This is a genomic window from Pseudomonas sp. CC11G, assembly GCF_056174845.1.
Genome location: NZ_JBWBZC010000001.1, coordinates 657,881 through 714,530 on the forward strand (window position 1 = coordinate 657,881; position 56,650 = coordinate 714,530).

Sequence of the window (56,650 nt, forward strand, 5' to 3'; positions counted from 1 at the left end):
ATGCCAGCTCGCCGCTGAACAACAGCTTCAAGGACGACAAGGGCGGCTACGACTTCGCCGTCAAGGCCGGTGGCAAGACCTACAACCTGCGCCAGGTGTGGGACGACTTCCTGCTCGGCGACGCCAAGCTGAACGTCAAAGCCTATGCCGACAAACTGCAGGACAACCTGCCGAAGCTGGATTCGGCCGAGCCTGCGCAGTGGTCGCAGCAAGCCTGCCTGATCGTTCGCGACGGCGGCATCTACCCGGAAAAAGCCGCTGCCAAACGCAAGCTGCCGAACAAGAAGTCGCTGGGCGACGACGATGACGACGGCGGTGTGGACTACCAGGCGAAAAACCTCGAGTACAACCGCTCCGGCAAGAACTACAGCCGTGGCGACAAGCTGGTCGACGATGGCCAGAAAACCAGCAACAGCGCCGGCAGTGGCGGTATCGATGCCGCGTATATGAAGACCTTTGTGCCGGTGGCCGAACAGCAGGTGGAACTGGCCTCGGTGCGCCTGGCAAACCTGCTGAACGCCGCGCTGGTGGCCGGTCGCCCGGCGCAGTAACCCGTTTTCCGACTAACCGCCGGCCGGTTTTTCCGGCCGGGCTACCCCCATTTTGCCCGCTGAAAGTGAGCCGCCATGAACACGTCGTGCCTGCGTTCCCTGCCGTTGCTGATTGCCCTCGGGCTGGCCGGCTGCACATCTGCCCCTACGCCCATCGTCACCGAGCAGCGGGTGTCGCTGCTGACCTACAACGTCGAAAACCTGTTCGATACCGTGCACGACCAGGGTAAGGACGACTTCGCCTACCTGCCGCTGAGCGAAAAAAAGGCCCACCCGGAATACCTCGCCACCTGCGCGAAATCAGCGTGCCGGCCTGGCGTGACGAGTGCGAGAAAACCGATTGGACCGACGCCAAGCTGAGCGAAAAAACTCACCCGCTTGGCCGACGTGATCGGCCAGATCAACAGCGGTCGCGGCCCGGACATTCTGCTGCTCGACGAAGTGGAAAACCGCCACGTCATCGAGATGCTCAATGCCCGTCTGCCTAAGTCTGATTACCAGACCCGCGTGCTGCTCGAAGGCTTCGACGAGCGCGGTATCGACACCGCCGTGCTGAGCCGCCTGCCGCAGTGGGACAAACCGATTCTGCACAAGGTGCCGTACCACAACGAAAACGGCGACAGCTCCGACAAGACCGGCAAAACCCGAGGCATTCTCGAAGTGCGCCTGCTGCTGCCGGGCGGCCAGAAGGCCTCGATCTTCGCCGTGCATCTGCCCTCTGGCGGCGGCCCCGGCTACCTGCGGCGCCAGGCGGCGGAATACCTCGCCGTACTTAAAGCCGAATTGCCCAGCGACGTGCTGCCGATTGTCGGCGGTGATTTCAATATCAACGCCGGCGAAGAAAAAGAGCACGGCTATATCGCCAACATTCTGGCCAACGACTGGAGCGTTTCGCACCTGATCGGCTGCGCCGACTGCAAGGGCAGTTACTACTACCACCAGCTTCGTCAGTGGTCGTTCTTCGACATTCTGCTGTTCCCGCAGGAGATGACCGAGGGCGGCTTCAACGGCTGGAAAGTCGATACCGCGAGCATCCGTCTGGCCCACCAGAGCCGCTATCAGGTGAACAAGTGGGGTTCGCCGGCACGCTTTGAAGACGGCAAGTTCGCCGAGGGCGCGTCCGACCACTGGCCGCTGTACGCGGAAATCTACCTTAGCCACCCGTAGGAGAACGCCATGAGCGACGACCTTACCAGCTCATTCTGCTGCCGACCTGGCTGGTGCCGGTCGAGCCCGCCGGCGTGGTGCTGCTTGAGCATGGCCTGGCCATTCGCGACGGGCGTATCGCCCGCATCGCACCGCGCGCAGAACTGCTCGCGTTGGCGGCTAGCGAAGTACGTGAGTTGCCGGGCATGTTGCTGGCGCCTGGGCTGATCAACACCCACGGCCATGCGGCGATGAGCCTGTTCCGTGGCCTGGCCGACGACCTGCCGCTGGATACCTGGCTGCACGACCATATCTGGCCGGCGGAAAAAACCTGGGTCGACGCCGATTTCGTGCGCGATGGCACCGCGCTGGCGATTGCCGAGCAGGTGAAGGGCGGCATTACCTGTTTCTCCGACATGTACTTCTACCCGGAGGTGGTCGCCGAGCTGGTGGAAGCCACCGGCATGCGCGCGCAGATCACCATTCCGGTGCTGGACTTCCCGGTGCCCGGCGCCGTCGATATCGAGGCCGCCTTGTGCGAAGGCTTGCCGCTGTTTGAACAGTTGCGCCACCACCCGCGCATCCGCATGGCTTTTGGTCCGCACGCGCCCTACACCGTGGGCGACGCCAACATGCTGCGGGTGCGTGACCTGGCCAAAGAGTTCGCCGCCGGCATTCAGATGCACGTGCACGAAACGGCGGCGGAAGTCAGTGCCGCCGTGCAGGAGACCGGCGAGCGGCCGTTGGCGCGGATTGCCCGGCTGGGCTTGCTGGGCCCGCACTTTCAGGCCGTGCATATGACTCAGATCGACGCCAGCGACATCGCCCTGCTGCAAGGCAGCGGCGCCCATGTGCTGCATTGCCCGGAATCCAACCTCAAGCTGGCCAGCGGGTTCTGCCCGGTGGAACAGCTGTGGCAGGCCGGCATCAACGTGGCCATCGGCACCGACGGCGCCGCGAGCAACAACGACCTCGACCTGCTCGGCGAAACCCGCACCGCCGCGTTGCTGGCCAAAGCCGTCAGCGGCTCGGCCACCGCCTTGAGCGCACACAATGCGTTGCGCATGGCTACCCTCAATGGCGCACGAGCGCTGGGTATGGGCGAGGAGGTTGGGTCGCTGGAAGTGGGCAAGGCGGCCGATCTGGTGGCCTTTGACCTGTCCGGGCTGGCCCAGCAACCGCTGTATGACCCGGTGTCGCAACTGATCTACGCCAGCAATCGCGATTGCGTGCGCCATGTGTGGGTGGCCGGTGAGCAACTGCTCGACGACCGCCGCCTGCTGCGCCAGGACGAAGCCCAGCTGTTGGCTACGGCCCATGCGTGGCAAACCCGGCTGGCACCACGGCCATGAGCAGCCTGACGCCGCGCGGTGGCGGGCGAGTGCGTCAGAACAACGAGGCGCTGATTCTGGCTGCCGCTGAAGAAACCTTCGCCGAGTACGGCTACAAGGGCGCGAGCATGGGCATCATCGCCCAGCGCGCCGGGCTGCCCAAAGCCAACCTGCATTACTACTTCGGCAGCAAGCTGGCGCTGTATGAAACGGTGCTCGGGCGCGTGCTGGTGCTGTGGAAAGACAGCCTGGAGACCCTGAGCAGTGACGACGAACCAGGCGTTGCGCTGGCGCGCTATATCCACGACGAGCTCGACTTCGCCTGGCGCAACCCGGTCGCCGCCAAGGTGTTCGCCATGGAAGTGATCAGCGGCGGTGCCTGCCTGGAGGGCTTGCTCGATGAGGGATTTCGGGAATGGTTGGCCGGACGTACGGCGGTGTTCAACGCCTGGACGGCGGCCGGCAAAATGGCCGAGGTCGACCCGCTGCCGCTGACATTTCTGCTTTGGTCGAGCACCCACCATTACGCACAATTCGCCGCGCTTTTCGCGCCGCGCAGCGCGCCAACGCAGGGTCTTGATGCGGTTGGCGCAAACCTCACTGCAATTATCTTGAAAGGCTGTGGCGTAAAGGCTGCCAGAGCGCGTCAGAGGCTGGCGAATCCTAGCCACTTTTCGAGTAATCTTGCCGCCACTGGGGCCAGGTTGAGAATGGAATGACTAACCACAAGATCAAGATCCGGCGCAAAAACGTCGAGAAAATCCTTCTGGCCGCCGAGCAGGTATTTGCGGAACAAGGCCATGCCGGCACCTCCATGTCCGATATCGCCAAACGCGCCGACCTGCCGCGCTCCAACCTGCATTACTACTTCACCACCAAAGACGAGCTGTACCGCGAGGTGCTGGTCAACCTGCTCAGCGTCTGGGAGCTGGAAGGCGCCTGCTTTGTGCACTTCGACGACCCGCGTGTGGTGCTGACCAGTTACGTGCGCGAAAAGATGACCCACTCGCGCACCCGCCCGCACGGCTCCAAGCTGTGGGCCAACGAAATCATGCATGGCGCGCCGCTGTTTCGCGACATCCTCGACGAGCACCTGTTTGCCGGCGCCAAGTTCAAAGAGAACAAGATTCGCCAGTGGGTTGAAGAAAAGAAGATTCGCCCCGTGGAGCCCTTTGCGCTTCTGTACCTGATCTGGGCCTCGACCCAGCACTACGCCGACTTCGACTATCAGGTGACCGCCCTAAACGGCCATCAGCCGCTGAGCGACCAGCAGTTCGAGCAGGCGGTGCAAACCATTACCGCCGTGGTGCTGCGCGGTATCGGCCTGGAGCCGTAAGCCGCCGGCAGGGCATGTGCGGGTTTGCCCCGGCCGGCACATTCCGGTAGCTTTGCCGCACGCGCGTGGCGCCCCCGTCGACAATTGCTTTTATGCATTCTCCACAGGCTTGGCGCCCGCCCAAGCAGTGACTGTGTTCAGTGGCTAAGCTGACCTACTCACTGCTGCGCCTACGTCCATCGGCGTAGGCCTCCCTTATCAAGTCATCTTTCTATAGAAGCTGGGTTCCTCATGGCTCAATACGTCTACACCATGCATCGGCTGGGCAAAGTAGTGCCGCCGAAGCGGGAAATCCTAAAAACATTTCTCTGTCTTTCTTCCCTGGCGCCAAGATCGGCGTACTGGGCCTCAACGGCTCGGGTAAATCCACCTTGCTGAAAATCATGGCGGGCGTGGACACCGAGTTCAACGGTGAAGCCCGCGCCATGCCGGACCTGAACATCGGCTACCTGCCCCAAGAGCCGCAGCTGGACCCGGAAAAGACCGTGCGCGAAGTGGTGGAAGAAGCCGTTAGCGTGATCAAGAACGCCCAGACCCGCCTGGACGAGGTATACGCCGCCTACGCCGAACCGGACGCCGACTTCGACGCCCTGGCTGCCGAGCAAGGCAAGCTGGAAGCCATTCTGCAAGCCTCCGACGGCCACAACCTGGAGCGCCAGCTGGAAGTCGCCGCCGACGCCCTGCGGCTGCCGGCCTGGGACGCCAAAGTGGTGCACCTCTCCGGTGGTGAAAAACGCCGCGTGGCCCTGTGCCGTCTGCTGCTGTCCGCGCCGGACATGCTGCTGCTCGACGAACCGACCAACCACCTGGACGCCGACTCGGTAGCCTGGCTGGAGCACTTCCTGCACGACTTCCCGGGCACCGTGGTTGCGATCACGCACGACCGGTACTTCCTCGACAACGTCGCCGGCTGGATTCTGGAACTCGACCGCGGCGCCGGTATCCCGTACGAAGGCAACTATTCCGGCTGGCTGGAAGCCAAATCCGACCGCTTGGCGCAAGAGTCCAAGCAGCAGTCGGCGCACGAGAAGGCCATGAAAGAAGAACTGGAGTGGGTGCGCAAAGGCGCCAAAGCCCGCCAGTCGAAATCCAAGGCCCGTCTGCAACGCTTCGAAGAAATGCAATCGCAGGAATTCCAGAAGCGCAGCGAAACCAACGAAATCTACATCCCGGCCGGCCCGCGTCTGGGCGACAAAGTCATCGACTTCGTCAACGTCAGCAAGGGCTACGGCGACCGCGCACTGATCGACAACCTATCGTTCAGCATGCCCAAGGGCGCCATCGTCGGCGTGATCGGCGGTAACGGTGCCGGTAAATCGACCCTGTTCCGCATGCTGATGGGCAAAGAAACGCCAGACTCGGGCAGCATCGAAGTGGGCGAAACCGTGAAGCTGGCCTGTGTTGACCAGAGCCGCGACGACCTGGACGGCAACAAGACCGTATGGGAAATGGTTTCCGGCGGCTCCGACATGATCAAGATCGGCAACTACGAGGTGCCATCGCGTACCTACGTAGGCCGCTTCAACTTCAAAGGCGGCGACCAGCAGAAATTCGTCAAAGACCTCTCCGGTGGTGAGCGCGGCCGCTTGCACCTGGCGTTGACCCTGAAAGAGGGCGCCAACGTGCTGCTGCTCGACGAACCGTCGAACGACCTGGACGTTGAAACCCTGCGCTCGCTCGAAGAAGCCCTGCTGGACTTCCCCGGCGCCGCCATTGTGATCTCCCACGATCGGTGGTTCCTGGACCGCGTGGCCACTCACATCCTGGCGTACGAAGACGACTCGCAAGCGGTGTTCTTCGAAGGCAACTACTCCGAGTACGAAGCCGACCGTAAAAAGCGTCTTGGCGATGCGGCTGCCCAGCCGCACCGTGTACGGCACAAGAAGCTGGCGCAATAAGCGTTGGTTTGAAGAAAAAACGGAGCCCAAGCGGCTCCGTTTTTTTTATGTTCAAGAGCGATGCTTTTAGTGCGAACGCAGCGCCTTGGCCATCGCCTGGTCAGCCTCGTGGTCCCACTTCTCATCGCGATCACTGGTGCGCTGTTCTTCGTAGCTGCGCCGCTCGGCGCTGGCCATTTCTGCCTGGCATTGGTGGAAACCATCATTCCAGCCTTCGGCGTACTGGGCGTCTTTCAGGTAGTGCGGTACGTCTTTCTTGAATCCGCCGGTCATCGCGCCCGCGGCTTGGCGGCCGCTGCCGCAGCCGTCGTTGTAGCCGGCGGCGAAGGGTTCCGGGTAGCCCTGGGCGACCAGGTACTCATAGCTGCTCTGGCAGGCGGCGAGCAGGGCCAGGATGGGGATTAACAACAGAAACGAGCGCACGGGCGATCTCCAGGTGGCGGATGGAGAAAGTGTGCGCGGGGGATTGTGAGAAAAGCGTCAAATTGGTGTAACGCATCCGTTGGGCTTCGCGGTGCTCAACCCAACCTACGAACCATGCCGTAGGTTGGGTTGAGCACCGCGAAGCCCAACGATGCGCGCATCAGTAGTGGTACCACTTCAATTCCAGACTCACCTCATTCTCGGGCGAAGCCAACTGACTAAAGTCGCGCTTGGCCGACAGCCGCAACCCAAGGTTTCGCGAGATTTCCCATTGCTGGTTCAGGCTCAAGCTGCGCCGTACCTCGCCATTGGTGAAGTAATCGCCGCTGGCTTCGACGCTCAGATTTCCCACCGGGTTGCGCCACAACAGGCCGGTGTTGAAGCCGGCGGCGGGTGTAAAGAATGCGGCAAAGTCGCTGTTGTGTTCGACCCGCACGGTGCCCAGGGCAAAGCCCAGCATGTCGTCGGTAAGCGCCCAGGTGCCGCCGACGCCACCGTTCAAATGGGTGACCAGACGTTCGTCGCCGTCTTTGCCAAGTACCCGTTCCAGCCCGCTGGCGACCTGCCAGGACCAGGGTTGCAACAGTTCGTTGCGCGGGGTCAGGGAGCGGATATTGGCCAGGTCGAGGTTTTGCACTTGCCAGTGGTTACCTTCGTATTGGCGCAATTTGAGTTGGAGGATTTCGATCTGTGCGCCGAGGGGGAAGCCGTAGAGGTTGTCATTGAGGTCGTGGTAGGCCATGCGCAGGCCGTATTCGGCAAACGCGCGGTCGTCGCGGGTGCCGGCGCCCAGTTGCCAGGTGCGCGATTCATGGCCTTGTTCTGGCAGGCCGGGGCGTTCGACTTCTAGGGTTGGCGGTGGATTGCGGTTGATGCTTTTGAGCAGGGCATAGCTGCGTTGGGCGCTGGCGCTGTCCCGTTCGCCGGAGGCGCTGCGGTAGCGTTGCAGGCGGAAGGCGGCGTCCTGAATCAGCGCCTGGCGGTCGCCGGGCAGTTGCTGGAAGTCGGGGCTTTGCAGTTGCTCGGGGTCGTCCGCCAGGCGCAGCGCCCAGTGTTGTTCGTCGCTGCTTAACGGCTTGGCGCGGGCCAGCAGTTCGCGTTCGCGCGATGGCCGGTAGTCGATGCTTTTCACCAGGCCGGCATCTTTCACTGCGCGCACGGTGTCGGTGGGGATGGCGGTGATGGGGAATTGCTCGGTGAGGGTCAGGCCGGGGCGGGCGATCTCCAGCAGCTCGAGCAAGCGGAACGAGCAGTTTCGTCGAAGAAGAAATAGTCGAAGCGAATCTGTTTGAGCTCCCACACGTGCTCGACCATGCGCGCGGTTTCTTGCGGCGTGAGGTTGAGGCGGTATTCCCAAAGGTCGCGGTTTTCCAGGCTGCGGTATTCGGCGAGTTTTTCCCGGTAGGGCACCAGGGCGAACAGGCCGGGGTAACCGCCCATCAGGCCTTTCCAGGCGTACAGAATGCTGTTGTCCATGCCTTCGATAAACGCGCCGAAGTTCAGCGCGTAGCTGAGCAGGGCGGTGTTATCGCTGTCGATGTCGGCCTGGTCGATGCGCAGCAAGGTGTGGCCGAACATGGAAGACGGGCTGTTGAGGTAGGCCGCCGGAAAAATCAGCACCGCGCTATGGGGCGCGATGTCTTTGAACCAGGCGTTGAATTCTGTGCAGTCGGGCGTGGGCAGGTCGGTCAGGTGCAGCTGTTCACGCAGCCAGCGGGTGCGCGCGGGGTAGACGCATTGGGCGTGTTTGTCGCCGCTGCCGGGCGGGGCGTAGATGGCCTTGAGGGTGGCGGTCAATTCGGCGTCAGGGTGGTTCTCGCCGTCTTTGGCGAGGAAGAAACGCGGGTCGTCGACGTAACTGCGCCAGCCGCCGAGCTTGCCGGTTTCGTAGTGGTTGAGGGCAATCCAGTACGGGTCGAACGCCAGCGCCTGCAAACGATCTTGAGGGACTGTGGGCGCGGCCTGGGCCAGGCCGGCAACGCTTAAGGCCAGAGCGAATAAAGTCCGTTTCAAGGTAAGGCTTCTTCTTCTAAAGCGGTGCACGGAGCTTTGTTGCGGTAGGCCGCAGTGTCAAGGAAGAACGCCTTGCCAGACAGAATCGGCCGGCGCCAGAATGGCCGCGAACGATGACTGCCCATCTGAACTAAGGATTTTCGATGCCTGATCCCGTTGCCAATGGCCTTCGCTTGGCGCCCGACGCGCTAACCCGTCCCTTCGATCCTAGTCAGTTCAAATTCACCATCACCGATGATCTGGAACCCTTCCGCGGCGTGCTCGGCCAGGAGCGCGCGGTTGAGGCCCTGCAGTTTGGCGTGGCCATGCCGCGCCCCGGCTACAACGTGTTTGTCATGGGCGAGCCGGGCACCGGCCGCTTCTCCTTCGTAAAACGCTACCTCAAGGCCGAAGGCAAGCGCCTGGATACGCCGTCGGACTGGGTGTACGTCAACCACTTCGACGAAACCCGCGAACCCCGTGCATTGGAATTGCCGCCCGGCACCGCGACCGCGTTTATTGCTGCTATCGAAGTGCTCATCGACAACCTGATGGCCACCTTTCCGGCGGTGTTCGAGCACCCGACCTATCAGCAGAAAAAAAGCGCCATCGACCGCGCGTTCAACCAGCGTTACGACCGCGCCCTGGACGTAATCGAGCGTCTGTCGCTGGAAAAGGAAATTGCCCTTTACCGCGACAACACCAATATCGCCTTCACCCCGATGAAAGATGGCAAGGCGCTGGACGAAGCCGAATTCGGCCAACTGCCGGAAGCCGAGCGCGAGCGGTATCACGCTGATATCTCGTCGCTGGAAGAGCGCCTGAATGAAGAACTGGCCAGCTTGCCGCAGTGGAAGCGCGAGTCGAGCAACCAGTTGCGGTACTTGAATGAAGAAACCATCACCCTTGGTTTGCAGCCGCTGCTGGGCCCGCTCTCGGAAAAGTACGCGGAGAACGCTGGCGTTTGCGCGTACCTGCAAGCGGTGCAGGTCAATCTGCTGAAGACCGTGGTCGAGCAGTTGGTGGATGTGGATAAGGTGGATGCCGAGGCGCGCAAGTTTCTGCAAGAGCAGTACTGCCCGAGCCTGGTGGTCGGCCATCACGCCAGCGGCGGCGCGCCGGTGGTGTTCGAGTCGCACCCGACTTACGACAACCTGTTCGGCCGTATCGAATACAGCACCGACCAGGGCGCGCTTTACACCAGCTACCGGCAACTGCGTCCCGGCGCCTTGCACCGTGCCAACGGCGGCTTTCTGGTGTTGGAAGCGGAGAAGATGCTCGGCGAGCCGTTCGTGTGGGAAGCGCTCAAGCGTGCCCTGCAACAGCGCAAGCTGAAGATGGAATCGCCGTTGGGCGAGCTGGGCCGTTTGGCGACCGTTACCCTCACGCCGCAGGTCATCCCGCTCAGCATCAAGATCATCATCATCGGTTCGCGCCAGCTGTATTACGCGCTGCAGGACAATGATCCGGACTTCCAGGAGATGTTCCGCGTGCTGGTCGATTTCGACGAAGACATCGCCCTGCATGACGACAGCCTGGAGCAGTTCGCCCAGTTGCTGAAAACCCGCACCTCGGAGGAGGGCATGGCGCCGCTGACCGCCGATGCGGTGGCGCGCCTGGCGACGTACAGCGCGCGGCTGGCGGAGCACCAGGGGCGGTTGTCGGCGCGCATTGGCGACTTGTTTCAACTGGTGAGCGAGGCGGACTTTATTCGTCAGTTGGCCAACGACACCGTGACCGACGCCGGGCATATCGAGCGAGCGTTGAAAGCCAAGGCCACCCGCACTGGGCGCGTTTCGGCGCGGATTCTCGATGACATGCTGGCCGGCATCATTCTGATCGACACCGCTGGCGCGGCGGTGGGCAAGTGCAACGGGCTTACGGTGCTCGAAGTGGGCGACTCGGCCTTTGGTGTGCCGGCGCGGATTTCCGCCACGGTGTATCCGGGCAACAGCGGCATCGTCGACATCGAGCGCGAAGTTAACCTTGGTCAGCCGATTCACTCCAAGGGGGTGATGATTCTGACGGGCTACCTGGGCAGCCGTTATGCACAGGAATTCCCCCTGGCGATTTCCGCCAGCATCGCGCTGGAGCAGTCCTACGGTTACGTGGACGGCGACAGTGCGTCGCTGGGCGAGGTATGCACGCTGATCTCGGCGTTGTCGCGCACGCCGCTCAAGCAGTGCTTCGCGATCACCGGTTCTATCAACCAGTTTGGTGAAGTGCAGGCGGTGGGTGGGGTTAACGAGAAAATCGAGGGCTTCTTCCGACTCTGCGAAGCGCGCGGTCTGACGGGGGAGCAGGGCGCAATCATTCCTTACGCCAACGTGGCCACGCTGATGCTCGATGAGCGCGTGCTGCAGGCGGTGCGGGCGGGCTTGTTCAACGTGTATGCCGTGCGTCAGGTGGATGAGGCGCTGGGGCTGCTGGTCGGCGAGCCGGTAGGGGCGCCGGATGAAGACGGTCAGTTTCCCGAAGGCAGCGTGAACGCCCGTGTGGTGGAGCGCCTGCGGGAGATCTCCGAGATCGGCATGGAAGAGGAAGAAGACAAAAGCGTAGAGGCAGAAGCTGCTGCGTTGTTGGCCGGCAAAGCGGAGTCAAAAGCCGACGCCAAATGAGGGGATGACTGCTCGATGGCTGGTCAGTCATTGAGCAGTTTACTCGCAGCCCGGCGGGTGGTGGCTGGGCCTGCTTGCCCACGGTCCATCCACAGAGTTATCCACAGCTGCCGGGGATAACCTTGAGGCTTCCATCCACCGTTTGACGGGCGTAGTCTGAACGCCAGACCTCGCGAGGGCCGCCGTCATGCCACGCAGCCTCTGCCTTACCCGACAATGTCTTGGCCTGATCACACGTATCGAATGTGTGATCCGCCCGCTGGCAGGCGAAAAAGGCCTCTGGGTTTTAATTTGCGGCGCCGGCATGGCCGCTTCTCAACCGTCCGCTATTAAAACGCAAGGCCCATTCCACGGGCCTTTGGTGGCCGAAGACGTAATGGCCGCCATTGCCGATAACCTCGCCGAACTCGGCTACAGCTCAAGCGACGAACCCTCCATCTGGTGCCTGCATTTACAGGCCGAATTGCGCCGCGTGAATGCCGAGCGCGTGCGGCACTTGGGCGATTGTCAGTTCCGTCCGGAAACTTAGAAGTCAGCATTGCTCAGCTTTTGCACGATCGTCGCAAAGCCTGCCGCTGCGCTTGCTGGAGCCGTCTATCCGGAGGCCGTCCACAGAGTTATCCACAGAAGCTGTAGATAAACAAAATGTGGTGGTTTTGCCGGCGACGGGGCATGCCGAACGGGTTGTCTCGTCACCCTCGCTGGGTATACTCGCGCTCACTTTTACCTGCTGTGAGCGACCATGGAACGCATTATTGAAAACGCGATGTACGCCTCCCGTTGGCTGCTGGCGCCGATTTACTTCGGGCTGTCGCTGGGGTTGCTGGCGCTGGCGCTGAAGTTCTTCCAGGAAATTTTCCACATCCTGCCGAATATCTTTGCCTTGGCTGAGTCCGAGCTGATTCTGGTGCTGCTGTCGCTGATCGACATGGCGCTGGTGGGCGGCCTGTTGGTGATGGTGATGATTTCCGGCTACGAGAACTTCGTGTCGCAGCTGGATATTGATGAAGGCAAGGAGAAACTCAACTGGCTGGGCAAGATGGACTCCAGCTCGCTGAAGATGAAAGTGGCGGCGTCCATCGTCGCCATTTCGTCCATTCACCTGCTGCGGGTGTTTATGGATGCCAAGAACATCGAGCCGCAGTACCTGATGTGGTACGTGATCATTCACATGACGTTCGTGGTCTCGGCCTTTGCCATGGGTTACCTGGACAAGCTGACCAAGCACTGACACGCATCGGCTCGCCGGCACTTGTGTGCTAGGCTGGCCGCCCTTTTTTGGCCTCAGCGGAGTTAACGCCATGTCCGAACAGAATATCGACACCTTCACCACCGATGAGAGCCGCGTCAGCTACGGCATCGGCCGTCAACTGGGCGACCAACTGCGCGACAACCCGCCACCGGGCGTTAGTCTGGACGCGATCCTGGTTGGCCTGACCGACGCCTTCCGTGGCCACGCTAGCCGCGTTAGCCAGGAAGATATGTCGGCCAGCTTCAAAGTCATCCGCGAAATCATGCAAGCCGAAGCCGCTGCCAAAGCTGAAGCCGCTGCTGGCGAAGGCCGTGCGTTCCTGGCTGAAAACGCCAAGCGCGCTGGCATCGTGACCCTGGAATCCGGTCTGCAGTACGAAGTGCTGACCGCCGGCGAAGGCGCCAAGCCAACCCGCGAAAGCACCGTGCGTACCCACTACCACGGCACCCTGACCGACGGTTCGGTGTTCGACAGCTCCTACGATCGCGGCGAGCCGGCTGAATTCCCGGTTGGTGGCGTGATCGCCGGCTGGACCGAAGCCCTGCAACTGATGGGTACCGGCAGCAAATGGCGCCTGTACGTGCCAAGCGAACTGGCCTACGGCGGCCAGGCTGTTGGCAGCATTCCGCCGCACAGCGTGTTGGTGTTTGACGTGGAACTGCTGGAAATCTTGTAAGACTGAGCGAAGTGCCTGCTGCTTAGTCAGCGGGTCGCCCAGAAAACAAAAGGCCGAGAGTGGAAGCTCTCGGCCTTTTGTTTTTTGCGGTTGAGTGCTTCAAGGGCTGGGGTTCCCGATCAGTGCAGTTCAGAGGCCGGGCGCAGGGCGCGGGAGTAGCAGAACAGGAACAGGTTGCGCACCAGCTCTTTCAGAACGGTGGGCTCGCACGAGTTCAGGCCGGTCAGGTCGAGGTCGCCTTGCTCGCGTAATTCATCCAGCGCTTCCTCTTCGAGCACCGCGCAAACCTTGCCCGTATCGCGATGCAAAATGCGCAGATAGGGGTGTGGGCGGTCCAGCCAAGCATCAATCAAATAGGTCATGGCTCATCTCCTTGTCTTGGTTTGATGAGAATAATTCCTATTGGGATAATAGCAAGGGCTAATTTGCGCGACGGGTTGGCGGCTGGATCGACGGCAATAAAAAACCCGGCGCTTGGCCGGGCTTTTCAGCTGCGTGCGTACGGGCGCGGCGAATTCGCTCAGCTCAATCAGCGCTTCTTTATATTCACTGGCGGCAGCACTCGCGAGCCTGGTTGGCGGTGTAGTCCAGCGCGCCGGAGGCTTCTACAGCGGCGCGGATGCTTTCCAGGTCTTCCAGGCCACCTTTCTGAATAGCGGTGCGGACCAGGCTGGCTTGCTCTTCGGTGCCTTCGCGCATGGTGTAGATCAGCGGCAGGGTTGGTTTTCCTTCGGCCAGGTCGTCGCCGACGTTTTTACCGAGGGTTTCTGCGTCGCCGCGGTAGTCGAGCAGGTCGTCTACCAGTTGGAACGCGACGCCCAGGTTGTCGCCGAAGGCTTGTAAGGCGGCGGACTGTTCTTCAGTGGCGCCAATCAATGCCGCGGCGCTGTGGGTCGAGGCCTCGAAGAGCATCGCGGTTTTGCCGCGGATGACTTCCATATAGGTTTCTTCGGTGGTGCTGGCGTCGCGCACCTTGGACAGCTGCAGCACTTCGCCTTCGGCAATCACGCGGGTGGCGCGAGAGAGAATCTGCATCACTGGCAAGGAGCCGAGCTCGACCATCATTTCGAACGAGCGGGAATAAAGGAAGTCGCCCACCAGTACGCTCGGCGCATTGCCCCACAGGGCGTTGGCGGTCGAGCGACCACGGCGCATGCCGGACATGTCGACAACGTCGTCATGCAGCAGGGTGGCGGTGTGCAGAAATTCGATGGTGGCAGCCAGCAGACGCAGATCATCACCCTGGCCGCCCAGGGCTTTGCCGCAGAGCAGAACCAGCAGCGGGCGCAAGCGCTTGCCACCGGCGGAGATAATGTAGTCGCCTATTTTCTCTACGAGAGGAACGCGGGAGACCAGTTGTCGTCTGATAATGCCATCGACGGCGGTAAAATCGTCCGCCACCACGTTATAGAAGGCCTGTGGTTGCATCAGTGACAAGTGCTCCTCGAAGGTTGCGCGGCATGCTAGGGGGCAGGTGGGAGGCTGTCAAGGCAAGCACTACGGGTGCTTGCGCAGGACTCAAGGCTTGCGTACAATCGCGGCCCCTGAACTTCCCTGGGCAGCACCTGCCTTACGCAATTGCAAGGGCGTCCTTCCGGCCCCAAGCAGCCATGCCAGCCGACGACTATTCCTATAAAGCGCTGGGTGAGCAGGATTTAACGGAGCAAAATTATGTACGCAGTAATTGTTACCGGTGGCAAGCAATACAAAGTCGCCGAAGGTGAATACCTCAAGATCGAAAAGCTCGAAATCGCCACTGGCGAAGCCGTAACTTTCGATCGCGTTCTGCTGATCGGCAATGGTGACGATGTAACTATCGGCGCACCGGTTGTTGAAGGCGCTAAAGTTGTAGCCGAAGTGATTGCACAAGGCCGCCACGACAAAGTGACCATCATCAAGTTCCGCCGTCGTAAGCACCACATGAAGCGTCAGGGCCACCGTCAGTGGTTCACTGAGATCAAAATCACTGGTATTTCGGCCTAATTTTTCGGCCCAAATCCATTTTTAGGAGAATTGACTCATGGCACACAAAAAAGCTGGTGGTAGTACCCGTAACGGTCGCGACTCAGAAGCTAAACGCCTTGGCGTGAAGATGTATGGCGGCCAGGCTATCAAAGCAGGCAACATCATCGTGCGTCAGCGCGGTACCCAATTCCACGCTGGCTACGGCGTTGGCATGGGTAAAGATCACACTCTGTTCGCTAAAGTCGAAGGCGTGATCAAGTTCGAAGTTAAGGGCGCCTTCGGTCGTCGTTACGTGAGCGTTATCGCGGCTTAATCGCGATGCTGCTGGAAAAGCCCTGTCTCGCGACGGGGCTTTTTTGTTTCTGAAAGCTTGAGGCTTTTGCAAAATCATCCGGGAGCTGTTTCGCTGGGTTTTGCAAAAGTCTTATGTTCCTTGTGTTATCTAGCCCGCTATTGCGGCGGGAGGCGTGCCGATGAAATTCGTCGATGAAGTATCGATTTTTGTAAAAGCAGGTGATGGTGGCAACGGTTGCATGAGCTTCCGTCGCGAGAAGTTCATCGAAAACGGTGGGCCGAACGGCGGCGATGGCGGCGACGGTGGCCATGTGTATATGGTCGCCGATGAAAACCTCAACACCCTGGTGGACTACCGCTACACCCGGCGTTTCGACGCCGAGCGCGGCTCCAACGGCGGCAGCGCTGACTGCACTGGCCGCAAGGGTGAAGATACCGTGCTGCGCGTGCCGGTTGGCACCACCATCATTGATGCGGCCACTCAGGACATCATTGGTGACCTGACCAAAGATGGCCAGCGCATCATGGTCGCCCACGGCGGCTGGCATGGCCTGGGCAACACCCGGTTCAAATCCAGTACCAACCGTGCGCCGCGTCAGACCACCTTGGGCAAGCCGGGCGATTCCCGCGACCTGAAGCTGGAGCTGAAGGTGTTGGCGGACGTCGGTCTGTTGGGTTTGCCGAACGCCGGCAAAAGTACTTTTATCCGCTCCGTGTCTGCGGCCAAGCCGAAAGTGGCGGACTATCCGTTTACCACGCTGGTGCCGAACCTGGGTGTGGTCAGCGTTGATCGCTACAAGAGCTTCGTGGTTGCCGACATTCCCGGTCTGATCGAAGGTGCCTCCGACGGCGCCGGCCTGGGTATCCGTTTCCTCAAGCACTTGGCGCGTACCCGTCTGCTGCTGCACCTCGTCGACATGGCGCCGCTGGATCTGACTGATCCGGCAGAAGCTGCTGAAACCATCGTGTCCGAGCTGGGTAAATTCAGCCCGTCGCTGGCCGAGCGTGATCGCTGGTTGGTACTGAACAAATCCGACCAGATCCTTGAAGAAGAGCAGGAAGCTCGCATCAAGGAGATCACCGATCGCCTGGAGTGGACCGGTCCGGTTTATGTGATTTCGGCCATTGGTAAAGAAGGCACAGAAAAGCTCTGCTTCGATATCATGAAGTACCTCGAAGAGCGCTCCCTGCGCATCGCCGAAGAGCCGCAGTATGCGGCCGAACTGGCGGCGTTGGATCAGCGTATCGAAGACGAAGCCCGCGCCCAGCTGCAGGCACTGGACGACAAGCGTGCGTTGCGCCGCGCTGGCGTCAAGGTGGCCGGCAGTGAGGATAACGATGACGGCTTCTGGGATGAGGAGGACGACGATGATGGTCCAGAGATCATCTACGTTCGAGACTGAGTAAAACCACAACGCCGCTAATTAGCGGCGTTGTGCTGACTAATTCGCACGAGCGGCATGGCGCCGCTCTTCTGGCCAAGGTTGGATGACGATGCGGGACAAGGTAACTGGCGCGCAGCGCTGGGTGGTGAAGATCGGTAGTGCATTGCTGACCGCTGACGGGCGTGGCCTGGATCGTGGCGCAATGGCGGTGTGGGTCGAGCAGATGGTGGCGCTGCGCGAAGCGGGCGTCGAGCTCGTGTTGGTGTCTTCCGGCGCTGTGGCGGCGGGCATGAGTCGCTTGGGCTGGACGTCACGCCCGAGCGCCATTCACGAGCTGCAGGCGGCTGCCGCTGTCGGGCAGATGGGCTTGGTGCAGGCGTGGGAGTCGAGCTTTGCGCAGCACGGCCGGCATACCGCGCAAATTCTGCTGACCCATGACGACCTGTCAGATCGCAAGCGCTACCTGAATGCCCGTAGCACCCTGCGCACGCTGGTTGATTTGGGCGCCATTCCGGTGATCAACGAAAACGACACCGTGGTCACCGACGAAATCCGCTTTGGCGACAACGACACCTTGGCGGCCTTGGTGGCCAATCTGGTGGAAGCGGACCTGTTGGTTATTCTTACCGATCGTGACGGCATGTTCGATGCCGACCCACGCCACAACCCCGATGCGCAGCTTATATATGAGGCGCGTGCCGATGATCCGGCGTTGGACGCTGTTGCGGGTGGTGTCGGTGGGGCGCTAGGTCGTGGCGGCATGCAGACCAAGCTGCGTGCGGCCCGGCTGGCGGCGCGTTCCGGTGCGCACACCGTAATCGTAGGTGGTGCTATCGAGCAAGTGCTGGCGCGCCTCAAGTCGGGCGAGCGTTTGGGTACCTTGCTGGCGCCTGAGCGCGGTCTGTTGGCGGCGCGTAAACAGTGGCTGGCGGGGCATCTGCAAACCCGCGGTACGCTGCAGCTGGACGCGGGTGCGGTGAAGGCGTTGCTGCAAAGCCACAAGAGCTTGTTGCCGGTTGGCGTTAAAAGCGTGCAAGGCAATTTCCGTCGCGGCGAAATGGTGGTGTGTGTCGATCCGGATGGTCGCGAGATCGCCCGTGGTCTGGCCAACTACAGTGCTGCCGAGGCGCAGAAGATTGTTGGGCAACCTTCCGATGCTATCGAGCGTCTATTGGGTTATGTCGACGAGCCTGAGCTGGTGCATCGCGACAACTTGATTCTGGTGTAAGCGCGCCTGCGGGCCAAGCCCATGGGTGCAAAGGAGAGTGCAGTGCGAATGATCAATGGATGGTTGGGCGCGTTGCTGCTGCCCTTGGCGCTAAGCGCTTCGGCTGAGGAAATCGGTCAGGTGTCGACGGTGTTCAAGTGGGTGGGGCCGAACGACAAGATTGTTGTCGAGGCTTTCGATGATCCGAAGGTGGAAGGCGTGACCTGCTATCTGTCGCGCGCGAAGACGGGCGGCGTGAAAGGCGGGTTGGGGTTGGCGGAAGATAGGGCGGAGGCGTCGATTGCCTGTCGCCAGGTCGGTCCGATTCAGCTGCCTGAAAACCTGAAAGATGGCGAAGAAGTGTTCAAGGAGCGCACGTCGCTGGTATTCAAGACCATGCAGGTGGTGCGGTTTTTCGACAAGAAGCGCAATACGCTGGTGTACCTGGTCTATAGCGACCGTGTGATCGAGGGCAGTCCGCAGAACGCGGTGACCGCGATTCCGATTCTGCCCTGGCATCAGTAAAGCCAAAAAAGGCGAGCCGCGAGGGTCGCCTTTTTTGTCTGTCGCTTTTTTACAGGCAATAAAAAACCGGCCCTTGGGCCGGTCTTTTCAACGCATCACACTTAGGCAGCAGCAGCTTGGCTGAGATCCTTGATGTGACCGTTCAGGCGGCTCTTATGACGAGCTGCTTTGTTCTTGTGGATGATGCCTTTGTCGGCCATACGGTCGATTACAGGCACAGCAAGAACGTACGCTTTCTGAGCAAGTTCGAGGTCTTTGGCGTCGAGAGCCTTGACCACGTTCTTGATGTAGGTACGAACCATGGAGCGCAGGCTGGCGTTATGGCTACGACGCTTCTCAGCCTGTTTAGCGCGTTTTTTGGCAGAAGGTGTATTGGCCACCGTCGAGCTCCTTGAAACTTTGAGGAAATGACTAAACAAATAAGGCCGCGAATCATGCCGATGTGTCGAAGGCTTGTCAAGCGTGGTTCGGCCTTGCTGACTACAGATTGCGCCGTAGTCCGACCAGCGTAGCCAACCCAACTGGGTGATTTATTTGCCAGCCGGTTCTACACTCGCCGCCTTTGCCTTGCGGCCTACAGCGCGGCGCCATGATTTTCGGTGGCGCAGCATACTTCATGCGGTAGAAACGAGCGTTATGAATTTACTCAAGTCGCTGGCTGCGGTCAGCTCGATGACCATGTTGTCCCGGGTGCTGGGCTTTGTGCGCGACACCATCGTGGCGCGTATTTTCGGCGCAGGCATGGCTACCGACGCCTTTTTCGTCGCCTTCAAACTCCCCAACCTGCTGCGCCGCATTTTTGCCGAGGGCGCTTTTTCCCAAGCCTTTGTGCCGATTCTGGCGGAATACAAAACCCAGCAAGGCGAGGAGGCGACCCGTACCTTTATTGCCTATGTATCCGGCCTGCTGACTCTGGTGCTCGCGGTAATCACCGCGCTGGGCATGATTGCCGCGCCCTGGGTGATCTGGGTCACCGCGCCAGGCTTTGCCGATACACCGGAAAAATTTGAACTGACTTCATCCCTTTTGCGCGTCACCTTTCCTTATATATTGCTGATCTCGCTCGCCTCCTTGGCTGGCGCGATTCTGAACACCTGGAACCGCTTCTCGGTGCCGGCCTTTGTGCCGACCTTGCTGAATATCAGCATGATCGTCTTCGCCCTGTTCCTGACCCCGTACTTCAACCCGCCCGTCATGGCGCTGGGTTGGGCGGTGCTGGTCGGCGGCTTGCTGCAGTTGCTCTACCAACTGCCGCACCTGAAAAAGATCGGCATGCTCGTGCTGCCGCGCCTGAATCTGCGGGACGCCGGCGTATGGCGGGTAATGAAGCAGATGGGGCCGGCGATTCTCGGCGTATCGGTCAGCCAGATTTCGCTGATCATCAACACCATCTTCGCCTCGTTTCTGGTGGCGGGCTCCGTGTCCTGGATGTACTACGCCGACCGCTTGATGGAATTGCCGTCCGGCGTGCTGGGCGTGGCGTTGGGTACGATTCTGCTGCCAGCGTTGTCGCGCAGCTTCTCCAGCAAAAACACCGAAGAATATTCGCGCCTGATGGATTGGGGGCTGCGCCTGTGTTTCTTGCTGGCGCTACCGTGCTCGCTGGCCTTGGCGATCATTTCCGAACCGCTGACCGTGGCGCTGTTCCAGTACGGAAAATTCAGCGCCCATGACGCGCAGATGACCCAGTTCGCCCTGATCGCGTACACCGTCGGCCTGCTCGGCATCATTCTGGTCAAGGTGTTGGCCCCCGGCTTTTACGCACGGCAGAACATCGCCACGCCAGTGCGTATCGCGCTGGTTACCCTGGTCGCCACCCAGCTGATGAATCTGGTGTTCTTCTTCACCTTGCCCTATCCCCACGCCGGTCTGGCGCTGTCGATTGGCCTGGCCGCCTGCTTGAACGCCGGCTTGCTGTTCTGGCAATTGCGCAAGCAGCAGCTGTTTATCCCGCAGCCGGGCTGGGGCGTGTTTCTGGCCAAGTTGGTGGCAGCGGTAGTGGTGATGGCCGCGGTGCTGGTCGGGCTGATGTGGGTAATGCCGGCGTGGGACCAGGGCGACATGCTGGTCCGCCTGCTGCGCCTGGGCGTGTTGGTCGCCGTGGGTATTGCCGCTTATTTCGGCGTGCTGCTGTTGTTGGGCTTTCGCTTGCGCGATTTTGCCCGCCGATCAGTGGCGTGACGGCTTCGGAAAACCCTTATTTACTAACGTGGAACGACGCGACGGTGTTGCCTGTTGTCCAGCGTCGGGTGTGCGTATAATCGCCCACTTTGTGAGCAAGAAGCGTCCTATGCAGCTGGTTCGAGGGCTTCAAACTTGCGGCCCCAGCATCGGGGCTGCGTTGCCACTATCGGCAACTTTGACGGCGTGCACCGTGGCCACCAGGCCATCCTGGCGCGGCTGCGTGAACGCGCGGACGAATTGGGCGTGCCCAGCTGCGTGGTGATTTTCGAGCCGCAGCCCCGTGAATTCTTCGGTCCGGACACCGCGCCACCGCGTCTGACGCGGTTGCGCGACAAGCTGGTGTTGTTCGCCGCTGCCGGTGTAGACCGCGTGTTGTGCCTGTCTTTCAATCGCCGTTTGCGTGAACTCAGCGCCGCTGAATTCGTGCAGACCGTTCTGCTGCAAGGCCTCGGCGTTCAGCACCTGGAAGTGGGCGACGATTTCCGCTTCGGCTGCGACCGCGCCGGCGACTTCGCTTTTTTGCAACAGGCGGCGCTGGTTGAAGGCTTTACCCTGGAAGCGGCCAGTACCGTCGAAATCGACGGTTTGCGCGTCAGCAGCACGCGGGTTCGCGAGTCGCTGGCGGCTGCCGACTTTCCGTTGGCGGAACGCCTGCTGGGTCGCCCGTTTCAGATTTCCGGCCGGGTGCTGCACGGGCAGAAGCTGGCCCGCCAGTTCGGCACGCCGACGGCCAACGTACAACTCAAGCGCCATCGCGTGCCGTTGACCGGGGTTTACCTCGTTACGGTTGAACTCGATGGCAAACCCTGGCCCGGCGTCGCCAATATTGGCGTGCGGCCGACGGTGCAGGGCGACGGTAACGCACACCTGGAAGTGCATCTTTTAGATTTTGTCGGCGATATCTATGGCCGACGTTTGACGGTGGCTTTCCACCACAAGCTGCGCGATGAGCAGCGTTTCGCCTCCCTGGAGGCGCTGAAGACGGCGATACACGCGGATGTCGCCGCCGCCCGTGCCCTCTGGCAGGGTCAACCGCTTAAGTGAAGAGCCAAAGATGACCGACTACAAAGCCACGCTGAACCTTCCTGATACCGCCTTCCCAATGAAGGCCGGCCTGCCACAGCGCGAACCGCAGATTCTGCAGCGCTGGGACAGCATTGGCCTGTATCAGAAGCTGCGCGAGATTGGTAAGGATCGGCCCAAGTTCGTGTTGCACGACGGCCCGCCCTATGCCAACGGCACTATTCACATCGGTCACGCCGTAAACAAGATTCTCAAAGACATGATCGTGCGCTCGAAAACCCTGTCCGGGTTCGACGCGCCGTACGTGCCAGGTTGGGACTGCCACGGGCTGCCTATCGAACACAAAGTCGAAGTCACCCACGGCAAGAACCTGCCCGCCGACAAAACCCGCGAGCTGTGCCGCGCCTACGCGGCCGAGCAGGTGGAAGGGCAGAAAGTCGAGTTCATCCGCCTGGGCGTACTCGGCGACTGGGCCAACCCCTACAAGACCATGCCTTTGCCAACGAAGCCGGCGAAATCCGCGCCCTGGCCGAAATGGTCAAAGGCGGTTTCGTATTCAAAGGCCTGAAACCGGTGAACTGTGTTTCGACTGCGGCTCGGCCCTGGCTGAAGCGGAAGGTGGAATAACCAACAAAAACGTCGACCATCGACGTGGCCTTCCCAATCGCCGACGAAGCCAAACTGGCTGCCGCGTTCGGTCTGCCGTCGCTGAGCAAGCCGGCTTTCCATCTGATCGGACCACCACACACCGTGGACCATCCCGGCCAACCAGGCGCCAAACTTCACCCGGAGTTCACCTACGCCCTGGTCGACGTCGTCGACAAGCTGCTGATCCTCGCTGAAGACTGGTGCAAGCCTGCCTGACCCGCTATGGCATCGAAGGCTCGGTAATCGCTACCGCTCCAGGTGCGGCGCTGGACCTGATCACTTCCGTCACCCGTTCTACGAACCGCCTCTCGCGGGTAACCTGGCCGAGTACGTCGAGCTGGGCGCCGGTACTGGCGTGGCGTGGTGCACTCCGCGCCGGCCTACGGCGAAGACGACTTCGTGACCTGCAAGCGCTACGGCATGGTCAACGACGACATCCTCACCCCGGTGCAGAGCAACGGCGTGTACGTCGATTCGCTGCCGTTCTTCGGCGGCCAGTTCATCTGGAAAGCCAACCCGGCCATCGTTGAGAAACTCAGCGAAGTCGGCGCGCTGATGCACACCGAAACCATCAGCCACAGCTATATGCACTGCTGGCGCCACAAAACCCCGCTGATCTACCGCGCCACCGCGCAGTGGTTCGTCGGGATGGACAAGCAGCCAGCCACCGGCAACACCCTGCGCCAGCGCGCGGTAAAAGCCATTGAAGACACTCAGTTCGTGCCGGCCTGGGGCCAGGCGCGTCTGCACTCGATGATCGCCAACCGTCCGGACTGGTGCATCTCCCGTCAACGCAACTGGGGCGTACCGATTCCGTTCTTCCTCGACAAAGCGACCGGTGAACTGCACCCGCGCACCGTCGAGCTGATGGAAGAAGTGGCCAAGCGTGTTGAACAGGAAGGCATCGAAGCCTGGTTCAAGCTCGACGCAGCTGAACTGTTGGGCGACGAAGCCGGCAACTACGACAAGATCAGCGACACCCTCGACGTGTGGTTCGACTCCGGCACCACCCACTGGCACGTGCTGCGCGGCTCGCACCCGATGGGCCACGAAAGCGGCCCGCGAGCCGACCTGTACCTGGAAGGTTCCGACCAACACCGCGGCTGGTTCCATTCCTCGCTGCTCACCGGCTGCATGCTGGACGACCACGCCCCTACCGCGAATTGCTCACCCACGGCTTCACCGTGGACGAGAGCGGCCGCAAGATGTCCAAGTCGCTCGGCAACGTGATCGCGCCGCAGAAAGTGAACGACACCCTGGGCGCCGACATCATGCGTCTGTGGGTTTCGGCTACCGACTACTCCGGTGAAATGGCCGTATCCGATCAGATTCTGCAGCGCAGCGCCGATGCCTATCGCCGCATCCGCAACACCGCGCGCTTCCTGCTTTCCAACCTGAGCGGCTTCAACCCGGCCACCGATCTGCTGCCGGCTGAAGACATGCTGGCCCTGGACCGCTGGGCCGTCGACCGTGCCTTGCTGCTGCAAAACGAGCTGCAAGAGCACTACGGCGAATACCGCTTCTGGAACGTCTACTCCAAAGTGCACAACTTCTGCGTGCAGGAGCTGGGCGGCTTCTACCTGGACATCATCAAAGACCGTCAGTACACCACCGCCAGCGACAGCAGGCGCGTCGTTCCTGCCAGACCGCACTGTTCCATATCGCCGAAGCGCTGGTGCGCTGGATCGCACCGATCCTCGCCTTCACCGCCGACGAGCTGTGGGAATACCTGCCGGGCGAGCGCAACGAATCGGTGATGCTCAACACCTGGTACGAAGGCCTCACCGCCTTGCCAGAAGGCATCGAGCTGGACCGCGCCTACTGGGAGCGCGTCATGGCCGTGAAAGTCGCGGTCAACAAAGAGATGGAAGTTCAGCGCGCGGCCAAGGCCATCGGCGGCAACCTGCAGGCCGAAGTCACCCTGTACGCCGAAGACGCACTGGTCAGCGACCTGAACAAGCTCAGCAACGAGCTGCGTTTTGTGTTGATCACCTCGACCGCCGCCGTGGCCCCGTTGGCCAGCGCGCCGGCCGATGCCGTGGTAACCGAAGTGGCCGGCCTGAAACTGAAAGTAGTGAAATCGCCCACGCCAAGTGCGCGCGTTGCTGGCACTGCCGTGAAGACGTAGGCGTGAATCCGGAGCACCCGGAAATCTGCGGTCGCTGCGTCGACAACATCAGCGGTGCAGGCGAGGTTCGTCACTATGCCTAACACGCGTTTTGGCCGACTGAGCTTATTGTGGATAAGTCTGCTGGTGCTGATCGTCGATCAGGCCACCAAGCTCTACTTCGAAACCAACCTGAGCCTGTACCAGCAGATCGTGGTCATTCCCGACCTGTTCAGCTGGACCCTGGCCTACAACACCGGCGCCGCGTTCAGCTTCTTGGCTGACAGTTCCGGCTGGCAGCGCTGGTTGTTTGCCCTGATCGCCGTGGTGGTCAGCGCCACCCTGATGGTCTGGCTCAAACGCCTGAAAGCCGATGAAACCTGGTTGGCCATCGCCCTGGCGTTGGTGCTGGGCGGCGCGCTGGGCAATCTGTACGACCGCATCGTGCTCGGCCACGTAATCGACTTTATCCTCGTGCATTGGCAGAACCGCTGGTACTTCCCGGCGTTCAATATCGCCGATAGCGCCATCTCGGTCGGCGCCGTGCTGCTGGCCCTGGATATGTTCAAAAGCAAAAAATCCGGAGAGCCCGTACATGACTGAAGACCTGCGTATCGGCCCGGACAAGCAAGTCACCCTGCACTTCGCCCTGAACCTGGAAAACGGCGACGTGGTAGACAGCACCTTCGACAAGAAACCGGCCACCTTCAAAGTCGGCGACGGCAACCTGCTGCCCGGCTTCGAAGCCGCGCTGTTTGGCCTCAAGGCTGGCGACAAACGCACCCTGCAAGTGGAGCCGGAGCACGGCTTCGGCCAGCCCAACCCGCAGAACGTGCAGGTTATGCCGCGCTCGCAGTTCGAAGGCATGGAGTTGTCCGAAGGCTTGCTGGTGATCTTCAACGACGCCGCCAACACCGAGCTGCCCGGCGTGGTCAAAGCCTTTGATGACAGCCAGGTCACCATCGACTTCAACCACCCGCTGGCCGGCAAGACCCTGAGCTTTCAGGTGGAAATCATCGAGGTCAACCGGCCTGATTGGCCGGTTAGCCTGCACCTGCCTTCGGGGCGGATGAGGACAGCTCCATGCAAGAGTCAGCCATGCAAATCAAACTCGCCAACCCCCGCGGCTTCTGCGCTGGCGTTGATCGCGCGATCGAAATCGTCAACCGCGCCCTGGAAGTGTTCGGCCCGCCGATCTACGTGCGCCACGAAGTGGTCCACAACAAATTCGTCGTCGAAGACCTGCGCGCACGCGGCGCCATCTTCGTTGAAGAGCTCGATCAGGTGCCCGACAACGTCATCGTCATCTTCAGCGCCCACGGCGTCTCCCAGGCCGTGCGCAAAGAAGCCGAAGCCCGTGGCCTGAAAGTATTCGACGCCACCTGCCCGCTGGTGACCAAGGTACACATCGAAGTCGCCCGCTACAGCCGCGACGGCCGCGAATGCATCCTGATCGGCCACGCCGGCCACCCGGAAGTGGAAGGCACCATGGGCCAATACGACGCCAGCAACGGCGGCGCTATCTACCTGGTGGAAGACGAAGCCGACGTCGCCAACCTGCAAGTACGCAACCCCGAGTCGCTGGCGTTCGTCACCCAGACCACGCTGTCGATGGACGACACCAGCCGCGTGATCGACGCGCTGCGCAACCGTTTCCCGAGTATTGGCGGCCCGCGTAAAGACGACATCTGCTACGCCACCCAAAACCGCCAGGACGCCGTCAAACAGCTCGCCAGCGAAAGCGATGTGGTGTTGGTGGTGGGCAGCCCGAACAGCTCCAACTCCAACCGCCTGCGCGAGCTTTCCGAGCGGTTGGGTACGCCGGCTTACCTGATCGATGGTGCAGAAGATCTGCAGCAAGGTTGGTTTGAAGGTAAAGGGCGCATTGGCATTACAGCGGGGGCTTCGGCGCCTGAGGTGTTGGTGTTGGGCGTGGTGCAGAAGTTGAAAGAGTGGGGCGCTACCGGCGCTGAAGAGCTGGATGGGCGGCCGGAGAATGTGACGTTTTCGATGCCGAAGGAGTTGCGAGTTAAGGCGATTTGAACGTCTTTCCAGGCCGCAAATAAAAACGCCCCGACAAGTGATTGTCGGGGCGTTTTTGTTGGTGCGGCGGTTAGCGGCGCCAGCAGTCGGCGGAGGTCATGCCGCTACCGCTTTGGCTTCTAAGGCCGGTGTTGGTAAGCGTCAGGTTGGCGCATTTGTCGTTGGCCATTACCATCCCGGCGACGGGAGTGGCCTGCAAGGTGTACGAGTTTTTGCTAATGGCAGTGAGGCTCAAGGTGTAAACCTTTTTTCCCGTAACCGCGCCTTTGGGCGAAGCATCAAACGGCAGCGCAGGATTGTCGTTTCCTGCGACTGTCGCCGAGTAGTAGCCGTGAGTTGTGAACCACTGTTCCATATATTGAGATAGCTCAGTAAGCGACGCCTGCGCATCCGCCCGGTTGGCCTTGCGCACATGCTCGGTGTATTGCGGATAGGCAACCGCCGAGATAATGGCGATAACCGCCACCACAATCATCAGCTCGATCAGGGTAAAGCCGCGCTCCCGAGCGCGGCGGTGCAGGTTGATTACTGGTTTCATATCGATCCTTATCTTATTTCGCGCCAGGAAACCCGGTCGGATGTTCGCGTGCCCGAGGGACGGGGCTGCACTGAATTACGCCGGAAGAGCTGGCAAAGCAGATCAGGTCTTTGCCGGTGGTATTGCTGTCAGTCGACGGACCATTAAAGAAAGTTGGCGTTTTGATTGCGCCTTCACTCGTATTCGAGCGCCCGGAGTACGGGATCTTGGCCCCGGTAACTGGATCGGTATAGGCGTCAGAATCCGTCAGATTGCCATCGCCGCTCATATCAAAGTAGTTGTAGGCCAGACGACCACCGCCGAACAAGTCGAGGGACATGATCCAACTGGTGGCACCGCCGGTGCACGCGTCGGAGGAGGGTGTCATGGTGGCGAAGGTGACTACACCACTGCGCACAGCTGCCCGCGAAACCACGCGTTCGCCGGTCGGGGTATTGGCGACTCCCGAGCGCTTCCACAACAGATCCACAAACCAGCCCTTGGAACCACTGGCGATAGCCGTGTTGCTCATCACCCGGCCAAGCAGGGTGCCACCCACGGTAACCTGCTGAAGAATTGTCTGTTCCTGCAGGGTGGAGCGGCTGCTCGCTATCTGTGCCCCGCTATCGATAATGCCGTAGAAGCTATCGATACGTTGGTTGGCCGTAGCGCTCAGATCTTTGTCGGTGGTTTGGTAGAAGCTACCGGTGCCGAACAGGATGATGGGGTTGCCGTCGGTATTCAGCGCAACAGACAGTGGCGCAGTGATTGGTTGCACGCGAGCCGGAGATACGTTGGTGTCGCGGGCGGTGAACAATGGAACAGGTGAGCTGCTGACAACCAGAGAGCTAGGGGCGCCCCAGTTGTTTACCGTTGTGCTGGTCACATCCAGTCGCCATAGATTGCCCTGGGTGTCGCCTACGTAGAGGCGGTCTGTCATGCGGTCGTTGTTGATGTCCACGGCTAGCGGTTCGCCCAGATAGCCAGTAGTGGGTAGCGAAAACTTCTTGATTACCGAGCCATCGGCGGCATCGAGAATCCACACCTGGCCACTGGTGACTGCTGCGTTGGAATAACCACTGGTAACCACCACGCCGAACTTGCCATTGGCCAGGGCTACGATTGCGGGTTGTTCAATGGTGCTGCCCAGATCTGGGGCAGTGAATTCCCACAGTACCTTGGAGCTGTCCATGCTGCCCGGCGAGGACACGTCGAGGGCGAACACGCTTTTGCCGCCCGCGCCGGTGGTACCGACTACAACGGATTTCCAGGCGTTGTTGATGTACACGTCAGAAACGGCAGGCGTGCCGTCGACGTAGTAACGGTGGGTATAGTTGGGGTCGGTCAGCTCATACAGGTTGGCGGCAGTGGTGCGCGGCACATAGGCAAACAGCTCGGTACCGCCGCTGGTTTCGGCGCTGGCGTCGAAACCGTGCAGCATGCCGTCGTTGGCACCGACCACGATCAGCGGTGTGCGAGTTTGGTAAGCGTTGTCGGCGCGGTACGTCAGATAGGCGCTACCGGCACTACCCCAGGCCGCCGTACGCAGCAGGTTGTAGCCGTAATCTTGCTTGGCGATGTACTGCGGGTCGGAGTTGATGATGTCGCCGAGCCTGCTGCCACGCTGGCGGAACGGATGGGTGGTGTCGGCGGCACTGGTGCGTTCCTGGGTGCGGTCGCCGCGTAGGAAGTTGACTCGAGCTTCGCCCACGGTGTCATCCACGCCTGTCCCGCTGGCGGTGGTTTTCAGCGCGGCTTTGGTGTTCGCATCCAGGCTGCCCCATTCGAAGTTGGCGCCACTTGTCGACGTCGAGTACAGGGTGTCGGAACTGGCCAGCAGCGTGTTGCTTGTAAAGATTTTGCGATCGGTTACGCCAGCACGCGCATCCAGCAAGGTGGCGGCGCTCCAGGTGGCGGTGCCGGCGACCGCGCCAGCTGTGTTCACGGTTTTCATCAACAGATCGCCGCTCCAGTTGGCGCTGTCGAACTGCGATTGAAACACCGCACTACCGGTTTCCAGTTGCGTGGAGTTGGTGGCGAGCGAGGTGGTAGTGCCGCGAACTTCAGTGGCGATCTGGGCGAAGGCGGATTTCAGACTCTCCACCATCTTGGTCGCATCGCTAGCCACGAAGAAGTTGGTTGGGCGCTTGTCCCCGGTACTGAGCAATGCCTCACCGGTTTTGTCCACCAGGTATCAGGCAGTCGAGCGGTGCGGGCGTAGGGATCGCCATAGTCACTCGGGACGGTGAAACCGCCGTATTTTGCGGCTAGCCAGTACTGGTTGCGAGCACGGCCCTTCAGTTCTTCGTTCTCCCGTACATCCACCCAGTACGTCGAGATAGTTTGTGTGCCGGCCCAGCTCCTTGGAGCGGAGGTAACGGTGCTCTCGGGGCGAATGTCTTTGGTATGCGAGTCATAGGCTAGAGCGGCGATATAGGCCGAGTTCTGGTTGCCCGTGTACTCGGCGCCCGTTGCTTGCAGGTTGATAGGGTCAGTGTCGAGGGCTTCAAGTGCTTGGACTTTGCGCGTAGCGGTGACCACGTTTACCGATGTATCGGCGGTAACCGCAGCGGGTTTGGTAGCGGGCTCGTTGGAGGTGCTGGTCGCCGTGGTTCCACTGGGCAGATCTTTGTCTTTGTGGGTGTTGGTGTCGCCGATGCCGAGGATCACGTTTTTCTGGCAGGCGTACTCGATAGGGTCCAAGCCAGTCCAGTCGGAAATCACCGGGAAACCATCGGCATAACGAGCGTTGCTGGCGTCACCTACAACGTAGCTTGAATAGCTTGGGACTGGTGCCATGCCCTTGAAGTAGCGAATGGCGGCATAGTAAAGCTCACTCACCGGGTCGAGGGATTTGTGGCTGTTGTTGGTAAGTTCGCCAAACTTGTTGATGTAGTTTATTACCCCACTGTCGGCGATTGTCGTACCCATACTTGTGGTGATGCTGTCGGGGTTTTGCACCATTACCCGGTCGCCGGGTCCCATTCTTTTTTAGTGTTATTGTTTTCGGTGCCCAGTTTGGGACCTACATATTTTTGTGCGGCGCGAAGCACGCCACCATCCCGATATACATCGTTGTCGTTCAAATAGCCGAAAACGCTGTAACGTAAGTTAGTGTTGTACTGCTGAATTAGCCCTTCCGGTTTCCAGTTGCTGCCGTATTGAACGCAGTTATCTTCGCGCAACGTTTCGCTTGTACAAACTTCTACGCGTACAAAGGCCTCGTAGATGTTGTCGGCGCTAATAGCGGTGCCCTCATAAGCAACAACGGGCTTGGCGCTGTTTCTGCAGTTTCCGTTACGGTCTGGGTTGCAATAGGTCCAGCTGTCAATGGTGAACTGCATCTTGGCGCCCAGGCCTGCGCTTCCGTTGCTTAGGCGGGTCAGCAGTGATCTGTTGGCGCCCCCAATGCTCTTGGTGGCAGTACGCACGGGGCCGCCGCTCTGACCAGTGTTTCTGGCCTTTTGCAATACCGTTTTCGTTTCTGTGTCGACGACACGATAGCCGCCGGTGAGGGCACTTCGAAATGGGTCGATGGTCTGGGTTGCTGCCCAGTTCAGGTAGTTGCCACTCCATACGTTGTCGCCGGTACAGGTTCTGTCGGTGGTCGTGCTGCTGGGCACAAAACGACTGACATCAGTAGCGGTAGGTGCTGCAACGTAGGTGTAGGAATAACATTTACCCGAGTCGAAATAGCCGGTAAATGCGGTGGTACTCGCATAGGTACCAAGGTTGGCCATGGTCAAAATGGTCGGGTATTCCACCGATGGCGTAAGCGCCAGACTCCCCGGCACATTACCGCCGCCCACCAATAGCGGCGTTTGTGAAATATCGGCGATTGCCTGATTGGTCGAGCAAAACAAGCCCAGCGCAATAACGAAATAAGCGCTGAAGCGTTTGAATGATTTAACTGAAGGCTGGAGAACCATAATGCTGCTCCGCAGTAAGCGAATGAAATTATCTTTTGATGTAAATGGAGCGCAAATTAACGGTTGAGCCAGCCGAGTTATCAACATTGGTGGTGGCGCCATAACCTTGGGCTTCCACACGCATCACGGCCATATCAATCGGTGTACCACTTTTCAGCGATTCGCCGGCCTTGATCAGGCTTACCCCGGGGATGGGCGTCATTTTGTATTTGGGCGCTGCCGACAGGCCGTCGATGGTGTCCGAGTTAGTCCAGTCCGGGGCAACGGTGAGGTTCTGCAGCGTCGCGACGGTCATGCCACGAATTGCTGCTTCGCCTTTGCGCAGTGCTGATTCTGAAGCCTGAAAAGCCTGGCTCTGATCGCGCATATTGCCAGCCATGCGTTCTTGCATGGTGGTGCCGCGCATGCTGCTGATACCGATAATGGTCAGCAGCAATAGCATTACCAGCGCAACGATAAGCACGGCCCCTTTCTGTGAGCCATGGCTAAGTGTGTTGGGGAACTTGTTCATGGCAGGCGATTCCGAATTCCAAGGGTCGTGGTGAAAACTTGCGCGAATCGGCGATTAGCGACGGTAACGTCAGCGCCATTGAAGGAAATAACCTGGTTCTGCGGCACCACGTTGGTATCGGAACTCACCATCAACAGGTTGAACCGCACTGAAACCACTGCCGACCAGTCGGTAATGGTTTGAGCATCTACGTAATCGCCTGTGATTACCCCGTTGGTACCTACGGCGTACTGCAGTTGCATGTCCTGCACACCCTCAACCAGTTGCTCCGCTGTCATGCCGGTGGTGCCAGTGTTGTAGCGAATGCGCCACAGGGAAGGCGGCTGCCCGGTAGCCCCGGCTTTGATGAAATAGATCGCGCTCTGATACGCGAGAATCTCCATTTCATTGTTGTAGTTGTGGCTGAAGTTACCGGTGGTGGGCTTGGTGACAGCTAACGCGGTAACGGCGCTTTGGTTCTGGAACAGGTCGCAGCCAATCGGGTCGGCCGCTACCAGCAAAGTGCCGGTGACGATGCCGCTTGCCTGGGTAAGGGTGAACGTCCTACCTGCGGTGGTCGTGCCCGCGGTAGTAGTGTTGTTACTGCTGGCAACTACGGCGCCAGAGGGATTCACTGCATGCTTGACCAGAATCATGTCGGTGCCCGACAGGCGGTCCGTGCTGGTAAACCAGCTTGGGGTGGCTTGCGTGCTATCCCAACCCTTCACGCCCGCATCAAGCAGAAAACGGTCATCGGTGAACGTGCTCAGGTTGTTGATGGGCGCTACGCATTCGCCCTTGTAACCGATATTGCGGATATCAAAGGCCAGAAACTCCGAAGCAAATCGACCATTCTCCTGCACGCGCGACAGGGCCGACGTCGTGACGTATGTCTGTTTGCTGGAGAGGAATATCTGCAGCACACCGGCAAGCAACAGCAAGCTCAGGGCTGTGGCGATCAGCAGCTCAATGAGCGAAAGACCCTTCTGAAGGGCGAAACGAGGTGCGCTCATAGTCTTGCTCTGTAAGTGAATTCTGGGAGGTCGCCCGTGGTGTCAGCATCTGCAGCTTTGATTCGCCCGCGACGGTCGTTCCAGCGCACGGTGATGGTGAATACGTTGCTGGCCAGGTCAATTTTCGCGGTGCCATCTGGTAGGGAACGAGCCAGCTGGTTGTACCACTCGGCCAGATCCTTTTGTGCCCGCGTACCGGTGACGCTGTTGCTGCTCGACGACGTCGGAAAGCTGGTGGTGGTGTAGTTGCCCGCCAGCGCCAGCGTGCGGTTGGCGCGCATGCGGTCGACGATATCGGCCGCCAGCAAGGTGGCTTGCGAGCGGTAAGCAGAGCTCTGGTTGGCCTGCACGCTGGTGGTTTGCATACCGGCGATACCGAGCAAGCCGATGGCAAGAACGATCATGGCCACCAGCACCTCGATCAGGGTGGCGCCTTTCTGGCGCGAGCGCATAATTTTCATGATGGCGTACACGTTGTTTGGCTAAGGGAGCTGTTGCCGGTTATCGCAACGGTGATCACGCGCCTTTTGCTGTCTTTGCAACTGGCCACATTGATGTTGAACGTGGCCGCGCCGCTGCCCAGGCCGCTGCTCTGAAAGGTAATACCGGAGGTTGGGCCGCTTACTGTGCTGTCTGGCGAACTGTCCCAGATCCGCACAATGTCGCCACCGACCTGACGAATCAGCCAACCACCCGACCAGTCCGTACCGTCTTCACAGGCATCCGAGTTGGCATTCTTGCGGCAGATAATCACCGTCTTGCGCCGTTTCAGCGCTTCGGAGCGGGCAAGTTGAATGGCGGTGTCCAGTTCATTGGTCACAGCCTGGGTGCGGTTGCTCTGCACCATGCTGTTGAATGCCGGGATCGCCATGCTCATAAGGATCCCTAACACCACCAGGGTCATAAGCAGTTCGATCAGTGTGAATCCACGGGAGTGACGCATAACGGACCTCTGGAGTTTCGTGAGTGGATCCTCTCAGCTCGGATATTTCCTACAAACATATAAGGGATATTCGGTCGGTTATTGGGTTTGTACGGCTTGTGCTTGGAAGGGGTGGGTAGTGGCTGCGGCTTTTTTGACCTTGTTGTCAGCTTTAAAACTGCGCATTCTTGCGCGGCCTATGTCGGGTGAATCGGGATTCGGGAGTGGCTGTGGCGCTGAATATTGTGGTGGGGGGCGGGGCGCTGGGCTTGTTGTCGGCCTATAAGCTGGCGCTGCAAGGCGAGGCCGTTGTGTTGCTGGACCGGGCGCAGGTGGGCACCGAATCGTCGTGGGCCGGTGGTGGCATCGTTTCTCCGCTTTACCCGTGGCGGTACAGCTCGGCGGTGACGGCGTTGGCCCATTGGTCGCAGGATTTTTACCCGGGCCTGGGCGAGCAGTTGTTGGCGCACACGGGGCTGGACCCGAAGTGTTTGTCACCGGCCTCTATTGGCTGGACCTGGATGACGAAGCCGACGCGCTGGCCTGGGCGCATAAGCTGAGCCGACCGTTAGCGTCGGTGCCGATCGCCGATGCGTACAAGGCAGTGCCTGTGTTGGGCGCGGGGTATGAGCGTGCGGTGTATATGAGTGGCGTGGCCAACGTGCGCAACCCGCGTCTGGTCAAAGCCCTGCGCGCCGCACTGGCGCAAATGCCGAACGTCACGCTGCATGAGCAAACGGTGGTCACGGGGTTTATCCGCGAGGGCGATCAGGTGGTGGGCGTGCACACGGCGCAAGGTGAACTGCGTGCTGATCGCGTGGTGTTAACCGCCGGCGCGTGGAGCGGCGAATTGCTCGCCACTCTGGGACTCGATTTGCCGGTTGAGCCGGTAAAGGGCCAGATGATTTTGTTCAAGTGCGCGGCCGATTTTCTGCCGAGCATGGTCTTGGCCAAGGGCCGTTATGCCATCCCTCGCAAGGACGGCCATATCCTGGTGGGCAGCACGCTGGAGCATTGTGGCTTCGACAAAACCCCGACCGACGACGCACTGGCCAGCCTGAGGGCGTCGGCCATCGAGTTGTTGCCGGCGTTGGCTGATGCTGAGGTGGTAGGGCATTGGGCGGGGTTGCGGCCTGGCTCGCCGGAAGGCGTGCCCTTTATCGGGTCGGTGCCGGGCTTCGATGGGCTGTGGCTGAACTGCGGTCATTACCGCAATGGCCTGGTGTTGGCGCCGGCGTCTTGCCAGTTGCTGACCGATTTGATGCTCGGTAACACGCCAATCATCGACCCCGCGCCGTATGCGCCACAGGGTCGATTGGGCGTGCGCTGATCAGTCGATGCCGAGCTTTTTCAGGCGGTAGCGCAACGAACGGAAGGTCAGGCCCAGACGCTGGGCGGCCGCCGTGCGGTTCCAGCGGGTTTCTTCGAGGGCTTGCATGATCAGGTTGCGCTCGATGTTTTCCAGGTAGTCCTCGAGGTTGTCGATCTGCGCCAGGCTGGCTTCGCCGTTTTCGCCCGGCGTACCGGCATCGGCCAGGCGCAGGTCGCTGGCTTGAATGCGGTCGTCTTCGCACAGGGTGTAGGCGCGTTCCAGCATGTTTTCCAGTTCGCGCACGTTGCCGGGAAAGCGGTAGTTCTTGAGCTTTTCCAGGGCGTCGGCGTCGAGGCTGGCGGCGGCTAGGCCAGTGCCTTCGGCCAGGCGCTTGAGCATCACTTCGCTGAGCTGCGCAATATCTTCGCGGCGTTCGCGCAACGCCGGCACGCGCAGCTCGATGACGTTGAGGCGGTAGTACAAGTCTTGGCGGAAGCGCCCGGCGGCCACTTCGGCGGCCAGGTCTTTGTGGGTTGCGCTGAGTACGCGCACGTCCACCACCACTTCCTGCTGGCCACCAACGGTGCGCACGGCTTTTTCCTGAATCGCGCGCAGCAGTTTTACCTGCATGGCCAGCGGCAGGTCGGCCACTTCGTCGAGGAACAGGGTGCCGCCGTTGGCGGCCTGGAACAGACCCTGTTTGTCTTCGATGGCGCCGGTGAAGCTGCCTTTTTTATGGCCGAAGAATTCGCTTTCCATCAGCTCGGACGGAATGGCGCCGCAGTTGACCGGCACAAACGGCAGCTCGGTACGCGGGCCTTGTTCGTGGATTAGCCGGGCGACCAGTTCTTTACCGCTACCCGATTCGCCGCTGATGTACACCGGCGCCTGGCTGCGGGCCAGTTTGAGGATCTGTTTGCGCAGGGCACGCATCGGCGGCGAGTCGCCGAGCAGGCGGTCGTCAACGGTCACTTCATCGCCGTCGCCGCTGCGAATGCGCAGGGCGGTGGCCACCAGTTCGCGCAGGCGGCCGAGGTCGACCGGCTTGGTCAAAAAGTCGAAGGCGCCGGCTTTCAGGGCGTTGATGGCGGTGTCGAGGCTGCCGTAGGCGGTGATCATCGCCACCGGCACTTGCGGGTGGCGCTGCTGAATGTGCTGCACCAGTTCCAGGCCTGTGCCGTCGGGCAGGCGCATATCGGTCAGGCACAAGTCGAAGGGCTCGCGGGCCAGCCACTCGCGGGCTTCTTTGACGTTGCGCGCGCTGCGGGTGTCCAGCTTCATGCGGCCGAGGGTGATTTCCAGGAGTTCGCGGATATCGGGCTCGTCGTCGACGATCAGGCTTTTTGCCGGGCGGTCATGGTCAGCTCAGTTTGCGCGGGTGGGCGAAGGTAATACGGAAGCAGCCACCGCCGACATCGCGGGTTTTGTAATCCAGACGGGCCTGGTTGCTTTCGCAGAGTTCGCGGGAGATGTACAGGCCGAGGCCCGTGCCTTTGTTTTCCGTAGTGTAGAAGGGCTCGAAAATATTCTGCAGGTGTTCGGTGGGCACGCCGGCGCCGTTATCCAGCACTTCCAGCACCGGCAGGTCGCTGTCGGTATCGCGGAACAGTTTGAGCCACACCTGGCCTTGCTTGTGTTGGATGGCGCTGTGGCGCAGGCCATTTTCCACCAAGTTGGTCAGCACCTGGGTGAGTTGATTGGGGTCCATGCGGGTCTGGATGGTGCTGCCAGTTGTGTCCAGGTGCAGCAACTGGTTGTCGCTGGTGGTGGTGCGAAACTCAGCGGCGAAGCGGTGCAGCCAGTATTTGAGGTCCAGCAGTTGCGGCTCGGCCTGACGTCGACGCGACAGCTGCAGCACGTTCTCGATCACCAGGTTCATGCGCCGCGAGTGGTCCTGAATAATCTGCGCCAGGCGCAGGTCGGGGCCGTCGAGGTCTTCGGATTCCTGCAGCAACTGTGCAGCGTGGCTAATGGCGCCCAGCGGGTTGCGGATTTCGTGGGCGATGCCGGCGGTGAGGCGGCCCAGGGAGGCGAGTTTGAGCTGCTGCGCCTGCTGGGCGATTTGCGAGATGTCGTCGAGAAACACCAGAGTGTCTTGCTGTTCGCCGCGTTGCAGGGTGACGAAGCTCGGTTGCAAAACCGGGCCATCGGCAATGGCCTGCATGCTCAGTGGGCGCAGGGTAGGGTTGCGCTGCCAGTGTTGCAGGCGCTTCACCAGTTCCGGACTGTGCGGGTCGAGAATCTTCCCGGCCAGTTCTTCGCGGCCCAGCAGGCTGAGGGCGCCTTGGTTGGCGAGCAGCACGCGGTGCTGGCCGTCGAGCACCAGAATGCCGGTGCGCATGCGCTGCAGAATCAGGGCGTTGAGGGCTTCGAGGTTGGCGACGTCGGCGGCGCGTTTTTCCGCGAGGGTTTCACTCACCTGCAAGCGCCGGGTAACGCCCTGCACGAACACGCCGCAGCAAAGCACAACGTGCCCAGGGCGCCGGCTTGCAGGTACTGCGAGGAGGCCGAGGGGTGGTTGAGGCTCAGGTAGAAGGTCAGGTAGATCAGGCCCATCGCGGCAACGGCGGCGATCAGCAGACCGATCCGGCCGCGCAGCAGAATATTGGCAATCGCCACGGCAACGATCAGCAGGTTGCCGATACCGCTAGGGGTGCCGCCGGCGGCGTAAAACAGCCCGGCCAGCAGGATGACATCGACCATGCTCAGGCTGAACACCTGGGCCAGGTGCTGCGGGCGTCGCACCACCAGGGCGATAAAGGCGTTGAGGATCAGGTACAGCCAGCTGCCGTATTTGAACAGTTTGTCGTTGGCCAGCTCGAGCAATTGGCTGTCGAGGTCACTGGAAATCAGCACCACCAGCATCACGCCGATGGCGATTCGGTACAGGTGGTAGATCTTGAGAATGCGCTGCCCTTGCTGGCTGCTCAGAGCCAGGGCTTCACCGGTCACTGTGTGGGCACCCTGCTCGAGGTGGGCCTGGCTGCAGAACCATTGGGAGTCTTGGCTCAACGCGTTGACGCGCGGCGTATGCACGCCACAGTGGGCGCAACGGACCATCGGTTGGGCTTCCTCGATACCTGGCTTGGCCGGCGCGGGGCGCTGGGCGCGGCGCCACAACCAGTACACGGCAAAGATCAAACCGATCCAAATCAACAGGCGTCCCATAAGTGACTCTTCTTTTCGTAAGGCAGGCAGTTTAGCCAAGTCGTGGCGCCAGCACAGCCGGGAAGTGGCTGCGGTGTGATTACTGTGACGTTTGGCTTTACTGTAGGGGCGTGATGGGCGTTCGTGGGGTTCGCCAGCAAGCTGGCTCCTACAAACGGTGGCTGAACGGAGGTGGGGATGAGCCAAATCTTGCGGGTCGTGATGGCCCAACTGAACCTGCGTGTGGGCGATGTGCATGGCAACGTTGAACGGATCATTGAGGCCTCGCTCGAGGCGCGCGAGCAATGGCGCGCCGATGTGATTGTCTTCCCCGAACTGACGCTCTGCGGCTATCCGCCCGAAGACCTGCTGCTGCGTTCCAGTATGCAGCGGCGTATTGAGCAGGTCTGCAGCGCTGCAGGACGAAGTGCGCGGCATCTATATGGTGGTCGGTTATCCCTGGCTGGACGGCGACCAACGTTACAACGCCTGCGCCGTGATAGCCGACGGCGTGCTGCTCGCCACCTATTACAAACAGAAATTGCCCAACTACCGGGTTCGACGAGAAGCGCTATTTCGTCGCCGGCTTTGGGCCTTGCGTGCTGATATAAAAGGCGTGCAGGTGGCGGTGACTATCTGTGAAGACATCTGGTTTGCCGAGCCCATCGCCCAGGCCAAGGCGGCCGGCGCTCAGATAATGCTGAGCCTCAATGCCTCGCCGTTTCACCTGGAAAAGCAGCACGAGCGTGAAAGCATCCTTGCCCAGCGCGTTGCCGAGGCGGGGATGCCGATTGTTTACGTCAACCAGGTGGGCGGGCAGGACGAGCTGGTATTCGATGGCGGCAGTTGCGTAATCGATGCCCGCGGCGAGTTGGCCCAGCGAGCGCCGGCGTTTGTCGAAGGGCTGTATCCGGTGGATTTTACGGTCGAAGATGGAACTGTGCTGCCACGGCCGGCCCACTGCGCGCCGGTGCCGACGCTGGAGGCCAGTGTGTATCAGGCGCTGGTGCTGGGCGTGCGGGACTATGTGCAGAAGAACGGTTTCAAGGGTGTGATTCTGGGGTTGTCTGGTGGCATCGACTCGGCGCTGACATTGGCCGTAGCCGTGGACGCCTTGGGTGCCGAGCATGTGGAAGCGGTGATGATGCCGTACCACTACACCGCGACAATAAGCCTCGACGATGCCGAGGCTGAGGCCAAGGCGCTCAACGTCACCTACCGCGTGCTGCCGATTGCGCCGATGGTCGATGCGTTTCTGGCCACCTTGGCGCCGGTCTTCGAAGGGCTGGGGCGCGACACCACCGAGGAAAACCTGCAGGCCCGCTGCCGCGGCACGGCGTTGATGGCCATCTCCAACAAGAAGGGCTATCTGGTGCTGACTACCGGCAACAAGAGCGAAATGGCGGTGGGCTACGCCACGCTGTATGGCGATATGGCGGGCGGCTTCGATGTGCTCAAGGACGTGCCCAAGACCCTGGTGTTCCGCCTTTGCGAATACCGCAACAGTCTGGGATACGTGATTCCCCAGCGAGTGATCGACCGGCCGCCCTCGGCCGAGCTGGCGCCGGACCAGAAAGACGAAGACTCGCTGCCGGCCTACCCAGTGCTGGATGAAATTCTGCGTCTGTATATCGAATACGACCTGTCGGCCAACGCCATCGTTGCCGAAGGGTTTGACGAAGAAACGGTGAAGCGTGTGCTGCGGTTGGTGGATATCAACGAGTACAAACGGCGGCAGGCGGCGGTGGGCGTGCGGGTGACGCAGCGCGGGTTTGGGCGGGATCGGCGGTATCCGATTACGTCGGGGTGGCGGTTGGGGGATTGATTGCCAGGCGAATGGCAGAAACAAAAAAGGCGTCCCGAAGGACGCCTTTTTATTTACCGATGGCGGTTTAGTCAAACACACCAAATGTCATGTAGCTGAACCATGAGCGGTCGTCACTATTGCCTTCCGCTTCGTGTTCTTCTTCAACGTCGGTGCTTTGATCAGCTGGTTGCAGGTCTTCCGGAATCTCTTGCTCGGCGTCCTGGTATTGCTTGATCACGTCCTGGCTGGCGCGGGTTTCGCCCGGTGGCAGCGGCGCGTCGCTTTCGATCAGGCCCAGGGTGGCTTTGCTCAGCCAGCTGCGGTTGTCGGCTTCGTCTTCCTGCGGCACGAACTTGCCGTCTACCAGACTTGGGTTGTCCGGGTAGTTGAGCTTCAGGGTTTGCAAGCTGGAGTCAGCCAGGTCGTTCAGGGCCAGGCGCTGGTAGGCCTCGGTCATGATCGCCAGGCCATCGCCGACAGCTGGGGTTTCCTGGAAGTTCTCGACCACATAACGACCGCGGTTGGCCGCGGCTACGTACGCCTGACGCTTCAGGTAGTAGTGGCCCACGTGCACTTCATAGGCGGCCAGCAGGTTGCGCAGATAGATCATGCGCTGCTTGGCATCCGGCGAGTAACGGCTGTTGGGGAAGCGGCTGGTGAGCTGCGCGAACTCGTTGAAGGAGTCACGGGCGGCGCCCGGGTCACGCTTGGTCATGTCCAGCGGCAGGAAGCGCGCCAGCAGGCCGACGTCCTGGTCGAACGAGGCCAGACCCTTGAGGTAGTAGGCGTAGTCGACGTTGGCGTGTTGCGGGTGCAGGCGGATAAAACGCTCGGCGGCAGACTTGGCAGCTTCCGGCTCGGCGTTTTTGTAGTTGGCGTAAATCAGCTCCAACTGCGCCTGTTCGGCATAGCGGCCAAACGGATAACGGGACTCCAGTGCCTTCAACTTGGTAACGGCGCTGGTGTAGCTTTTATTGTCCAGATCGGTCTGTGCCTGCTGGTACAGCTCGGACTCACTCAGATTTTCGTCTACAACTTCATTAGATGAACAAGCAACGTTGAGAGCGAGGATGGCGATCAGCAGCAGGTGTTTCACTTGCATGGCGGCTTGCGTCCCTGTGACGGCTGGCTGTCTTGAGCAGAGCCGTCCTGTTATGATGAGCGCCCCGGTTACCCCGGGACAAAGACGCCGTATTTAACCACAAGCACGTAGCCGAAACCAAAGCCTACGCCGCGCCGTTTCCGAGCATTCCTCCAATTAATAAGTTAGCCATCCAGATGCGCGCCGAGGTTCCGTCCGATTTGGGCGGCCAACGCCTCGACCAAGTCGCCGCCCAACTCTTCTCCGAACACTCGCGTTCGCGCCTTACCGCCTGGATCAAAGAAGGCCTTTTGACGGTGGACGGCGAGGTGGTACGCCCCCGCGATATCGTGCATGGCGGCAGCGTGCTGGCACTCGATGCCGAGCAGGAAGCTCAGGGTGAATGGGTAGCGGAGGACATCGCGCTGGATATCGTCTACGAAGACGACGACATCCTGGTGATCAACAAGCCTGCCGGTCTGGTGGTGCATCCTGCCGTCGGTCACCAGAGCGGCACGCTGCTCAACGCGCTGCTGCATCACATCCCGGACATCGTTAACGTGCCGCGCGCCGGCATCGTGCACCGTCTGGACAAAGACACCACCGGTTTGATGGTGGTGGCAAAAAACATTCAGGCGCAGACCCAACTGGTCGACCAACTGCAAAAGCGTTCGGTCAGCCGCATCTATGAATGCATCGTCATCGGCGTGATTACCGCCGGCGGCAAAATCGACGCGCCGATCGGCCGTCACGGCCAACAACGTCAACGGATGGCAGTAATGGAAGGCGGCAAACAAGCCATCAGCCATTACCGCGTGCTGGAGCGTTTCCGCTCGCACACCCATACCCGCGTCAAACTGGAAACCGGCCGCACCCACCAGATTCGCGTGCACATGGCGCATATCAACTACCCGTTGGTAGGCGACCCGGCGTACGGCGGCCGTTTCCGTATTCCGCCGGCGGCCAACCCCACCATGCTGCAAGCGCTGAAAGAGTTTCCCCGTCAAGCCCTGCATGCGCGCTTTCTTGAGCTCACCCATCCGGTGACGGGCCAGCGCATGAAGTGGGAATCGGCCCTGCCGGATGACTTCGTGTGGCTGCTGTCGCTGCTGCGCCAGGACCGTGAAGCCTTTGTCGGCTGATTGGCTCACGCCAGACTGGCCCGCCCCGGCGCGGGTCAAAGCCTGCGTCACCACCCGGGCCGGTGGTGTCAGCCAGGCGCCTTTCGACAGCTTTAACCTCGGTGACCATGTCGGCGACAACCCTGAAGCGGTTGCTGCCAACCGTCATGCACTTATCGCCCACCTGAACTGCCAGCCCGCCTGGTTGCAACAGGTGCACGGCATTGCCGTAGCCGCCGCCGACCCAACTGTGGTCGCTGAAGCCGACGCCAGCTGGACTGCCACCCCCGGCGTCGCCTGTACCGTAATGACCGCCGATTGTTTGCCCGCGCTGTTCTGCGACCGTGCCGGCACTCGCGTGGCCGCGGCCCATGCCGGCTGGCGCGGGCTGGTTAACGGTGTGCTGGAAACCACTCTTGATGCGTTGGCCATTCCGGCCGATGAGGTGTTGGTCTGGCTGGGTCCGGCCATCGGCCCGCAAGCGTTTGAAGTCGGTGCTGAGGTGCGCGAAGCCTTTATGGCCGTGCAGCCCGAGGCCGAGCAGGCGTTTGTACCGAGCGCCAATGCCGGAAAATACCTCGCCGATATCTACCAGCTGGCGCGCCTGCGCCTGGCGGCACGCGGCGTCACCGCTGTATACGGCGGCGGCTTATGCACCGTCACCGATCCGCGCTTTTTCTCCTACCGCCGCGCCGCGCGCACCGGCCGTTTCGCGTCCCTGGTGTGGCTCGCATCCTGAACCCAGGCTCGCTGCTGCCCATGTAGAAGCCTGTAGGATGGGTAGAGCCTCTGGCGAAACCCATCGCGCACAACCGTCTTGCTCAACAGCATGGGTTTCGCTTCGCTCTACCCATCCTACGGCTACAGTCAATTCACGCGCCGGTCATCCCGCGTGGCAGACCGTTTGTTTTCATTGCGCACCCGTGCACCTTGAATCCCAGACAAACGGCCTCACTTACTTGAGCATCTCGGCAGACTTTTTTCATCAGGTGCGTCCACTGCGCCGGCTGCCCTCTAAAGGAAGGTGAACCTATGCGTATTGATCGTTTAACCAGCAAATTGCAATTAGCGTTATCTGACGCCCAATCTCTGGCCGTGGGCTTGGACCACGCCGCCATCGAGCCTCTGCACCTTATGCAGGCGCTGCTTGAGCAGCAGGGCGGCTCGATCAAGCCGCTGCTGATGCAGACCGGTTTCGACGTCAACAGCCTGCGTCAGGCGTTGACCAAAGAACTCGACCATCTGGCAAAAATCCAGAACCCCACCGGTGACGTGAACCTGTCCCAGGACCTGGCGCGCCTGCTCAACCAGGCCGATCGCCTGTCGCAGCAGAAAGGCGACCAATTTATCTCTAGCGAGTTGGTGCTGCTGGCCGCGCTGGATGACAGCACCAAACTCGGCAAGCTGCTGCTTGGCCAAGGCGTGAGCAAAAAAGCCCTGGAAAACGCAGTGAATAACCTGCGCGGCGGCGATGCCGTCAACGACCCTAACGTCGAGGAATCGCGCCAGGCGCTGGATAAATACACTGTCGACCTCACCAAGCGCGCCGAAGAAGGCAAGCTCGATCCGGTGATCGGCCGTGACGACGAAATTCGCCGCACCATTCAGGTTCTGCAGCGCCGAACCAAAAACAACCCGGTGCTGATCGGTGAGCCTGGCGTGGGTAAAACCGCCATTGCCGAAGGCCTGGCCCAGCGCATCGTCAACGGCGAAGTGCCGGATGGTTTGAAAGACAAACGCCTGCTGTCGTTGGACATGGGCGCGTTGATTGCCGGTGCCAAGTTCCGCGGTGAGTTCGAAGAGCGCCTGAAAGCGGTGCTTAACGAACTGTCGAAACAGGAAGGCCGCGTCATTCTGTTTATCGACGAACTGCACACCATGGTCGGCGCCGGTAAAGCCGAAGGCGCGATGGACGCCGGCAATATGCTCAAGCCGTCGCTGGCTCGCGGCGAGTTGCACTGCGTCGGCGCGACCACGCTGAACGAGTACCGCCAGTTCATCGAAAAGGATGCGGCGCTGGAGCGACGTTTCCAGAAAGTGTTGGTGGAAGAGCCGACCGAAGAAGACACCATCGCCATTCTGCGTGGCCTCAAAGAGCGTTATGAGGTTCACCACAAAGTGGCGATTACCGACGGCGCGATTATCGCGGCGGTCAAACTCAGCCACCGCTACATCACCGACCGCCAGTTGCCGGACAAAGCCATCGACCTGATGGACGAAGCCGCCAGCCGCATCCGCATGGAAATTGACTCCAAACCGGAAGTGCTGGACCGTCTGGAGCGTCGCCTGATTCAGCTGAAGGTTGAGCGTGAGGCGCTGAAAAAAGAAAGCGACGACGCCGCCCTGAAGCGGTTGGACAAGCTGCAGGAAGACATCGCCAAGTACGAGCGCGAATACGCCGACCTCGAGGAAATCTGGAAGTCGGAGAAAGCCGAAGTACAAGGCTCGGCGCAGATCCAGCAGAAAATCGAGCAGGCCCGCCAGGAGCTGGAGGCCGCGCGCCGGCGTAGCGATCTGGAGCAGATGGCCAAACTGCAATACAGCATCATCCCGGATCTGGAACGCAGCCTGCAGATGGTCGACCAGCACGGCAAAACGGAAAACCAGCTGCTGCGCAGCCGCGTGACCGAGGAAGAAATTGCCGAAGTCGTTTCCAAGTGGACCGGTATTCCGGTGTCCAAGATGCTCGAAGGCGAGCGGGAAAAACTGCTGAATATGGAAGGCCTGCTGCATCAGCGGGTCATCGGTCAGAACGAAGCAGTGACGGCAGTCGCTAGCGCCGTGCGCCGGTCCCGTGCGGGCTTGTCGGACCCGGATCGCCCGAGCGGTTCGTTCCTGTTCCTCGGCCCGACCGGCGTGGGTAAAACCGAGCTGTGCAAGGCCTTGGCCGAGTTCCTGTTCGACACCGAAGAGGCGCTGGTGCGCATCGACATGTCGGAGTTTATGGAGAAACACTCGGTGGCCCGTTTGATCGGTGCGCCACCCGGCTATGTCGGTTACGAAGAGGGCGGTTACCTCACCGAAGCGGTACGCCGCAAGCCGTACTCGGTGGTGCTGCTGGACGAAGTCGAGAAGGCGCACCCGGATGTCTTCAACGTGCTGTTGCAGGTGCTGGAAGATGGTCGGTTGACCGATAGCCACGGCCGTACTGTGGATTTTCGCAACACCGTGATCGTGATGACCTCGAACCTCGGTTCGGCGCAGATTCAGGAGTTGGTCGGCGACCAGGAAGCGCAGCGCGCGGCGGTGATGGACGCGGTGAGCAACCATTTCCGGCCGGAGTTCATCAACCGGATCGACGAGGTAGTGATCTTCGAACCGCTGGCCCGTGACCAGATTGCCGGTATTGCGCGGATTCAACTGGCGCGGCTGGATAAGCGTCTGGCCGAGCGCGAGCTGAAACTGGAGTTGAGCGATGAAGCGTTGGATAAGCTGATCGCGGTGGGTTACGACCCGGTGTACGGTGCACGGCCGCTGAAACGCGCGGTGCAACGTTGGATCGAAAACCCGTTGGCGCAGTTGATTCTGAGCGGCAAATTCATGCCCGGCTCGACGGTGACCGGTGTGGTCGATGGCGACGAAATCGTCTTCGAATAACCCCACGGCAACAACAAAAAGCCCCGCAGATGCGGGGCTTTTTTATGCCGGCGATTTACAGCCGCTTGAGCAAAGCTTCGAGCAACACGGCCTGGTCTTCGGCCAGATCAATGATGTGGAAGCCCGACCAGCAATGCTGCCCATCGGCGCCTGGCCGGCTCCACAGGCAGTCGGCGCCCAGGCGTACTTCGGTCAGGCCCTCAACCGGCGGGTACGACATCAGGCGGCACTCGAGCAGCGCATCGGCTTCCTGCGGGCAGTCACCGAAGATCATGAAACCTTCGATAGACAGGTCTACCACGCGGCCCAGGTGGCGCTCGGAGTGCAGGTCGTACACTTCCAGATGCAGCTCAGTGGTGTGGCGACTGTGCTGACGACGATCGTCCATTACGGCTCCTTAACTTTATTCGGCGCGACCGGTGAAGCGCTGCAACACCCGGTAGATGGCGGTCAGGGCGCGGTCCACCAACGGGGCCCCGCGTTCCGTTTGGAGGATGCGAACCAAGCCTTGTTCCATCTCGTTGGCTAAAATGGTCAACGGTTTGATCGCCACGCGTTGCCCGCTATGGTCGACGAACATGTAGTTGTGCGTGGTGGGGCTGAACCATGACAGCTTCAGGTTACGCACCTGCGCGCCGTCAATAAATTCAAACCAGGTACCAAACTCGATACGTCCCAGTTCCTTGGCAATCAGCTGCGCCTGGTGCGACAGCCCGGAGGCCTGCGGCGCGGAGTTCACCAACGCGGCGTCTTCACCGAGCATGGCGCCGAGCGGGCTTTCCGGCAGCACTGGATTGAGCTTGGCGGCCACTTGCGGTTGTTTGGCTTGCACGGCGTGCTGGCAGGCGACGATGTCTTGCAGCAGGCGCCGAATGCCGTCTTCGTGATAGCCGCCGAGAATTTCCAGGCCCTTGCGCAAGTCTTCCAGCAGTTGCACGCGAATGCTCTGCAGGCGCTCTTGCCCGGCGGTATTGAGCGGCGTGCTGCTCCATGCAAGCTGCTCAGCCACTTCGCTGTAGCGCTGCCATTCGGCGCTGCGTTCGCCGTGGCGTAGCAGCACAAACACCAGGGCGTCGGTCCAGGTCAGTTCGAGGAAGTTGCGAATCAGGGGTGGCGGCTGACGGTTGGCCAGCGCGCGGGCAATGATGTCCACCGCTTGCTGGCGCGCACCGAGTAATTTGTCGCGCCCCTTCGCGGCCTCGACGGCGCGGCGTTCGCGCAATGCCACCTTGTGTTGCAGGTTGGTGGTGAACTCGTTGAATTCTTCCAGCAGGCTGTCGAACAGCTTGAGGTCGCCATCGAAGCCCTGGATGACGCGTTCGACCACCCAGTGAATTTTCGCCAGCAGGCCACGGTCGTCTTCTTCACCGCCGTACAGCACGCCGGCTTGCGCCATGGCGTTGAGCAGGCGTCGCGCCGGGTGGTGGTGCTGGGTGAACAGCGCCTTGTCCAGCAACGCCACCTTGAGGTACGGCGTGTGCAGGTGGGAGAGGGCGGTTTTGCAGGTGTCCGGCAGGTTCTCGTCGTCGAGAATAAAGTCGAACAGCATGCCCACCAGGTCGATAACGTCCGCTTCCTGATCCGACAGCTTTTGCTGGCCGGGCAGGCTGCTATGGGTTTCGAGCTGTTGTTGCAGGTCGACTTTGAAGTCTTCTACTTGCTGCGGGCGCTGCAGGCGCTGAGAGAAATCCAGCGCCGATTGTTGCTGCAGGCGGTTTAGGGCGTCGAGCAAGTCGCTGGCGGCATAGGTGCGGGTGGCACCTTGCGGCGCGAAGCTGGCGATGCTGCGGGTGCCGCCCAGCAGTGGAGCGTCAACGTTGTAGTGGCGGCGTTCGCCGAGCAGGGCGGCCAGGCTGCTGAACAATGCAACAGGGTCGGTAGGCTCGGGGCCGGATGCGTCGTAGGGCACGCGCGGCGATTCATCACTGGGTACCGCGGGTGCGTAGGACGTCGCGGGCGCGCTAGTTGGTTGCGCCGCTGTTGCGCGTGGCGCATCGGCTGCAGGCGCGGTAGCAACAGGCGCTGCTTCTCGCGCTGCAGTCGGCGCACGGCGCGCATCCGGTGTGCGTTGCGGTGCGTATTTCAGATTCGGCAGTACGCCGGCATCGATCAGGCGCTGGTTCATCGCTTCATACAGGCGGTCGAGGCTCTGCATGACATGGCGATCAAACAACATATAGAGGATGGTTTTGATCTGCGGCGGAAACGGCGTGGGCGCCAATGCTTCGCGAAATGCCTGGGCAATGGCGCGTGGGCCGAACGGATTGCTGTCTTCGCCCAGCTTGTGGCCGTTGTTCAACACCGCCAGCCGTTGCTCAAGTGCAAACAGCGGCTCGGCGCAACGGGCCTTTACCCGGCTGACCATATTGGTGACTTGCAGGCTCTCTTCGTAATCCTCGTTCTGGATCAGCGAAAGATCTTCGGCGCGCAGCGACGTGGCGCCCGCCTCGGGTTCGAGCGTGCCTTCAAGAAAATTGGAAAAATTCTGCGCCACACGTTGGTGGTAGCTGCGCTCGATCTGCGGGCGTTGCCGACGAATTTCGCGCATGTTGTCGAAGAACAACGATTGCACTTTATTGTTCTCGGCTTTCTCTGCGCATTCGAACAGCGTGTCATCCACCTGGCCGAAAACCCCGGTGAGGTGTTCGGCCAATCGGTTCATGGCGAGCTTGCGGCAACCCTGCACCAACTCGCCAAAGCGCGGTTGAATGCCGCGACTGGCGAGGGTCTGGTTGGTTCGAGGTAGTGGTGGTTGGTCCTGCGTGCTCATGGACTGTCCTGTTCAAGCCGGCCGGCTTATGCATCCTGCAGCGATCATATCTCAGGCAAACATAGAGTGGTGATGGTGTTGCCGCAAATCATTGTCTTAAAAGCTATTTAGGGGGTTGACAGGGTTCCGAATATCCTTAAAATGCAGCGCCTCGATACGGCAAATGCCTAACAGCAAATGACGTAAAGAGATGGAAGCAAGTAGTTCCGCGATAGCTCAGTCGGTAGAGCAAATGACTGTTAATCATTGGGTCCCAGGTTCGAGTCCTGGTCGCGGAGCCAATCTTTCAACCGGGGTATAGCGCAGTCCGGTAGCGCGCCTGCTTTGGGAGCAGGATGTCAGGAGTTCGAATCCCCTTACCCCGACCATTTTTGGGTCGTTAGCTCAGTTGGTAGAGCAGTTGGCTTTTAACCAATTGGTCGTAGGTTCGAGTCCCACACGACCCACCATTTTTGGCTCTTGATGTTTAAAGAGTTAAATCTTAGGCGAAGTGCTTAACAGCATGGAGCCATCAAAAAAGGCATCCTTCGGGATGCCTTTTTTGTTTGTGCGATTTAATTTTCGTTGCTCGCTTTCGTAGGATGGGTGTGGCCGCCTAGGCGAGCGCAGCGAAACCATCGTTGCGATGATGGGTTTCGGCTACGCCTCTACCCATCCTACGATTACGGATTAATGCAGCTTCAAGCGCGGCTCAGTTCCGCGGCCAATCCGGTCACTCAGCATCAGCATCATGGTGCGGAATACACCGTACAGCGCCATCTGGTGCATACGGTACAGAGACACATAGAACATCCGCGCCAACCATCCTTCCAGCATCACGCTGCCGGTCAGATTGCCCATCAGGTTGCCGACCGCAGAAAAACTCGCCAACGAAATCAGCGAGCCGTAATCGCGGTAGCGATAGGTCGGCAGGGCTTTGCCTTCAATGCGCAACTTCAGCGATTTGGCCAGCAACGATGCTTGCTGGTGAGCCGCTTGTGCACGCGGCGGCACATTACGCCCGTCCTCACCCGGCTGTGGGCAGGCGGCGCAGTCTCCGAAGGCAAAAATATTGTCATCGCGTGTGGTCTGCAGAGTCGGCCGCACTTGTAGCTGATTGATGCGATTGCTTTCCAGGCCATCCAGTTCCTTGAGGAAATCCGGAGCGCGAATACCGGCAGCCCATACCTTGAGGCTGGCGGGAATATCCTGCCCCTGCGCTGTCTTCAAACTGTCGCGCGTTACCTCGCTCACCGCCGCATTGGTCAGCACGGTCACCCCGAGCTTTTCCAGCGTTTTATGCACCGGCTGGCCAATGCGCTCCGGCAGCGCCGGCAAAACACGCGGTCCCGCTTCAATCAGCGTGATACGCATATTTTCCGGCTTGATGCTGTCGAGCCCGTAAGCCGCCAGCTCATGCGCCGCGTGGTGCAGTTCAGCGGCCAGCTCAACGCCCGTCGCACCGGCGCCGACAATCGCCACGCTGATCTGCTCCGCATTGCCCGCCTGATTGGCATGGGCGCGCATGTAGTGGTTCAGCAATTGGCGGTGAAAGCGTTCGGCTTGCACGCGGGTGTCGAGAAACAGGCAATGCTCCGCAGCGCCCGGCGTGCCGAAATCATTGGTGGTGCTGCCGACGGCAATCACCAGCGTGTCGTAATCCAGCGAGCGCGCAGGCACCAATTCTTCGCCCTGTTCATCCAGGGTGGCCGAAAGTTGGATTTTTTTCGCGCTGCGATCCAGCCCCTCCATACGCCCCAACTGGAACTCGAAGTGGTTCCACTTGGCCTGGGCGACATAGTTGAGCTCATCTTCCGAAGAGTTCAACGAGCCGGCCGCCACTTCGTGCAGCAGCGGTTTCCAGATATGGGTGAGGTTGGCATCAACCAGGGTGACGCGCGCCAGGTCGCGTTTACCCAGGGTCTTACCCAGGCGGGTAGCAAGCTCCAAGCCGCCGGCGCCGCCGCCGACAATAATGATGCGATGGGACATGGTGATATCTCATAAGGCTTTCAGGGATTCGGCAAAACGCCGGCGAGGCGAGCGCGAAGCAGCTCATAGCACTAACCGGCTGAGTAAACGGCTGAGAAGGCCCAGGCCAATGACCGAGGCCAACACGATAAAAAGCAGAAACCACGGACGAAACGGCCGACGCTCGATTTGATGGTGCGGCGCGCTGAGGTGCTGGTCGACGCGTGCTTGGTCGTCAGGACTGAGTCGGCTGGTCATGGCAGGCCTCGTGTGGGATGCAAACATTCTAGTCGTGGGATTTGATCTGACTCAATGTAATACGCGTATTACACAAAAATAACGCTCAGAGGCTGATGCCGATATCCAGAAGCACCGTGCGTCCCAGGTTTACCCGCAGAAAATTCGGCGCAGTAGGGTGAGCGAAGAGCACCCGAGCGAAGTTCGGTCCCAGCAGCGACAGCGAGCGCCAGCCCTGATGGAGAAATTCGGTAGGCGGTGGGAACGCGCTGTTGAAATCGGTGATCTCACGTTTGAGATTCACGTAGGCCAGCATGTCCAGGTTGGCGGTATCAATCAGACGTTCACGGTAGCTGGCGGCCTTTTTGCGCAGGGTGGGCGCCAGGCGGTTCTGCAGTTCTGTGGCGCGTATCTTTCGTGGCCGCGCTTCATGCTCGACCAATTGGCTGAGGGAGTAAGCATTGCGCCGTCGTTCCAGCTCCTGTCGCCATTCGTCATTCAGACGCCGGCCTTCATCCAGCACAAAAAACACCTCGAAATGCGCGTCATGAAACAGCACGTCAGGCGGGTCATGTTCGGCGGCGCTGAACTCGTCCAGGCGATGCGGCACGTTCAGCGCCTGTAAAAAGCGCTGGCAAACCCAACGCTCCCGCTCCCATTTGCGTGCATTGGAGAGCAGGGCGTTGGCCTGTTCGGCCTGGTCTGTCAGTAAACGTAGGTACTCAGAGTCATCCATGTCTGCAAGCTTAGCCGGCTGTGGCTGGCGGTGTAGACTGCGTTTTCGTTCAGGCTGGAGTTCACCATGTCGATTCTCCCCGTGCTGGCCGCCGACCACCGCGCCCCTCTGTCGCTGCCGTGATCGCCGCCGAGCTGCTGTCCACCACCACCCTCACCATCGGCTGGCTGATTTATTTGCCGGTGTTGGCGTGGGCGGCCTGTCGCTCACCCTGGCTGGAATTGTTCAGCGATATCCGCCGCCAGCATTTGCTGTTCGGCACGGTGCTGGTGCTGTTTTTACTCTGGCTGGTGCGGCGTGATTTCGAGGTGGGCGTTTCCTTTCACTTTATCGGGATGACCGCCGTTACCCTGTTGCTGGACTGGCCGCTGGCAGTGCTCGGCGGGGTAGCGGCGCAACTCGGCTTGCTAGCCATCGGCCGGCAAGACCTGGCGGCCATGGGCGTCAACGGCGTACTTCTGGTGCTGGTGCCCGTATTGGTCACTGAACTCTGTGCGCTGTGGGTTGAGCGCAAGCAATCGCAAAACTTGTTCGTCTATATCTTCTGCTCCGGCTTCTTTCCGGCAGCGCTGGCGGCTTTGCTTTGCGTGTTGCTCGGACTTTGGGTGCTGTGGCTCGACGGCCGCTTTCCCATGCCGTTCTGGCTCGAAGACTTTGTCGGTTACCTGTGGCTGGTGATGTTCCCCGAGGCCTTTATCAACGGCACGCTCATCACCGCCCTTGTAGTGTTCAAGCCCGAATGGCTGGAAACCTTCAACCGCGACCGCTACCTGCAGGCCCCCTGGAAAGATGACGACTGATTCGCCGGTTTTATAGCGCGCCACGGCTTGATCTGCATCAGCCGAGCGCCCGGCACAATCGCCACTCTGCGGCCTGCCAGGTCGGCAATCACTGAGGAGTTTGTGAGATGAGTGTGCACACTTGGGCGAAGGAGCAGTTGCGGGTCAGCCTGGAAGCAGCAGGCGCTGAAGGCTACGAACCGGCGCTGGCATTACGCGCGCTACTAAGCGCCGTGGTGGAAGAGAGCAAAGTGCATCGCAGCCCCGCAGACCTGGCGCAAGAGCTGCAATTTCTGGCGGATAACCTCGACGACGACCGCGATTACAGCTTTATGCGGCCGTAAGCGGTCAGTGGCGTTGCGGCGGGATATCCAGGTCGCTGGAAAACAGCTCGTCTTCCAGCGGGTCGACCGGTATGGCGTGTTCTTCCGCCGCCCAGGCGCCGAGATCAATCAACTTGCAGCGCTCGCTGCAAAACGGCCGGCTGACACTTTGCGGACCCCACTCGACGGGCGCGCCGCAGGTTGGGCATTTAACGATTGGAGCTTGGCTCATGGCTGGCCTCCATGAAGGGTGAGATAAAAACGGTGCAGGCGTTCAACTTCGCTCTGCAGCCAGGGCAAATCGCGGTCATTAAGCAGCACATCATCGGCATGTTTCAGGCGATCTTCGCGCAGTGCCTGCGCCTTGAGAATGGCGTGCACCTGCTCTTCCGAAGCTTGATCACGCAACATGGTGCGCTGCAACTGCAACTGCTCGGGGGCGTCGACAACCAGCACACGCTGAGTCAGCTTGTGCTGGCCAGACTCTACCAGCAGCGGCGACACCAGAATCGCGTAGGGGGATTTTGCGCTCTTCAGGCTGGCGATGATTTCTTCGCCGATCAGCGGGTGCAACAAAGCTTCCAGCCAGCGGCGTTCTTCAGGTGCTTGAAAGATGAGCTGGCGCAGCGCCGCGCGGTCTAGCTCGCCATTGGCCTGCAATACCTCAGAACCAAAATGTTCAGCGATGGCCGCCAAGGCCGGTTTGCCGGGTTCCACTACCCAGCGAGCGGCGTGGTCGGCGTCTACGCAATGCACACCGAGGTCGATAAAGTGTTGGGCAACCGCGCTCTTGCCACTGCCGATACCGCCCGTGAGCCCGAGAATCCAGGGTGTAGTCATTTAAATCCGGCGACGTGAAGGTAGGTGCCGGTTATTTGATCACCCCAGAGCAAAGCAATCCAGCCGGCAATCGCCAGGTACGGGCCGAAGGGAATGGGCGTGCTGGTTTCGGCATTGCGCAAACGCAGCATGATCACGCCTAACACCGCGCCCACCAACGACGACAGCAGAATCGTCAGCGGCAACACCTGCCAACCGCCCCAGGCGCCGAGCATGGCCAGCAATTTGAAATCGCCATAGCCCATGCCTTCCTTGCCCGTCACCAACTTGAACAGCCAGTACACCGACCACAGGCTGAGATAGCCGGCGATGGCGCCGATCAGCGCATCTTGTGGGCTGGCGAATAGGTCGTATTGGTTGACGATCAGGCCGATCCACAGCAGCGGCAATACGAGCGCGTCCGGCAGCAATTGGTGGTCGGCGTCGATCAGGCTCATGGCCAGCAGGACCCAGGTCAGCAACAGCATGGCGCCGGCTTGCCAGGTAAAGCCGAAGTGCCAGGCGACGTAGGCCGATAGCAGCCCGCACGTCAGCTCTACCAGCGGGTAACGTTTGCTGATTGGCGCTTTGCAGGAAGAACACTTGCCGCGCAGCGCTAGGTAGCTGACCACCGGGATATTTTCCCAGGCTTTGATCTCATGCTGGCAATGCGGGCAGCGGGAGTTGGGCAGTACCAGATTGAAGGTTTCGCCTTTGGGCTCAGCCGGCAGCTCAAGAATTTCCCGCGCCTGGTGTTGCCAGTCGCGCTTCATCATCACCGGTAGGCGATACACCACGACGTTGAGGAAACTGCCGACCAGCAAGCCTATAAGCAGCGCGAAAAAAACAAAGGCCAGCGCGTGGCTGGCCAAAAGTTCGATAACTTGCATGGATTAGACGACAGAACCCAGTTGGAAAATTGGCAGGTACATGGCGATAACCAGGCCGCCGATCAGCACGCCGAGTACGGACATGATCAACGGCTCCATCAGTGCGGTAAGACCATCTACGGCGTTGTCGACTTCGGCTTCGTAGTAGCTGGCGACTTTGTCGAGCATCGAATCCAGAGCGCCGGATTCTTCACCGATGGCTGTCATTTGGATTGCCATGGAGGGGAAAACGCCCGTCGTGCGCATCGAGAAGTTCAACTGCATACCCGAAGTCACGTCTTGCTTGACCTTGAGTACAGCGTTGCGGAACACGATGTTCCCGGTAGCGCCGGCCACGGAGTCCAGCGCCTCAACCAGCGGTACACCGGCGGCGAAGGTGGTGGAAAGGGTGCGAGCGAAGCGGGCAACTGAGGACTTGTAGGTGATGTCACCCACGATTGGCGCTTTGAGAATGATTCGATCAAGCGCATCACGCATTTTGGGAGAGCGCTTCTTCGTTTCCGTAAACGCAAAAATGAAACCGACTATGCCAAACAGGAAGACGTACCACCATTCTTGCAGGCCTTCAGATAGCCCTACGACAAAGCGAGTAAACGCAGGCAGTTCGGCACCAAAGCCAGCAAATACCGACGCAAACTGAGGTACTACCTTGATCAGCAAAATGGCCGAAACAACAACGGCAACCACAACTACCGCGATCGGGTAGTTCATGGCTTTTTTAATCTTGGCTTTCAGTGCTTCGGTTTTTTCTTTGTAGGTTGCAACGCGATCCAACAGGTTTTCCAGCGCACCCGCTTGTTCACCCGCATCTACCAGGTTGCAGAACAGATCATCGAAGTACAAAGGCTTGGAGCGGAGCGCAGTGGCGAAGCTATTACCGGCAGCGACTTGCTGTTTGATCTCGTCCACCAGTTTGCGCATATTCTGGTTTTCAAGGCCCTCACCGATGATGTCGAACGACTGCAGCAGCGGCACGCCGGCTTTCATCATCGTTGCCATTTGTCGCGCGAACAGGGCAATGTCCATCGGCTTAATTTTTTGCCGCCGCCGCCGAACAAAGACACGGCTTTTTTGCGCACTTTCAGCGGGTTGATACCCTGCTTACGCAATTGCGCTTTGACCAAGGCAGGATTCTGGCCAGCCATCTCGCCTTTGATCTTGGAGCCTTTCTTATCCGTACCTTCCCAAGTGAAAGTGGCGGTTTTTATCGCTTTAACGGCCATGAATTAGTCCTTAGTCACGCGATTCACTTCTTCGAGGCTGGTCACACCCTGCATGGCCTTCAGCAGGGCTGAGGTACGAAGGTCGTTAAAGCCATCTTTGCGCATTTGCACCGAGATATCGATGGAGTTGCCTTCCTCCATGATAATGCGTTGTAGCGAAGGCGTGTTTTTAACCACTTCATAAATCCCGACACGGCCTTTATAGCCGTGGTTACACAAATCGCAGCCAACAGGGCCAAAAATCTTGAAGGTGCCGATCTTGTCTTCCGGGAAGCCTTCTTCAATAAGAACCTCGCGGGGCACCGGTACTTCTTTCTTACAGGTACCGCAGAGCTTGCGTGCCAAGCGCTGGGCAATGATCAGGTTTACCGAAGTGGCGATGTTGAACGACGGCACGCCCATATTGCGCAAACGCGTCAGGGTTTCTGCGGCGCTGTTGGTGTGCAGTGTCGACATAACCATGTGGCCAGTCTGTGCAGCCTTGACCGCAATCGACGCTGTATCCAAGTCACGGATCTCGCCGACCATGATGATGTCCGGGTCTTGGCGCAGGAACGACTTCAGCGCGGCGGTAAAGTCCATGCCTTGCTTCGGGTTTACGTTTACCTGGTTGATACCTTCCAGGTTTATCTCTACCGGGTCTTCCGCGGTGGAGATGTTTACATCAACCGTGTTGAGAATGTTCAAACCGGTATAAAGCGAAACGGTTTTCCCCGACCCCGTCGGGCCGGTCACCAGAATCATGCCCTGCGGCTGCTTGAGCGCCGCCATATAAAGGTCTTTCTGCGACTCTTCATAACCCAGTGCATCGATGCCCATCTGGGCGCTGGAGGAATCGAGAATCCGCATCACGATCTTTTCGCCCCACAAGGTTGGGCAGGTGCTGACGCGAAAGTCGATGGATTTGGTTTTCGAAATACGCATCTTGATCCGGCCGTCTTGCGGTTTACGGCGCTCGGAAATATCCAGGCTGGCCATAACCTTGAGACGAGCAGAAATGCGTGGTGCGAGCTGGATCGGCGGGCGGGCGATTTCATGCAAGATGCCGTCGGTACGAAAGCGCACCCGATAGCTTTTTCGTACGGCTCGAAGTGCAAGTCGGACGAGCCCATCTTGATGGCGTCCAGCAGCATCTTGTTAACGAAGCGCACTACAGGCGCATCGTCGGCTTCCTGATTCTCTTCCTTGCCAGGCCCGTTTTCGTCGACTGCTTCGATATCCAAATCGATGTCGCCCAAGTCGTCCATGGCGGAGTTGGCGCTATCGAAAAACTTGTCAATGGCATCGCCCAGCTTGTCGTCCTCGACCAGAATCGCTTCTGTATTAAGGCCGGTGCTGAACTGCACATCAGTAATGGCTTGATGATTGGTCGGGTCCGAAATA

At 60.1% G+C, this 56,650-nt stretch carries 42 protein-coding genes, 3 tRNA genes and 14 pseudogenes (2 of these 59 cut by a window edge); 32 read left to right on the plus strand and 27 right to left on the minus strand.

The features are described 5' to 3' along the window. The 7 genes and pseudogenes from AC0V2S_RS03115 to ettA all read left to right on the plus strand — a co-directional run. Nucleotides 1-551, plus strand: the 3' portion of a protein-coding gene (locus AC0V2S_RS03115; RefSeq protein ID WP_475508462.1) for a S1/P1 nuclease. Its footprint begins 19 nt before the window's first position; the window shows 551 of its 570 coding nt (coding positions 20-570); its start codon lies beyond the left edge, outside the window; its stop codon occupies nucleotides 549-551. Between the two features lie 75 nt (nucleotides 552-626). Beyond that, complete coding sequence (locus AC0V2S_RS03120; RefSeq protein ID WP_475508463.1) at nucleotides 627-911, plus strand: hypothetical protein; 285 nt, start codon at nucleotides 627-629, stop codon at nucleotides 909-911. Nucleotides 912-926: 15 nt separating this feature from the next. Next, nucleotides 927-1,718: pseudogene (locus AC0V2S_RS03125) on the plus strand (endonuclease/exonuclease/phosphatase family protein); the annotation flags it as partial. A 20-nt stretch (nucleotides 1,719-1,738) separates the two neighbouring features. Then, nucleotides 1,739-3,049 (plus strand): annotated as a pseudogene (locus AC0V2S_RS03130) (TRZ/ATZ family hydrolase); the annotation flags it as partial. Further along, complete coding sequence (locus tag AC0V2S_RS03135) at nucleotides 3,046-3,747, plus strand: TetR family transcriptional regulator C-terminal domain-containing protein (RefSeq protein WP_475508464.1); 702 nt, start codon at nucleotides 3,046-3,048, stop codon at nucleotides 3,745-3,747. The pseudogene AC0V2S_RS03130 and the gene AC0V2S_RS03135, both read left to right, overlap by 4 nt. After that, a complete protein-coding gene (locus AC0V2S_RS03140; protein WP_108098620.1) occupies nucleotides 3,744-4,364 on the plus strand; it encodes a TetR/AcrR family transcriptional regulator in 621 nt (206 codons plus the stop codon). The genes AC0V2S_RS03135 and AC0V2S_RS03140 overlap by 4 nt, the downstream gene beginning before the upstream one ends. A 231-nt stretch (nucleotides 4,365-4,595) precedes the next feature. Beyond that, a pseudogene (ettA, locus tag AC0V2S_RS03145) lies at nucleotides 4,596-6,262 on the plus strand (energy-dependent translational throttle protein EttA). A gap of 66 nt (nucleotides 6,263-6,328) precedes the next feature. Here ettA and AC0V2S_RS03150 read toward each other — a convergent pair. Together AC0V2S_RS03150 and AC0V2S_RS03155 are read right to left on the minus strand one after the other, a co-directional pair. Continuing rightward, nucleotides 6,329-6,685, minus strand: a complete 357-nt coding sequence (locus AC0V2S_RS03150; RefSeq protein WP_475508465.1) for a hypothetical protein — start codon at nucleotides 6,683-6,685, stop codon at nucleotides 6,329-6,331. A 160-nt stretch (nucleotides 6,686-6,845) separates the two neighbouring features. Then, nucleotides 6,846-8,698 (minus strand): annotated as a pseudogene (locus tag AC0V2S_RS03155) (Lnb N-terminal periplasmic domain-containing protein). 143 nt (nucleotides 8,699-8,841) lie between these two features. On the opposite strand from AC0V2S_RS03155, the gene AC0V2S_RS03160 reads away from it, so the two are divergent. The 4 genes from AC0V2S_RS03160 to AC0V2S_RS03175 all read left to right on the plus strand — a co-directional run bounded on the left by AC0V2S_RS03160 (nucleotide 8,842) and on the right by AC0V2S_RS03175 (nucleotide 13,223). Continuing rightward, nucleotides 8,842-11,295, plus strand: a complete 2,454-nt coding sequence (locus tag AC0V2S_RS03160; RefSeq protein ID WP_475508466.1) for a Lon protease family protein — start codon at nucleotides 8,842-8,844, stop codon at nucleotides 11,293-11,295. A 187-nt stretch (nucleotides 11,296-11,482) separates the two neighbouring features. Further along, entirely contained in the window at nucleotides 11,483-11,824 is a 342-nt protein-coding gene (locus tag AC0V2S_RS03165; RefSeq protein WP_475508467.1) for a PA4575 family protein, read from the plus strand. A gap of 213 nt (nucleotides 11,825-12,037) precedes the next feature. Beyond that, the gene (locus AC0V2S_RS03170) at nucleotides 12,038-12,526 is read left to right on the plus strand and encodes a TIGR00645 family protein (RefSeq protein ID WP_475508468.1); all 489 of its coding nucleotides are present in this window, start codon (nucleotides 12,038-12,040) and stop codon (nucleotides 12,524-12,526) included. Nucleotides 12,527-12,596: 70 nt separating this feature from the next. Then, nucleotides 12,597-13,223 carry an FKBP-type peptidyl-prolyl cis-trans isomerase gene (locus tag AC0V2S_RS03175; protein ID WP_475508469.1) on the plus strand — a complete coding sequence of 209 codons (627 nt, stop codon included), beginning with the start codon at nucleotides 12,597-12,599 and terminating at the stop codon, nucleotides 13,221-13,223. Nucleotides 13,224-13,342: 119 nt separating this feature from the next. Here AC0V2S_RS03175 and AC0V2S_RS03180 read toward each other — a convergent pair whose 3' ends face one another. Beyond that, a complete protein-coding gene (locus AC0V2S_RS03180) occupies nucleotides 13,343-13,585 on the minus strand; it encodes a PA4570 family protein (protein WP_475508470.1) in 243 nt (80 codons plus the stop codon). Nucleotides 13,586-13,732: 147 nt separating this feature from the next. Then, nucleotides 13,733-14,651: pseudogene (locus tag AC0V2S_RS03185) on the minus strand (polyprenyl synthetase family protein); the annotation flags it as partial. A gap of 243 nt (nucleotides 14,652-14,894) precedes the next feature. On the opposite strand from AC0V2S_RS03185, the gene rplU reads away from it, so the two are divergent. The 5 genes from rplU (at nucleotide 14,895) to AC0V2S_RS03210 (ending at nucleotide 18,599) form a co-directional block, all read left to right on the plus strand. After that, nucleotides 14,895-15,206 carry a 50S ribosomal protein L21 gene (gene rplU / locus AC0V2S_RS03190; RefSeq protein WP_108098632.1) on the plus strand — a complete coding sequence of 104 codons (312 nt, stop codon included), beginning with the start codon at nucleotides 14,895-14,897 and terminating at the stop codon, nucleotides 15,204-15,206. Between the two features lie 37 nt (nucleotides 15,207-15,243). Beyond that, nucleotides 15,244-15,501, plus strand: a complete 258-nt coding sequence (gene rpmA / locus AC0V2S_RS03195; protein ID WP_003205738.1) for a 50S ribosomal protein L27 — start codon at nucleotides 15,244-15,246, stop codon at nucleotides 15,499-15,501. 160 nt (nucleotides 15,502-15,661) lie between these two features. Then, nucleotides 15,662-16,885, plus strand: coding sequence for an Obg family GTPase CgtA (gene cgtA, locus AC0V2S_RS03200; RefSeq protein WP_475508471.1), 1,224 nt, complete (start codon nucleotides 15,662-15,664; stop codon nucleotides 16,883-16,885). A gap of 91 nt (nucleotides 16,886-16,976) precedes the next feature. Next, nucleotides 16,977-18,095: a glutamate 5-kinase gene (gene proB, locus AC0V2S_RS03205; protein WP_475508472.1), complete on the plus strand. Its 1,119-nt coding sequence runs from the start codon at nucleotides 16,977-16,979 to the stop codon at nucleotides 18,093-18,095. 48 nt (nucleotides 18,096-18,143) lie between these two features. Next, the gene (locus AC0V2S_RS03210; RefSeq protein ID WP_475508694.1) at nucleotides 18,144-18,599 is read left to right on the plus strand and encodes a CreA family protein; all 456 of its coding nucleotides are present in this window, start codon (nucleotides 18,144-18,146) and stop codon (nucleotides 18,597-18,599) included. Between the two features lie 101 nt (nucleotides 18,600-18,700). Here AC0V2S_RS03210 and rpsT read toward each other — a convergent pair whose 3' ends face one another. Further along, nucleotides 18,701-18,979 (minus strand): 30S ribosomal protein S20, encoded by a 279-nt coding sequence (gene rpsT, locus AC0V2S_RS03215; RefSeq protein ID WP_110617416.1) that lies wholly within the window; start codon nucleotides 18,977-18,979, stop codon nucleotides 18,701-18,703. Between the two features lie 256 nt (nucleotides 18,980-19,235). Here rpsT and murJ point away from each other — a divergent pair, with 256 nt between their 5' ends. The 6 genes and pseudogenes from murJ to ispH all read left to right on the plus strand — a co-directional run bounded on the left by murJ (nucleotide 19,236) and on the right by ispH (nucleotide 26,604). Continuing rightward, on the plus strand, nucleotides 19,236-20,780 hold the full coding sequence (murJ, locus tag AC0V2S_RS03220) for a murein biosynthesis integral membrane protein MurJ (protein ID WP_475508473.1): 1,545 nt from the start codon (nucleotides 19,236-19,238) through the stop codon (nucleotides 20,778-20,780). A 109-nt stretch (nucleotides 20,781-20,889) separates the two neighbouring features. Next, a pseudogene (gene ribF / locus AC0V2S_RS03225) lies at nucleotides 20,890-21,827 on the plus strand (bifunctional riboflavin kinase/FAD synthetase). 10 nt (nucleotides 21,828-21,837) lie between these two features. Further along, nucleotides 21,838-24,665: pseudogene (gene ileS, locus AC0V2S_RS03230) on the plus strand (isoleucine--tRNA ligase). Beyond that, nucleotides 24,658-25,164: a signal peptidase II gene (lspA, locus tag AC0V2S_RS03235; protein ID WP_475508474.1), complete on the plus strand. Its 507-nt coding sequence runs from the start codon at nucleotides 24,658-24,660 to the stop codon at nucleotides 25,162-25,164. Before ileS ends, lspA begins: the two are co-directional and overlap by 8 nt. Further along, a pseudogene (locus tag AC0V2S_RS03240) lies at nucleotides 25,157-25,585 on the plus strand (FKBP-type peptidyl-prolyl cis-trans isomerase); the annotation flags it as partial. The gene lspA and the pseudogene AC0V2S_RS03240, both read left to right, overlap by 8 nt. Before the next feature lie 74 nt (nucleotides 25,586-25,659). Further along, nucleotides 25,660-26,604: a 4-hydroxy-3-methylbut-2-enyl diphosphate reductase gene (gene ispH, locus AC0V2S_RS03245; protein WP_475508475.1), complete on the plus strand. Its 945-nt coding sequence runs from the start codon at nucleotides 25,660-25,662 to the stop codon at nucleotides 26,602-26,604. 70 nt (nucleotides 26,605-26,674) lie between these two features. Here the strand turns inward: ispH and AC0V2S_RS03250 are convergent, their stop codons facing one another. The 8 genes from AC0V2S_RS03250 to AC0V2S_RS03285 are packed head-to-tail and all read right to left on the minus strand — an operon-like array spanning nucleotide 26,675 to nucleotide 33,496. Beyond that, on the minus strand, nucleotides 26,675-27,142 hold the full coding sequence (locus tag AC0V2S_RS03250) for a type IV pilin protein (protein ID WP_475508476.1): 468 nt from the start codon (nucleotides 27,140-27,142) through the stop codon (nucleotides 26,675-26,677). 13 nt (nucleotides 27,143-27,155) lie between these two features. Further along, nucleotides 27,156-29,309, minus strand: coding sequence for a pilus assembly protein (locus tag AC0V2S_RS03255; protein ID WP_475508477.1), 2,154 nt, complete (start codon nucleotides 29,307-29,309; stop codon nucleotides 27,156-27,158). Beyond that, nucleotides 29,213-30,085 (minus strand): hypothetical protein, encoded by an 873-nt coding sequence (locus AC0V2S_RS03260; RefSeq protein ID WP_475508478.1) that lies wholly within the window; start codon nucleotides 30,083-30,085, stop codon nucleotides 29,213-29,215. The genes AC0V2S_RS03255 and AC0V2S_RS03260 overlap by 97 nt, the downstream gene beginning before the upstream one ends. Continuing rightward, nucleotides 30,085-31,050, minus strand: coding sequence for a hypothetical protein (locus AC0V2S_RS03265; RefSeq protein WP_475508479.1), 966 nt, complete (start codon nucleotides 31,048-31,050; stop codon nucleotides 30,085-30,087). The genes AC0V2S_RS03260 and AC0V2S_RS03265 overlap by 1 nt, the downstream gene beginning before the upstream one ends. A 28-nt stretch (nucleotides 31,051-31,078) precedes the next feature. After that, nucleotides 31,079-31,561, minus strand: a complete 483-nt coding sequence (locus tag AC0V2S_RS03270; RefSeq protein WP_475508480.1) for a pilus assembly PilX family protein — start codon at nucleotides 31,559-31,561, stop codon at nucleotides 31,079-31,081. Next, nucleotides 31,558-32,553, minus strand: coding sequence for a PilW family protein (locus tag AC0V2S_RS03275; RefSeq protein ID WP_475508481.1), 996 nt, complete (start codon nucleotides 32,551-32,553; stop codon nucleotides 31,558-31,560). The genes AC0V2S_RS03270 and AC0V2S_RS03275 overlap by 4 nt, the downstream gene beginning before the upstream one ends. Continuing rightward, complete coding sequence (gene pilV, locus AC0V2S_RS03280; RefSeq protein WP_475508482.1) at nucleotides 32,550-33,014, minus strand: type IV pilus modification protein PilV; 465 nt, start codon at nucleotides 33,012-33,014, stop codon at nucleotides 32,550-32,552. The genes AC0V2S_RS03275 and pilV overlap by 4 nt, the downstream gene beginning before the upstream one ends. Continuing rightward, nucleotides 33,011-33,496, minus strand: a complete 486-nt coding sequence (locus AC0V2S_RS03285; RefSeq protein ID WP_475508483.1) for a GspH/FimT family pseudopilin — start codon at nucleotides 33,494-33,496, stop codon at nucleotides 33,011-33,013. The genes pilV and AC0V2S_RS03285 overlap by 4 nt, the downstream gene beginning before the upstream one ends. Nucleotides 33,497-33,699: 203 nt before the next feature. Here AC0V2S_RS03285 and AC0V2S_RS03290 point away from each other — a divergent pair. After that, nucleotides 33,700-34,805, plus strand: a pseudogene (locus AC0V2S_RS03290) (NAD(P)/FAD-dependent oxidoreductase). Here the strand turns inward: AC0V2S_RS03290 and AC0V2S_RS03295 are convergent. From AC0V2S_RS03295 to AC0V2S_RS03305, 3 genes and pseudogenes are all read right to left on the minus strand, one after another. Then, nucleotides 34,806-36,125 carry a sigma-54-dependent transcriptional regulator gene (locus AC0V2S_RS03295; protein ID WP_475508695.1) on the minus strand — a complete coding sequence of 440 codons (1,320 nt, stop codon included), beginning with the start codon at nucleotides 36,123-36,125 and terminating at the stop codon, nucleotides 34,806-34,808. A 22-nt stretch (nucleotides 36,126-36,147) separates the two neighbouring features. Continuing rightward, a pseudogene (locus AC0V2S_RS03300) lies at nucleotides 36,148-37,739 on the minus strand (sensor histidine kinase). 9 nt (nucleotides 37,740-37,748) lie between these two features. Further along, nucleotides 37,749-37,955: pseudogene (locus tag AC0V2S_RS03305) on the minus strand (PP0621 family protein); the annotation flags it as partial. A gap of 255 nt (nucleotides 37,956-38,210) precedes the next feature. Here AC0V2S_RS03305 and AC0V2S_RS03310 point away from each other — a divergent pair. Then, nucleotides 38,211-39,759 (plus strand): annotated as a pseudogene (locus AC0V2S_RS03310) (NAD+ synthase). Between the two features lie 67 nt (nucleotides 39,760-39,826). Here AC0V2S_RS03310 and AC0V2S_RS03315 read toward each other — a convergent pair. Next, nucleotides 39,827-40,843, minus strand: coding sequence for an outer membrane protein assembly factor BamD (locus AC0V2S_RS03315; protein ID WP_475508484.1), 1,017 nt, complete (start codon nucleotides 40,841-40,843; stop codon nucleotides 39,827-39,829). A gap of 176 nt (nucleotides 40,844-41,019) precedes the next feature. Between AC0V2S_RS03315 and rluD the strand changes: the two genes are divergently transcribed. From rluD to clpB, 3 genes are all read left to right on the plus strand, one after another. After that, nucleotides 41,020-41,964 (plus strand): 23S rRNA pseudouridine(1911/1915/1917) synthase RluD, encoded by a 945-nt coding sequence (rluD, locus tag AC0V2S_RS03320; RefSeq protein ID WP_475508485.1) that lies wholly within the window; start codon nucleotides 41,020-41,022, stop codon nucleotides 41,962-41,964. Further along, a complete protein-coding gene (pgeF, locus tag AC0V2S_RS03325; protein WP_475508486.1) occupies nucleotides 41,954-42,682 on the plus strand; it encodes a peptidoglycan editing factor PgeF in 729 nt (242 codons plus the stop codon). The genes rluD and pgeF overlap by 11 nt, the downstream gene beginning before the upstream one ends. Before the next feature lie 293 nt (nucleotides 42,683-42,975). Further along, nucleotides 42,976-45,540, plus strand: a complete 2,565-nt coding sequence (clpB, locus tag AC0V2S_RS03330) for an ATP-dependent chaperone ClpB (RefSeq protein WP_475508487.1) — start codon at nucleotides 42,976-42,978, stop codon at nucleotides 45,538-45,540. 55 nt (nucleotides 45,541-45,595) lie between these two features. Here clpB and AC0V2S_RS03335 read toward each other — a convergent pair whose 3' ends face one another. Together AC0V2S_RS03335 and AC0V2S_RS03340 are read right to left on the minus strand one after the other, a co-directional pair. Continuing rightward, nucleotides 45,596-45,928: a PilZ domain-containing protein gene (locus AC0V2S_RS03335; protein WP_475508489.1), complete on the minus strand. Its 333-nt coding sequence runs from the start codon at nucleotides 45,926-45,928 to the stop codon at nucleotides 45,596-45,598. A gap of 15 nt (nucleotides 45,929-45,943) precedes the next feature. After that, complete coding sequence (locus AC0V2S_RS03340; RefSeq protein ID WP_475508490.1) at nucleotides 45,944-48,310, minus strand: DUF1631 domain-containing protein; 2,367 nt, start codon at nucleotides 48,308-48,310, stop codon at nucleotides 45,944-45,946. Nucleotides 48,311-48,515: 205 nt separating this feature from the next. Here AC0V2S_RS03340 and AC0V2S_RS03345 point away from each other — a divergent pair. From AC0V2S_RS03345 to AC0V2S_RS03355, 3 genes are all read left to right on the plus strand, one after another. Further along, nucleotides 48,516-48,591 (plus strand) — tRNA-Asn (locus tag AC0V2S_RS03345). 10 nt (nucleotides 48,592-48,601) lie between these two features. Continuing rightward, nucleotides 48,602-48,678 (plus strand) — tRNA-Pro (locus AC0V2S_RS03350). A gap of 5 nt (nucleotides 48,679-48,683) precedes the next feature. After that, nucleotides 48,684-48,759, plus strand: a tRNA-Lys gene (locus AC0V2S_RS03355). A 220-nt stretch (nucleotides 48,760-48,979) separates the two neighbouring features. Here the strand turns inward: AC0V2S_RS03355 and AC0V2S_RS03360 are convergent. From AC0V2S_RS03360 to AC0V2S_RS03370, 3 genes are all read right to left on the minus strand, one after another. Then, entirely contained in the window at nucleotides 48,980-50,281 is a 1,302-nt protein-coding gene (locus tag AC0V2S_RS03360) for an NAD(P)/FAD-dependent oxidoreductase (RefSeq protein ID WP_475508491.1), read from the minus strand. Nucleotides 50,282-50,344: 63 nt separating this feature from the next. Then, nucleotides 50,345-50,518: a DUF3094 family protein gene (locus AC0V2S_RS03365; RefSeq protein WP_475508492.1), complete on the minus strand. Its 174-nt coding sequence runs from the start codon at nucleotides 50,516-50,518 to the stop codon at nucleotides 50,345-50,347. 85 nt (nucleotides 50,519-50,603) lie between these two features. Beyond that, nucleotides 50,604-51,233, minus strand: coding sequence for a DUF1780 domain-containing protein (locus AC0V2S_RS03370; protein ID WP_475508696.1), 630 nt, complete (start codon nucleotides 51,231-51,233; stop codon nucleotides 50,604-50,606). 119 nt (nucleotides 51,234-51,352) lie between these two features. On the opposite strand from AC0V2S_RS03370, the gene AC0V2S_RS03375 reads away from it, so the two are divergent. Together AC0V2S_RS03375 and AC0V2S_RS03380 are read left to right on the plus strand one after the other, a co-directional pair. Next, on the plus strand, nucleotides 51,353-52,033 hold the full coding sequence (locus AC0V2S_RS03375) for an energy-coupling factor ABC transporter permease (RefSeq protein ID WP_475508493.1): 681 nt from the start codon (nucleotides 51,353-51,355) through the stop codon (nucleotides 52,031-52,033). Between the two features lie 107 nt (nucleotides 52,034-52,140). Further along, a complete protein-coding gene (locus AC0V2S_RS03380) occupies nucleotides 52,141-52,356 on the plus strand; it encodes a hypothetical protein (protein ID WP_475508494.1) in 216 nt (71 codons plus the stop codon). Nucleotides 52,357-52,360: 4 nt separating this feature from the next. Here the strand turns inward: AC0V2S_RS03380 and yacG are convergent, their stop codons facing one another. The 5 genes and pseudogenes from yacG to pilB all read right to left on the minus strand — a co-directional run. Then, nucleotides 52,361-52,567 (minus strand): DNA gyrase inhibitor YacG, encoded by a 207-nt coding sequence (gene yacG / locus AC0V2S_RS03385; protein WP_110617448.1) that lies wholly within the window; start codon nucleotides 52,565-52,567, stop codon nucleotides 52,361-52,363. After that, entirely contained in the window at nucleotides 52,564-53,175 is a 612-nt protein-coding gene (gene coaE, locus AC0V2S_RS03390; protein ID WP_475508495.1) for a dephospho-CoA kinase, read from the minus strand. Before coaE ends, yacG begins: the two co-directional genes overlap by 4 nt. Continuing rightward, a complete protein-coding gene (locus tag AC0V2S_RS03395) occupies nucleotides 53,172-54,044 on the minus strand; it encodes a prepilin peptidase (RefSeq protein ID WP_475508496.1) in 873 nt (290 codons plus the stop codon). The genes coaE and AC0V2S_RS03395 overlap by 4 nt, the downstream gene beginning before the upstream one ends. Before the next feature lie 3 nt (nucleotides 54,045-54,047). Further along, nucleotides 54,048-55,267 (minus strand): annotated as a pseudogene (locus tag AC0V2S_RS03400) (type II secretion system F family protein). A 3-nt stretch (nucleotides 55,268-55,270) separates the two neighbouring features. Then, nucleotides 55,271-56,650 (minus strand): annotated as a pseudogene (gene pilB / locus AC0V2S_RS03405) (type IV-A pilus assembly ATPase PilB); it runs 314 nt beyond the window's last position.

Excerpts from the sequence above, each read along its gene's own strand:
- AC0V2S_RS03170 (WP_475508468.1), top strand. The coding sequence starts at position 12,038 with ATGGAACGCATTATTGAAAACGCGATGTACGCCTCCCGTTGGCTGCTG.
- AC0V2S_RS03340 (WP_475508490.1), bottom strand. The coding sequence starts at position 48,310 with ATGAGCACGCAGGACCAACCACCACTACCTCGAACCAACCAGACCCTC.
- rluD (WP_475508485.1), top strand. The coding sequence starts at position 41,020 with ATGCGCGCCGAGGTTCCGTCCGATTTGGGCGGCCAACGCCTCGACCAA.
- cgtA (WP_475508471.1), top strand. The coding sequence starts at position 15,662 with ATGAAATTCGTCGATGAAGTATCGATTTTTGTAAAAGCAGGTGATGGT.
- clpB (WP_475508487.1), top strand. The coding sequence starts at position 42,976 with ATGCGTATTGATCGTTTAACCAGCAAATTGCAATTAGCGTTATCTGAC.
- AC0V2S_RS03175 (WP_475508469.1), top strand. The coding sequence starts at position 12,597 with ATGTCCGAACAGAATATCGACACCTTCACCACCGATGAGAGCCGCGTC.
- coaE (WP_475508495.1), bottom strand. The coding sequence starts at position 53,175 with ATGACTACACCCTGGATTCTCGGGCTCACGGGCGGTATCGGCAGTGGC.
- AC0V2S_RS03360 (WP_475508491.1), bottom strand. The coding sequence starts at position 50,281 with ATGTCCCATCGCATCATTATTGTCGGCGGCGGCGCCGGCGGCTTGGAG.
- AC0V2S_RS03165 (WP_475508467.1), top strand. The coding sequence starts at position 11,483 with ATGCCACGCAGCCTCTGCCTTACCCGACAATGTCTTGGCCTGATCACA.
- AC0V2S_RS03315 (WP_475508484.1), bottom strand. The coding sequence starts at position 40,843 with ATGCAAGTGAAACACCTGCTGCTGATCGCCATCCTCGCTCTCAACGTT.
- AC0V2S_RS03210 (WP_475508694.1), top strand. The coding sequence starts at position 18,144 with ATGATCAATGGATGGTTGGGCGCGTTGCTGCTGCCCTTGGCGCTAAGC.
- AC0V2S_RS03135 (WP_475508464.1), top strand. The coding sequence starts at position 3,046 with ATGAGCAGCCTGACGCCGCGCGGTGGCGGGCGAGTGCGTCAGAACAAC.
- AC0V2S_RS03275 (WP_475508481.1), bottom strand. The coding sequence starts at position 32,553 with ATGAGCGCACCTCGTTTCGCCCTTCAGAAGGGTCTTTCGCTCATTGAG.
- AC0V2S_RS03380 (WP_475508494.1), top strand. The coding sequence starts at position 52,141 with ATGAGTGTGCACACTTGGGCGAAGGAGCAGTTGCGGGTCAGCCTGGAA.
- AC0V2S_RS03270 (WP_475508480.1), bottom strand. The coding sequence starts at position 31,561 with ATGAACAAGTTCCCCAACACACTTAGCCATGGCTCACAGAAAGGGGCC.
- ispH (WP_475508475.1), top strand. The coding sequence starts at position 25,660 with ATGCAAATCAAACTCGCCAACCCCCGCGGCTTCTGCGCTGGCGTTGAT.
- AC0V2S_RS03250 (WP_475508476.1), bottom strand. The coding sequence starts at position 27,142 with ATGAAACCAGTAATCAACCTGCACCGCCGCGCTCGGGAGCGCGGCTTT.
- AC0V2S_RS03395 (WP_475508496.1), bottom strand. The coding sequence starts at position 54,044 with ATGCAAGTTATCGAACTTTTGGCCAGCCACGCGCTGGCCTTTGTTTTT.
- AC0V2S_RS03120 (WP_475508463.1), top strand. The coding sequence starts at position 627 with ATGAACACGTCGTGCCTGCGTTCCCTGCCGTTGCTGATTGCCCTCGGG.
- AC0V2S_RS03260 (WP_475508478.1), bottom strand. The coding sequence starts at position 30,085 with ATGGTGCAAAACCCCGACAGCATCACCACAAGTATGGGTACGACAATC.
- AC0V2S_RS03180 (WP_475508470.1), bottom strand. The coding sequence starts at position 13,585 with ATGACCTATTTGATTGATGCTTGGCTGGACCGCCCACACCCCTATCTG.
- AC0V2S_RS03160 (WP_475508466.1), top strand. The coding sequence starts at position 8,842 with ATGCCTGATCCCGTTGCCAATGGCCTTCGCTTGGCGCCCGACGCGCTA.
- AC0V2S_RS03265 (WP_475508479.1), bottom strand. The coding sequence starts at position 31,050 with ATGGTTCTCCAGCCTTCAGTTAAATCATTCAAACGCTTCAGCGCTTAT.
- rpmA (WP_003205738.1), top strand. The coding sequence starts at position 15,244 with ATGGCACACAAAAAAGCTGGTGGTAGTACCCGTAACGGTCGCGACTCA.
- AC0V2S_RS03335 (WP_475508489.1), bottom strand. The coding sequence starts at position 45,928 with ATGGACGATCGTCGTCAGCACAGTCGCCACACCACTGAGCTGCATCTG.
- AC0V2S_RS03365 (WP_475508492.1), bottom strand. The coding sequence starts at position 50,518 with ATGACCAGCCGACTCAGTCCTGACGACCAAGCACGCGTCGACCAGCAC.
- AC0V2S_RS03140 (WP_108098620.1), top strand. The coding sequence starts at position 3,744 with ATGACTAACCACAAGATCAAGATCCGGCGCAAAAACGTCGAGAAAATC.
- AC0V2S_RS03370 (WP_475508696.1), bottom strand. The coding sequence starts at position 51,233 with ATGGATGACTCTGAGTACCTACGTTTACTGACAGACCAGGCCGAACAG.
- murJ (WP_475508473.1), top strand. The coding sequence starts at position 19,236 with ATGAATTTACTCAAGTCGCTGGCTGCGGTCAGCTCGATGACCATGTTG.
- rplU (WP_108098632.1), top strand. The coding sequence starts at position 14,895 with ATGTACGCAGTAATTGTTACCGGTGGCAAGCAATACAAAGTCGCCGAA.
- pilV (WP_475508482.1), bottom strand. The coding sequence starts at position 33,014 with ATGAAAATTATGCGCTCGCGCCAGAAAGGCGCCACCCTGATCGAGGTG.
- AC0V2S_RS03285 (WP_475508483.1), bottom strand. The coding sequence starts at position 33,496 with ATGCGTCACTCCCGTGGATTCACACTGATCGAACTGCTTATGACCCTG.
- proB (WP_475508472.1), top strand. The coding sequence starts at position 16,977 with ATGCGGGACAAGGTAACTGGCGCGCAGCGCTGGGTGGTGAAGATCGGT.
- lspA (WP_475508474.1), top strand. The coding sequence starts at position 24,658 with ATGCCTAACACGCGTTTTGGCCGACTGAGCTTATTGTGGATAAGTCTG.
- yacG (WP_110617448.1), bottom strand. The coding sequence starts at position 52,567 with ATGAGCCAAGCTCCAATCGTTAAATGCCCAACCTGCGGCGCGCCCGTC.